The organism is Enterococcus sp. NPDC086594 (genome assembly GCF_044746145.1).
Lineage (GTDB): Bacteria > Bacillota > Bacilli > Lactobacillales > Enterococcaceae > Enterococcus_D > Enterococcus_D entomosocium.
On sequence record NZ_JBIVBP010000007.1, the window covers coordinates 57,228 to 113,463 of the forward strand.

Here is a 56,236-nt window from a genome sequence, read left to right on the forward strand (position 1 = left end):
TAGCGCCAAAGGATTATCCGATCGTTGGTGATTTTGTACAAGGACAGGTGTACGATCAAGATCATTTCTTGATTGATGCTTTGCTGCCACGAAAAAGTTTTTTACAACGAAAAGTAGCTGGAAATCGCACGGACGAGCAAGGCATTGCGGCGAACATCGACACAGTTTTTATTGCAACTAGTGCCAATGAAGAATTCAATTTGGCTCGGTTAGAGCGCTTTGTAACGATCGCTTGGGACAGTGGGGCTAATCCGGTGATTCTCTTGACCAAAGCCGATCAAGTTACTGCTGATAAAAAAGCAGAGCTGCTGCAAGCATTAAACGATGCATTTGGTGTGAAAACATTTGCTACGTCCATTTTTGAACCAAACGAATTGCTGATGGAAACGTATTTTTCTGACGGACAGATCAGCGCATTTATCGGTTCATCTGGGGTCGGAAAGTCCAGCTTATTAAATCAGCTTATGGCGCAAGACGTTCAAAAAACCAATGACATACGAGAGGATAGTCGAGGACGACACACGACGACGAGTCGCCAGTTGTTCACTCTGTCCTCTGGCGCAATGATCATTGATACTCCTGGCATGCGGGAAGTTGGCATCAGTACCGTCCGGTCAGCTTCGATCGACCAATCCTTTGAAGCGATCAGCCAGTATGCTGAAGGTTGTTTTTTCAGAGACTGTCGTCATGAAACAGAACCGAAATGCGCGGTCAAAGCGGCCATTGCTGCCGGTGAACTTTCAGAAGAAGCTTTCGCCCGCTATCGTAAAATGGAAAAAGAACTGGCGTATTTGAAGCGAAAAGAACAGATCAAAGAATTGAAAAAGTAAAAGTTAGCACTCCTTTCTTTAAGAGGAGTGCTTTTTTGTACGTGTTAAGAGAGTCTTGTTGAGTAAAGAAGAGGGACGTAGACAATGTCCTTGTGTTTTCACGAAAAGTCGGCCAATTCCACTGGGCACTACATGCTAAATGGTTGAACTAAGCTAAGAACGCCTGTCTGGTTGAAAGCTACCGTCAAGAAAGTCAGTATAAAAAAACACAGTGGGGTGTTTTCCCACTGTGTTTTGAGCAATGATTTGCCCCTGCCAAGGTATTTCAAGTATAAAGCGTTGATTCTTAAATAGCAACTCGAAAAAAATCGCCTCATTAAGCAGAGCGCAGAATTTTCGTCATGGCTTTTCCTTTCGCCAGTTCATCGATCAGTTTATCTAGATAACGAATTTCTTGGACCATTGGCTCTTCGATCTCTTCTACCCGAATGCCGCAAATGACACCAGTGATCTGCTTTCGTGCGGGATTGAGCTGAGGGGCTTGACTAAAAAAACGTTCAAAAGAAAGCTCTTCATTCATCTGTTGCAGCGTTTCTTGGTCATAACCGGTCAGCCAGGTAATAATCTGATCCACTTCTTCTTTTGTTCGATTTTTCCGCTCTGCTTTGGCAATATATAGGGGATAGACTTTCGCGAAACTCATTTGGGTGATCTTTTGATTTTTCATGATATACTCCTTTAGTCTTTACACAAAGTATACTTTATTTTCTTCGTTTTGCCGAGATTTTCGACACTTGTTGTGTGCCAAAAATAGGCGAGGGGACTAAAGAATGATCTTTTCTTCTTGTTCACGAAACCCTAGAACTTTTTGACGTGACTCGCCATCCCAATAGAGTAAGTCCAAATTCTTATGCAGCATTAGCTGTGTATATAATTCTTTCAGCGTCAGAGCGGGTTTTTTTGGTTCAAAAAATAAAATCAATTGGTTATGGCTATCTTGGGCGATCGCCGTAAAAGGAATCAAGTTTTCTTTGTACGTTAAATAAATTCCTTGGTAATCTGCTGCACTCGACGACGTTGTCAGTGCTGTCAAGAGGTCTCTTGCTCTCATAATGAACCCGCCTTTACTGTTTTTTGCCGATAGGCATCGATATCCAACATTATTTTCGTTTTGCCGTACACCGTATACTTTTGCACCACGAATTGACGGCGCTTATTCCAATAGCCGCCCACGGTTAGAAACATGCCGTCATCAACATCCCCTAAAAAATTCAAACTGTGTTTCGCAATCAAACAGTTGGTGGTACCTAGTGTAAAGCGGACCAAAGGGGAGGGGGCAAAGGAGACGATTCTTATTTTTGAGACAGATCCTTTTTGTGTTTCCATCATTTCTTCCTCCTTTAGTTTAAGTAGTGTAAACAGTTGTATTATTCGCTGAGATCAAACCATTTTCTTTCTTCGTAGAAAGCAACGTGACGAATCTCATCATAATGGATTTTTTCCGTTGTTTCTCCCGTCAAATAAATACCTAATGGGTCATAACCGCTGATTTTCCCGATAATATCTGGAGGATAGCCGCCTTCTTCATTAACTTCTTCTCGTTGGATCGCCACAGTTAGGTTCTTTTTCATGGCTTCAAATAAACACTGATTGATTTCTTCCGTTGTGAGTGACGGCTTAGGTGGACAATCAAACTTACGTGTCGGTTCCTCTTCAATTTCAGTTGTATGCTCAGATAAAAAGAATCCTTGCCACTTTAGCTTTTTTCGATCTTCATATGGTTGTAGCATACCCATAGCAATCACCTCTTATCTATATAATACAAACATACGTTCTCTTTTGTAAAGCGAACAGATTTTTAAATTTCTGATTCTTCTATGAAACATCTAAAAAGGGCATCAAACAAGGGGCTAGTGGTGGGTATCGTTTTTTTGCACTATATCTGTTATAATTTATCCTGAAGCGACGATGAACGTTTTGGAAAATAGCTGGCGAAAAAGGAGAATAGTATGTCTGGATTAATCGTGGTCCTGCTTACGATCTACTTTGCAAGTAGGAAAGATAAAGAACAGTGGCTTTTTGATCGCAAACGATTGACTATTCTGGCGCTTATGTTTGTGATCGTCGGCATAAGTTGGGGCTTAAATGACAAAATAATGAAGGATCCTCTGAACCAAAATATTAGAAGTGATTTACTGTTTAATTATTCGTTCCCCTTATTGATATGTATGCTAGGTTTATTTATCAAAGAAATACCACGTTGGGGACGGATCGTGACTTTGTCATTTGGCTTTATGATTTTCGGGTATTTAGCTTTGCACTATTTGATAGGGTTTCACAACCCGTATTGGGAAAATCTACAGCTAAGTCCATTGTATTGGCTGCCAAGTGACTAGCCATACGAAAGTATCGCCAATGGAAACGCAAAAAAGCACTCCCTTTATTGAGTGCTTTTTTGCGGCTAAATAACTGCAGCAAGGTGTTTCTTTTCCCAAAAAAATAGGTTAGACCTAAGTAACGAGGGGATCATATAAGGAGAAGTCATGACTGTTTAAATCAAAACGATTGATTCTTGACTAAACCGTGTCTTTTGATCATTGCCAAAGTAAAATATGCGACGAGCGTTCCTGCAATCCCAAAAAGTAAATCGATTCGATCAGGGGTGTTCATAAAGCCAAAGACAGTCTCACTTAATAGATTGGCAATGAGCAAAAGCAGGGTCAATAGCGTGACGGCTTTAAATGGCGCACCCAACAAGAGCCAAAAGTACCCCAGTAAGCCAATAATCAAACTAATCGAAAAATTGGAGATATGAAGATAAAAGTCAGGATACATCGAAGTAAAGAAAGAAATGTCCAAGTACTTTGATAAGTAGAGGAAGAGGGCTGTGAACACGAAAAGCAAGTAGAGGAGTGACGCCCATAGCTTTGGTAAAAAGGCTAGCTTTAATTGATTATTCGTTTTCATTTTTATTCTCCTTTTTAGGAATTGTCAGCCATACTTATGAAATTGCTTTTATCGGGTATTAATTACACAAATGGAAAAACAAGCTGCAGACTAGGCAAATCAGTAGTCTGCCTAAAATGAGTTGAGGTGATAAAATGACAATAATAAACAATCAGCGATTATGGTTAGGCATAGGGATAGAAATTATTTTGCTCATATCATTCAGCATGATTATGTATTTCATCCTGACGAGTGGCAATTTGAAGCAAAACCCGTTCACAAGTCGACAAAAAGGAAAAATGAGCTTATGGATAGCTGCTGGTTTGATTTTACTTGCCATGGTTCTAGTATTCCAAGGAATGATCAACGGCGCTTTATTCAGGCTTTTTTAGCAGAATATGGACGTTTATGGTGACCTACGAACATTACAATTATATTAAATAACGAAATGCCCTAAGTTATCTACATAATTTTAGGGTTCTTTTTTATAGAATCATGTAACGGATATTTGTCAGTATTTGCAACATCTGAGCACTAGTGTAAGAACTTTGAAACGGATTGGCTGTATATGAATAAAATTTGAGAAAAAAGCTCAAAGATTTTCAAAATGATTATAGCATACAATCAAACCGATTGGTTCGTGAATCAAGGCTGATAGCTTGAATCTGTATTTGCTGAGATAAAAAAGACGAATCCGCAAGTAACTTGCTACCAGACAGTTATCAATCTGTTAATCAGCAAATCAAAAAAAGAATCTGAAGAACATGTAAAACAAGAAATTCTTAGTTTTAATTGAATTTTAGGTGCATTAGCGACAATCTACTGATAAAAGTCATTCGGAGGGAGGTAAAATGATACAAAATTGTCTTGAACTATTTAGAATGGCACGAACCCTTTTTTGAATGTAACTTTGTATAATATATAAGTTGTCACTTAATTGGAGCCTCGCAAGAGGCTTCTTTTTTGTTATATGGATAGAAATCAAAAAACTCAGGAAGAGTCATATTTAAAGCTGTACAAATAGATAAAACTGTTGAAACAGTTGGTATTGAGCCGTTATTGATGATGTTATTGATCGTGGACTGTCTTATCCCTCCTAGCAAAGCTAGTTTACGAATTGTTATATTATTTTCAAAGGCTAGTTGTTTAATTCTATCTGCAATTAATTTATTTTGTAAAGAATGGTCCATACCTTAAACTCCTCTCAATTTATAAAATTATAACACTCTAAGTGAACGGTAAAAAGTTTATTTTAAAAAATATTAAGGTATACTTAATTTGTGAACTTAATTAGGTTCAACTTATTATAAATTGAGGAGGTTGTCAAATGTTTGTCAGTAATACAGATTTGATTTTCGAGAAGAAAGAAGAAAAGGTTTCAAAATCAGGTAATCCGTACGTTACACTCCACTTTATCGACACTAAGAATTATCAGCGATTAGAATTTTTTGCAGATGAAAATCTTACAATCAGTTGTGGTGAAGGCGCAAAATGTAAAGTTGTTTTAAAAGCTGAACGACGTGGATACAGCACTAATTTAAACTGCTTATCTATCACTGCTGCCTAATATGGAAGAACGGCAAGAACAACTCTTGGAAGCTATATTGAAGGAGTTACAAACGTTTAATGCTACGTATACAAAAGAATTGGAGCGGGCAGAAAATGAACGGACTATACAAGCTACTAAGGATTCTAACGATGCTAAAGTACTTGCTGAAAAGCAACAAAAAGAGATAGAAGAGCAAAAGAAACAAGAACAGGAAGCTCTTGAACTCTCTGAACAAAGATTTGAAATGATTAACGGGTATTTTGTAACTCAAGAAAATGCTCAAAAAGCGAATCAATCTAATATTGATGAAATAAAAGTCGCTTTAGGAAATCTTGACACAGAAAATCAAGAAATAACCTTAAATGAAATTAGCAATAAGCTAAATACATTAGTTGAAAGTACCGAAGTAAGCGAGGAACAATTGCAAGAGAAAGAAATAAGGAATTTTACAGATTTAGCTTTAATCGTATTTCTGTTTGGATTTATTCCGTGTTTCTTAGCTTATAAAGGATTGTCTCGGCTTTTCGATAGTGCATTTGCTTAAAATAAAAAAATGGAGGAATGAAGATGTTTACTGCGGATATGTTTGAACCAGTAGTAAGTGCAATTACTGCGGTTGTGCCAGTTGCAATCGGTGCAGGTGTTGCTGTTTTTTCTGTTACTTGGGTAGCGAAAAAAGGATTTGGACTTGTCAAATCTATGATGAACAAGGGATAAGAAAGTTTATTGATTTAACGGCTTAGAGGCTGGCTTAGTTAGCCAGTCTTTTTTATTTCTGATAAAAATCTATGGGGGGATATATATGTCTTATGATCAGATAAAAAACAAAGAAAAACCATATTCAGAAAGTGATTATATTGACGCTAAAATCAATGGTTATGACTTAGATAATTGGAATGATTATTGTTTTTATTATGGATTAGATGATGTTGTCCAAAATGAGGAGGAAAACAAATGATTAATGCAAAGAAAATTGTCAAATGGGTAGGTATAGTTTTTTTATTCTTGGCTTTTTCTATCGTGGTAATTACGTTCATGCCGATAGTTTCATTACTGACGTATTATCTGATAGAGGTAGCCTTGATAGCAATTCAAATAGCAATAGGATTGTTGATTCTTCGTTTGGCTATTTGGATAGTGTTAGTAGCACTCAAGAAGAAAACAGTTCAGATAAATCCAACAATGAAGAAAGCAGTGAAACAAATCCTACGGATAAACTAGGATTTGAATATTATGATTTATCGAATCCTCACGTTTTCGGGAATGTTTCGACAGAAATATCTCCAAGGAAAGCAGATACAGTTTATGCAGGCCCTAACAATGGGTGGAATATTGCGGGTTATTTTGTTAGTTGGCGATTAGATGGAACGTTAACTCCAGCACAGGTTGCTCATAATATCGATATGATTGTTCGTCAATCCAGAAATAGTTTTGCTGGTGTTAATTCTCGTTTAAACGGTCTAGAAAATTGGCGTACAGCTCAACAAAGTCTTAACAGCACGTACGGCAACAATATTACTTCACTTAATTCTAGAGTTACGCAACACACTACACAAATAAGTAATGCTTTTAGCAGAATATCAAACTTAGAAACATGGCAAGGTCAACAACGTACTTGGAATACTGCAACAGGTAATAGTATTTCATCGTTAAATAGTTGGCGGACAGCACAGCAGAATTTAAATACTACCTATGGCAACAATATATCGTCATTGAACAACTGGAGAACGGCACAGCAACAATTGAACAGTACGTATGGGAACAACCTATCTTCACTCAACACTTGGCAAGGTCAACAGCGGTCGTGGAATACAATGATTGGAAATAATGTTACTACGTTAAATAATTGGCGCTCAGCGCAACAAGACTTAAACAGTGTTTACGGTAAAAATCTTGAGAATCTTAATAATTGGCAAGGACAGCAACGTACATGGAATACCATTATTGGAAATAACGTAACTTCATTGAACAACTGGCGCAATGCCCAACAAGATTTAAATAGTGTCTTCGGCAAAAACCTTGAGAATCTTAATAATTGGCAAGGACAGCAACGTACATGGAATACCACTATTGGAAATAATGTAACTTCGCTAAACAATTGGCGTAGTGATCAACAAGATTTAAATAGTGTTTTCGGTAAAAACTTAGAGAACTTGAACACATGGCAAGGACAACAGCGTGATTGGAATTCTATGATTGGAAACAATGTTACTGCATTAAATGTTTGGCAGACAGCACAAGTTGCTCTTAATGCGGTTCATGGCAATGCAATCGCTAGTAATAGTAGCCGTATCACAGAGATAGAAAAATCGTTAAATAGTTGGAACTGGACGGACGCTGCAATTATAGCAGCGATTCTCGGTTTGCATGATACATGGAAATCAGACGATTATATGGGTCCAATATTAGATAATGATGGTGATGCCGTCAAACTCATGAAGGCGGTAGCGATAAGAATCAGCTCGAGTATAACTGAGGTAGTTGTAGCTATTAACTCTTTAGCACGTAATATTCAAGCACAATTTGATTTTTATTTTACGGACGGTGGTTTCTTCTGGGAAGCTTATGACAAGCGTTGGAACAATTTACCTTTGTGGCTCCAGGGGTTGCTTAACAACTATTTTGACCATATTTACAACGTGAACAATAAGGATTCATTACTTTATCGTTTGCTTTATGCATTTATGGAAGAAATGGATAAGACAAGATTCTTTATCATTGAAATTAATGACAATATTATCATTGCGAACGATTCATTATTGTTAATAATAGATTGGTTGCGAATGATTTATAGTAAGCCACCGTTAATAGTTCCTCCATTTGATTATGATCGATTACAAAAAATGTTAGAAGAATTAAGTTTTGGAAATATTGTTAATGAAGCTGGTACCAATTTTTGGGATTTTTTAACAGAGTTGATTAAAACATTAGGAGATATTTTAACTACTGCCTTAACCAGTCTAACTGATATTGTTAAGGAAATATTAGATATATTAGGGGATTTGATTAACCAAATAATTAAGCTCATTGTTCCAGAAAACATTGATTTTATTGATGAAGGATTCGGGTCAATAAAAATTAAACTTGATGCAAAATTTGATGGTTTCTTGAGTTTAGGCGGTCAAATAGTTGAAGTTGTTCAGCCTATTGATGCTGAATTTAAAGAGGTTATTTCTATTGACATAATGGGAGCACAATTTGCACCAGACTTTAATACTATCGATTGGGTTGTTGTTCGCTTTAGAACTGTTATGGCGTTAAGCATTTGGCTATCTGTAGCAATTTACATTTTTAGGAAAATAACAGGAAATGGGGATTTAATCAATGATAATTGAGTTGCTATTTAAACTAATTATTGGTGTCATAGATTTGCTTATATCGTTGATTCCCACAATCGAATTTAACTTTGAGTTACCAGATACAACAGCTTTTCGAGAAATGCTTGGTTTAGCAGTCTATTTTTTCCCAGTTGGTACTTTGATAACAGCTCTAGGTGTTTTAATTGCTGTTCAAAATGTTCAATTTATTTTAAAAATATTTAATTTTGTATACAAAAAAATTCCTTTTATAGGCGGATAAAGAGGGGCAAAAAATGCAGTCCGCGCGCAAGCGTGGCAAGCATTTTTGCACCTTTATCGAATGGAAGAATAGATTTGTCAAATTAAGAAGCTAAAACATTGAAGGAGTTAAAAGCATGAAAATTTTCGAGTTTATCAAGTATAAGGGAATTGATTATAAAGAAGCAAGGAAGTTGCGGAAAATGGGGATAAAACCTTTTAAAGAATATGGATTAACACTTTTTACAGGTCGACAAGGTGCAGGGAAAACGATGACTTTAGTACATGAAGCTGAGCGTTATCGTGAAGAATATCCTGACTTATATATTTGTAGCAACTTTGGCTATGTTTACGAGAATGAACCCCTAAAAAGTTTGGCAGATATTGCGAATGCAGTATTGAAAGCAAAAGAAGCAGAAGCGAGTGGCATTCTTATTTTATGGGACGAGATCCAAAATGATTTTGATAGCTTTTCAAAAGTTTCTCGTGATGTCCTTGCAGTTGTTACTCAGCAAAGAAAGCAACATATCAAAATTTTAGGTACTTCTCAAGTTTTCACACGTGTTTCTAAGGCACTCCGTGAACAGACATTTGAAGTTTGTGTTTGTAATACGATAATGGGGCGTTACACTAGAGGGCGTTTTTACGATGCTGACGAGTTTTCACACAATATTGATAAACCAGATAGCAAAAAGCAGTTACACCGTTTACGTACAACGTCATTCATTCAAACAGATGATTTAAGAATGCTCTACGATTCCTATGCAGTTATCAAAACTTTATCTCAACAAGCAATTGAAGAAAAAAAGAATCCAAATACCAATCTAATGCTTGTTAACAAATAGAAACGTATATAAAGCGTAGTCAAGTATAAATGTCTGAGCGTAGCGAATTTATGCCTTGACTACTATACACAGAACCCCAAACCCTTGAGTGTCTTCTTCGGTATTACCATACCGGAGAAGCTGGCTCCCGCCGAGGGGTGCCCCTCCAGAATGAGGGGGTGGGGAGTTGATCACTTACTTTTTAGGAAAAATGCAACGAATAAGTGCTCTAAAACTCTGTTTATTCCAGGAGCAATTAAAGATATTCCAATACTAAAGAGAATAACCCAAGTTACGACTATTCTTTTTAGTTCTCTATCCTTCAACGAATTCCTCTTAATGATTGCATCTGTCAAAAATTTAGCTGAAAAAGCAACTAAACAAACTCCTAAAATAAAAAATATTAAGTAGTAGATAGTTAGTGTTGGATAGATTTCTATATTTGCATCGTTTGCTGAATTCATTTTTTCACCACCTTTCTTAAAATATATCAAATGGAAAGAGGTATTTCTATGTTTGTTGAATATGACTTTATGATTATTAAACGGATTTCTATCCGAGAAATGTATAAAAGAAAAGTACAATTGTTAGTATTGAGTGATCCCGAATCAAATACAGAACTTCATTATCTTGTAAATTACAAGATTGATCTATCAAAGTTCAAAAGAAATGATAAGGTTCGAGTGAAACTTGGTGTTAGTAGGAAAGGCGCTTCAAATGTTCCTCATTATTTTATAAAATCTATCGAACGTGTTATCTTAAAAGGGAAGGTAGCAGCTTATGTATGATGGAAAAGAAAATTCAACCCCCGTTTCTAACAGGGGGGTTGTCGATACATGCCCAAAATCTCCAATCGCTTGCGTAGACTGGTTTAGTTGCACTTTTTTCTCTGCAAGAAATTGGCAAGAACTTGCAGCACTTTTTCGGTTTCCTTTAGAGAAGTTTACAGTGAAAGAAAAGGGGATAAATGGTTATTTAAAATCAGCAATATGGGATAATATAGAGTTTTATTTTGAAGGTCATAACGATTCTATGGGTATTTGGTTAAATTTAGGGGGACAAGGTTGTCGTCAATTCGAGGAATTGTTTGAACACACTAAATGGACATGGATAGAAGTTTTTGAGTTTGTACTTGAAGAAAAAGCAAATGTAACTCGTTTAGATATTGCGATTGATGATTTTAACAACATATTTACGATACACCAGTTAGAATTATGTATGAGAAACGGTTGTGTAGCGAGTCGTTTTAAGCATGGCAGAAATTTTGAAAAGATAAATCTTGAAACTGGTCAGACTGAGGGGCAAACATTATATTTTGGACAATCGGAAGTAATATTTCGATTTTATGATAAATACTATGAACGGTTGCAAAGAGGTAAATATTTTCATGAGGATATTAAAACATGGGTTCGTACTGAGGTTCAGCTTCGTGGCGATCGCGCAAAGGCTGCTTTAGATGTGATTGTTAATAACGATATGGATTTGGGTGATTTTCTTAGAGGATTGTTAAATCGCTATATTGCGTTTAAGGTAAAGGGAAATGATACGAACAGAGCAAGATGGAAAAACACTAGATGGTGGGATAAATTTCTCAATAATATTGGCAAAATTAAGCTCTCTCTACAAGCTCCCGATAAAAGTGTTCTTCGTACAAAGGACTGGATTGACAAGCAAGTGCTTGCTTCACTAGCAACTCTGTATATCTCGCTCGGTTCAGATGATAAACTCTTTAATGATTATATCATCGAGAAAGGCAAATCTCAAATGAGTGACCAGCAATTGGAAATGGCTTTAGAGTTTGCAAAAAAAGATGAATTTCGAAATCAACTTAAATCAGATATGATTTCTTATATAAAAAATAAACAGTCATTTAGCAAACAACAATCAGTTAACGGATGGTTAAATACTTCAAAATCCATTTTAAAATATTATGAAGAAAAACATTCAAAAATCAGTTAATTAATTTAATCAAATTATGTTTAATGGTAAAATTAATTGAGGTGATTGAATGGCATTTATAAATTCCGATAGATTATGGATAACCATAGGAAATGATATTCTTTTGATTATAAGTATCATTTTGATTCTCTATTATATTTTCACTGGCAGTAGATTCAAAAAAGATACGTTCAACAATCCGTTTAATAGTAAGTTGCTATTGTGGATTGCTGTATCGCTTATTTTGATAACATTGTTATTAGAGTGACAAATGGTTTGGAGGTTAAGAAATGACGAATATTATTATGGTTATTTTTATATTGGGGATTCTAGGTGGCTTGAAAAAAATATTAGAAGTCAGTGAAGAAAATCCAGAATTAAGTTCTTGGGAAAACATAAAAAATTGGATTAATAGGCATTAAAAACAGGGTTGAAATGTTACAAATATATTAAATAACGTAGAGAGGGCTAAAAAGAGCAAAAAAAATAAGCTTATTAGCCTTTATATTTTAACTATGAACTTTGTATAATATATATTATGTAAACTAAAATAAAAAATTTTTTGAACACCGTATTTAGCTAGTAATTGTGCGACTCTCCTCTCTCTTATTCATGATTATTTCCTTCACAATTAACCTAATTAGCAGCATAATCCAAAAAAACGGTTATTTAAGCGATAGTTTAGGATTTTTGTTTATTTTACGACTGACAAGAAAATCAATTGACAAATTATATCTGTACCTTTGTCTGTATTTGATCTTGTTGATCCTTGAATCTTTGAATTCAAAGATAGTTTGCAGCTGCTGGCCAATCTCAATGAATCACTCAATGCTTAATGAATCGCTGTTCACGATTTTATCAGTAATGATTCGTACATAACCCAGCCAAATTTGTGCTAACTAAATAGCCTAATGGGAATCTTGATCACAGGCAAACCAGCAACGATAAACAAGAAAAGTTGAGTTGCGTTCAGTTTTCACCTAAACGGATCCAATTCCCATAGCGAGTCCTAATCAAGGGATCACAGTCATCTAAGTACAATTTTCTTTTTGTTGCTGCTAATAAAGCAATGACAGCTACGGAAAGTTTCAAACTATGTAATACAGGATCGCCGAAAAGACAATGATCAAAACGACCAAAACAATGATTAGTTGATTTAAACGTCGAATAAGCAGGTTTTTCTTATTTTTTTCAAATTCTTTTCCTTCATTTCGATAATATTCTCTATCTTTTGTTCCCACGAGCGCCAACTCCTTTTCCCTGATTTTATCACTATCCTGAAAACAATGGGTGCAATCAAGGTGTTTTGTACAATAAATGGCAGTATTTTGTTAGAGCTTACCATCGTATACGTATAGAGACTAAATAAGACGACTGACGAGTTCCAAGTGATTCATAACCGCAGCTTTCCGAATAACGCCCATACCTGGAAACGACCTTTGCTGATAGGCAGCAATTAATAGCTGCAGCCCAGCTGTTTGTGTAGGATACTCTTCTTCATGCTGTAACAAAGCTTCCATGACTTCGAAAAACTTTTCTTTCTGATTTGGTAATTCTTCCTCAGAAAATAAGTGAACGATTCGCAAATCTTGCTCAGTTGTCGGATAGATCCAATGCAAAACCAACCGCTTTGAGGGATAACTGTGCTCATAATAAATTTTGCTATCGACAGAAAAATCACTAAACCCAGCATAACCCAATTTTTGATAAAGATGATGGGTTTTTGAAAACCCTTCGTCCGGACATTCTGTATAAAAACTATTTTTAGGTAAACGGGTAAACGGATCTTCCATCAGTAGTTTCGGTCCGTTGATTTTATTTAACAAACGAAACTCTTTGCCTACCAGCACCGGCAGTGTATTTTCCCGCCAATCACTAGCGAGTGCTTGGTCCGCTTGATGAACGATCCAAAGATCAGGCGTTTCTTCCACTGTTTCAATGGGTCGATCTACGATCATTGCTTTAGGGGTAGCAACATTTTGCAACTCTGCTAACCCCTCTGCAGTCAGAAAAGCCCCAGCCTGTGGATTGCGAACAAGATAAAAAGGATGCTGCTTCCTTTGAAACAGGTCAATGGTCGTCCAAAACGTTTTTGATTGCTTGACCGGTTCAATGATCGGCTGGATCGCTTCTGACAAGCGATCTTGTTCCAACAGTGCTTTCAACGCCAATAAATCAAATTGTTTTCCACGAATATACGGGAAGTACATCTTCTTCTCTCCTTCTTACTCGCCTGATAAAAAACGTTTTTCCAGCGCTTCATAGGCTGCTCTCGTAGCGGCCAATTCTTCTTTCAAGGCTTCGATCGCTTGCAGCTGAGTATCTTCAATAAATCGATCATAGTAATTGACTCCACCACCGAACAAGTCATACTCAGGCTGGCGTTTCTTCAGTTCTTGGTACAAACGTTCTGTTGAAAATACCCGCAATCCTCGAGCAGTCTGTTTTGCTTTGCCGACTTCTCTCGCTTGTGCCGAAATCAACCGAAACAATAAGCCATTTTCTGGAACCTGCAGCTCTTGCCGTTGGGGTTTCTTTTCGACACTGAAATACCCTTTGCTGCCCGTTTCTTTTTCAAGAAATGCATGATAGACCAAAACACCAATTGTAGGTGCAATCTGATCTTTGACTTTTTCATACAATGACTTGGGTAAGACAAAATAATTATAATTCCCAATAAAGGATAGTTTTGCTTTTGAGCGAAAATCTGCCAAACTAACTTTGAGTTCGTAGCAACGCCATTCAAATGTATTTTCAGTCGTCAAGCGACAACTCAAAGTATCCACGATGCCGTGATCATCTGGCATGACTACCTCTTCTACCACAATATCACTGTTTTCACGACAATAATAATAAAGTGCCTCTTCCATTTCTAAAGTTAAGGATGTCTTCACAAATTCACGACCTTTATCTTGTTTCACCTATTATAAAACATATGTTCGCATTTTAAAAGAGGGAAATAAAAGCAACCTATCATCCCCTCACTCATTCGGGCATCCGTTACCGAGAATCTCTTCAACCGTCCTCTTTGTACCGCGGAATCGTAACAAAAAAAGCAGCAAGAGCACACCAAGTTGCGTGATTAATAGACCTTTAAAGGGAAATTCAAAAGTAAAGCCTGCGGGAAGATGAAAGAAATGAAAAATATCCTGCAGTGCTTTTTGACTAAGCCACAAACCGCTGACAAGCCCTATCAAACCAATAACAATGCTTTGAATGCCTACAAAGAAAAGCTCTTCTAAGGTGACCACCAACGGAGACTGTCCTAACAACAACCGAATACTCAGGGATTGCTGCTCCTCCCCCATCAAATGAAAACGATACATGTGATTGCAGTGCCATAAAAAGGTGGCGATCAAGCCTATAGCTAGAATGCTAAGTACGAAGCGCAGCAATTGCAAAAAGAAAAGCCAACTGGCATATGTGAGATCCATCTGATTCTCACTGCTATTTGTTTCATATTGTAGCCATTGATGAAAAAACACTAGCCAATGCTCTGCAAAGATGGCGATGATCAGTAGAAGAATCGCCAATACACCACTCATCAGCAATCTGCGCCTACGAAGAGCCGCGTGCCAGCCGAATTGGCAAGGATAGTAGAAGTACCGCCATTTGTTCATGATATCTCTCCTTTTGGCGTCTATTTTACAGAACTATCCAAATTTAGAAAAATATCATCTTGTTTACATAATATAATTATGATCAAAAAAAGAGTGCGGCATGCAGTCCACACTCTTTTCCCTTTAGCTATCGACGTTTACAGATACCTTGTCAGTAGCTGCAACAAACGCTGCGGAAATTCTGTTAGATTGGAAAGATCAATAAAGCGTTCTTCCCCATAAATCGCTTTGATCACCTCTTTGTCTTGCCCAATAGCAGCTGCAAGAAACAGCACCCCTTGTCGTTCATAGTCAGCGATCACCTGCTGAATATCTTCTTTGGCTTTTCCCCCTGTATAATCAGGAAGAGCTTTTGGCTGGCCATCACTGATATTCAAGAGTAATTTAGTGGTTGCCGGCTGATGAGCGAGCTTTTCAGCTAGCACGCGCAAGACAGCTCCATCACGGTTATTTTGCCGAGGCTTCATTGTCATGAGTTTCTCTGGCACAAATTCAAAGCCTTCATTAAATTCTTTGTATGCAAAAAGCGAGGTTTTTTCACGAGCGGTCACGTCTGCTGTATCGCCATAGATCATCAATGGCAAAGATAAACGTTCGGCAAAAGCATTCACCGCTAAGACCGCCTGTTGCGCATACAATATCCGATCTTCTCGAATCATCGAACCCGATTCATCGATGCGCAAAGCAAGAGCTAAGGAAGGCTGTTCATGAGGTGGATTCTTCTTGTCAAAGGTCCGGAAATCTTGATACGCAACCTTGCTGGCATCAAAGCGTGTGCCGCTGTACTTACCTTTACTGTATGCCGAAGCTTGTTCATTTTCCAATACTTCTTGGGTTTGCTTGATCAATGACTCTACGATCGGCAGCAACGGCTGCAAACGCTGTTGGGCTTCAGTCGCTTTTTCTAAATCGACGGGTGGTCGATGAACGATCAGCCCTTCTTTGGCATGGATTGATTCTTTCAATGCTTGTCGTGCTGTCTTTGATGCCGTGGTTTTCTTTTCTTTCTCCTGGGTTTCATACGCTTCGATCGACAAAGAATGAGCAGCAGGAGCTGCCTCTTGTGCCTCACTCCCAGCTTTTGCTTGGCCATCATGACTATTGCGTTCCAGTTCTTCTGAAAACGTCGCCTCAGTTGCTGCGCTTTTCGCTTCTTGTTTGTCAGAATCACTGGTTTCCATCGTTTCCGCCTCAGTTTCTTGATTGGGCGTCTCAAGGACTTGTTCATTTTTTAGGACGGGCGTACCTTCTTCCACTACATTGCGCTGGTCCGCCTCTTCGCTGCTGATTCGACGCCCTTTGATTTGTTGTTTAAAAGCATTTAGTGGTTGTCCAGAAAACAAAAGTCGCAGTTGCGCCAATAACCCTGAAGCTTCTAGTGCCTGTTGTAACAGAGAAAGCTCATTTGGATCGGTGGTGATTTTGTATAGCACTTTGCTATCAATTGCAGTAAAAGGATCTTGTCCTTGTTTGACTGCATTTAGCCAATAAAAATAGGAACGCATGCCCGCCACCCCTTTGATGGCATTGGCTTTGGCGGTCACGTCTAGCAAGCGTATGATCTCAGCCATTTTCTCCGCAGTCGTTTTGTCTGGATAATTGGTTTTGGCAATGCCTCGCTGCACCATGACTGCCAGCTCAGGTAAATCCATTTTTTCAGCATGCTGCATCCGGTCTCGCAAGGATTCGTTCAAGGGGCGGTTGCCTTGGTAATTCCGATTCGTTGTGATGATCACCACACAGTCAGGGTGTCGTCGGACGAAGCCAGTCGGGATATTCAGCATTCCATTTTGTTCAAGGGCCGAGTTTAGTGCCACTAGTACCGAAGCATCACGAATGACCGTTGGCTCTTGAATCTCAAGCAAGTAGCCTTTTTCCAGCGCCCGTACGATTTCGGAGGGATAAAATTTGTATTGAATCGTAGGTTGTTGATCACTGGTTTCGATTCGTTCGATCAGTTCTGCAAATTTCGCCCGTGCCCGCTCACGAGTCAGGGAAAAATGCCGCTGGATCAACCCCAAAACATCTTCAAAACAATCACTTTGATAAATCGCATCCAGCAAGTCCTTGTCCTCTTCTTGGTCGGTGTTGATCACTGGTAATAAAGCACCAAACACATCTGACTTATCCATATCCGCAAAGCAGGTGATTTTGGTGTAGGGCAGTTGCAGGTCGGCAGAAAGTGCCTTTGCCAACTGGGTCTTGCCGGAACCAGCATCGCCTTCCAACAACACATTGAAGATCTTCATTTCTGGATCCGTCCAGTTCAACGCGATCTCTGAAGCGATTCGCAGTTCTTCGGCACTGGTCTGATGACTTTGTGGTTTCTTCCAAATCATTGTTTGTTCTAATTTGCTAAAAGCGCGTCCTTTCGTTACGACAAAAGACGGTTGAATTTGTGTCATGGTAATCTGCTCCTTTTCTTAATAACCTAGCTCATCCAAAAGCCGTTTTAGGATTTTGAAGCGTTCACCATAAAGTTCGCCATCTTTTTGCAAGGAATCATAAAAAAGTAGAATGTCTTCATCGATCTTAGGATTTTCGGTGTCTACTTCAACGGTCATACGATTTCCTTGTAAGCCAATGATCTCGATCAACGGATTTTCAGGATCGTAAAACTTTTCATGGCGATAAGCCTCTTGAAAATACAAACTGGATTGCGCCACTAAGATTGCTAGATCTAAGATTCTAGTGAGCGGTAGTTCTTCTGACTGACGAGACCATTTTTCACCTGTGTGGCGCCAAACCTTGCCTGAGATATCGACTTTTCCCCGGTCGTTCCATTGTGCCAATCCGAGGGAAAGGCCTTTTGCATCCGTATGTAACGCATTTTTTCCGTCAACAGTATCATAGTCTTCCACTTTAATGACGGGCTTATGTTTCAAGTTTTCTGGTATTTTCATTGTTCTCACTCCTTGTTTAGTAAATTACTAATTTACTAGATAGAGTAAGTATAATGATGAAGCTAGTTTGGGACAAGCAAAAGGTCTTTTCTAGTAGCTAGGGACAGATGTCTATAGAAAAAGCACTTGATAAGAAGTATCTAAAAACAAACGCTCTTAAAAAGTGCTTTTTTATGACGCATTACTTCACTAGCTCAATTGATTGAAAAAAAGGCGCAATTCTTGCTTTCTCTGACTTGCAAGTTGGGCTTTGGGAATGCCTTGGATCGCCCCTTCAATACCATAGAGCATATGGAGGCAAGCGCCCGCATCACATTGTTGGCGGATCGTCACAAAAATGGCTTCGGCCGTTTTTGTGCGCAATTGTTCAGGGGTACTGATGCCGATACGAACCAGGTGATCCGCTAAAACTTGGCCTACATTTGGTAACTTTTGCAGTTCATTCATAGGTTTCTCCTTTTTGATTGTTGTCATCCTGCCCGTCTTCCTCTTGACGAATCAACGCATAGAGTTTCATATCTAACAGCTGATGGTTTTTCTCCGCATGCTTTCGCAAAACGCCTTCTAATGTAAAACCTGCCTTTTCCAACACACGACAAGAGGAATGATTCTTCGCAAAAGATTCAGCAGAAATACGAACGATAGTTGAAGTAGTAAATATATAGTCACATAGTTGTTGAACGGCTTGTGTCATCAAACCTTTTCCCCAGTACTCTTGTGCAATAGAGTAGCCAATCTCAGCCGTTCTATAATGGATATTTTCTTTGCGAACAGCACGGATACTGCCGACTGCTCGGTCATCCACAGTGATTGCAAAGGCAAATTCTGCTTCTTCCACAGATCGAATATAGGCTTGTGCATCTGCGACCGTATACGGGAATGGCAACCCCTCCCGTAAATAATCGTGGATGGATTGATTATTTAACGCATGGGCTAAATCTTGCGCATCGCTCATTTGCCACCTTCTTAAGGAACACTTCATAGCAATTCCTCCTTTGCAAGTCCTTCATTTTGATCCTATTGTACGAGTTTGTGTGATTTTTTACAAGCGAATCTCAAAAAAGCAGAAAAAAGAACCAGCTAGACGAACGTCTAACTGATTCTTACATACATTGTCTTGAGGAGATAATGGCGTGAATAAACATAGAAAAAATAAAAATTATTGCGCTGAAATAGCGATGCCAATGGCTTTTTCCCCTAAATGCGTGCCGATAACTGGTCCGAAGTGACCAATCTCAATTTCTGCATTTGGGTATTTCGCTTGTAGCTTCGCTTTTTCTTCTTTCGCTACTTCTAAATTATTGGCGTGGATTACATAAAATTTAACAGGCAATGCGATTTCTTGCTCCCGTTGACCAATGATATCTTCCGCGCGATTGAATGCTTTTTTGCTGGAACGAATGCGCTCGTAAAGCACAATTTTTCCTTGATCAAAGGTCAAAATCGGTTTGATTTTTAATAATCCGCCAATCAAGGCTGCTCCATTGGTTAAGCGACCGCCACGAACCAAGTTATTCAAGTCGTCAACGATCAAATAGGCATAGGTATTGTCTCTGATAGTGTCCAGATGGGAAATGATCTCTTCTACGGTTTTGCCTTGACTTGACAGATCAAGAGCGGTTTCTACCATGTGCCCCATCGGCATACTTGTGATTTTCGAATCGTAAGGAATGATTTGAACGCCTTCGATTTCATCGGTAATTCCATAAAGCGTTCCGATAAATCCAGAGATACCGCTTGATAAGTGGATACTAATGATCGTGTCGTAACCGCGATCTTTCAATGACTCATATAAGGCTAACACTTCTCCTAATACCGGTTGAGAAGTGGTTGGGAATTCTTTGCTGTTTTTCAACAAAGCGTAATACTCATCAGCTTCAATGTCGATGCCCTCATTGTAGACTTTTCCATCTAAAATAACAGGGATCGGTATGATAAACAAATCTTCATGGTTTTTGATCCGTTCCGGCAGATAAGCTGTACTGTCAGTAACAACGGCTAATTTCATTCTTTTTCCTCGTTTCAACAAATTTCAAACGTCATTAATAATATAGCATAAATTTACTTACTTTCAAATGGTTTTCAGAACTTTTCATTCTGCTTACTCATTAAGAAAATTCCTGATCGCTTGTTGATTGGTTTCAAGATTGACGACTAACACACTTCCGGCACTCGCACTTGAACCGTATTGCCAAGAGTCAGCGACTGGGACAGTCAAGCTGTCGACTCCTCCCGCCCCTCGAGCAATCGAGAAGGTATTTTTTAATAGGAAAGACAATGGCAGGTTGGTGGAAGCATAGCCTAAGACTTTTCCAGCTGCATAAGGCAATTTTAAAATAGCTAAAGGATTTTTCATTTCGCTAAAGATCGCATCCATTACTTGCTGCTGTCGTCTTACACGACCGAAGTCACCTTCTTCGTCCATCCGAAAGCGTGCGTATTGCAACAGCTCAAGCCCATTCATTTGTTGTTGCCCTTGCTTGATGGCAACTTCAAGATTTTTACTCATATCTTTTTCCGCGTTGATAGCAACGCCTGAGGGAAACAATGTGTCGATCACTTTTTCAAAGGAACGAAAGTCAACTTTTGCATAATAGTTGGTTTCTAGCCCGAAGTTCTCCGCTAACGTTTGTCTAACCAAATCAGCACCACCAAAGGCATAAGCCGCATTGATCTTGTTTTCGCCATAACCGGGAATCGTAACTAAAGTATCCCGCATAAAGGAAAGTAGCTTCGGTTGCTTACTGGGACCATCTAATTGCAAAACCATAATAGTGTCTGCTCGTCCAGCTTCTCCTTCACGACTATCACTACCAATGAGCAATATATTCCGAGCACCATTTGCAGCGGCCGTACCATTAAAGGTCTCTTCATCAGTCGTAGCAAAAGCAGCGTCACTTCTTGCGACTTGCTGACCGACAAGAAACGCAATCAATGAATAGGCAAAAAGCACCAATAGTACCCGAACCACAATACGCAGAACTGGGTGCTTCCGCTTTTTCTTTTGTTTGGGTTGCTTGGTCTTCTTAAGCTTTGACGGTTTTTGTTTGCTTTGTTCCTGGCTTTGATGCATCGCAGGCCTCTGAGCAGATAGCGGAGGGATCGCGCTTTTTCGTCCCTCAGATTTTATTGCTCCTACTTGTGACTGTTCTCGAGAACTTTGAGCCGCACGAGAGTCGCTTGCCCTAGGATGCTCGGTGTTTTGATAAGGAATGTCTCCTACTCGCTCATCAGCAGAAAAAGTAGAATCACTCGGTCTGACGCGCTGGTTTCTTCTTTTGGCTTCTCGACGGGCAAAGATACTTTCTTTGGCTGCCTGACTGGATTCCTTTTCTAGCCGTTCATGCAGTTTTTTATTTTTTTCCATCCTGCTCATTGCTTCTGATCCTCCAACTAAAAAATAGCTCTCTGTCTATAAGGATACCCTAGACCTTATAGAAAGAAAGCTATTTTCTGAAATTTTAACCTTTTTCTAGGAAATTTCTTCATATTTTACCTTAGATGCTTTGATGCACCTTGTCGTATGCTCACAAATCCTGCTTGCTCATAAAATGATTTCACTTGGTTTGCCGACCAAAAGTTTAGTGAGAGATCATCGAAGCCTTTTTCCAGCGCAACGTTTTCAGCAAATGCCAACAATTGTTTTCCAATATGCATCCCTTGGTACCGAGGGTCAACAGCGATCGCTGCAATTTCCAGCCACTTTCGTTCATGCATCATCGCATTTTGTGGCAAACAGACCTCTTGAAGATGCACAAAGCCACAAGGCTGGTCCGCCAACCAAGCGATAAAAAAGTGGTGGCTTGGCTCTTGCAGCTGCTGTGTGATTGCTTGTTCAAATCTTGACTGATCAAAGGGCTTAAAAATCGTTGGGTACCATTGATGGTGCTGTGTTTGGATCTCTTTATGAAACGTTGCTAAAAGGGTTTCATCTTGGCTAAATTTTATTTTGACTTGAGTCATTTTTTGTCACTTCCTCAACAACATTTACGGAATACACGCCGAGAAGATGGACTTGACCACCCAACAACTGAATCTCTTCAAAAGCATTTACAATCAGTTGCCACGGCTTGTCCATCACCAGATCGATCACGAAAAAGTATTCCCCTAAGGTGGTTTTTGAAGGCCGCGATTCAATTTTGCTTAAATCAATTTCTCGCCAGCCAAAGGTTGCTAAGATTTTGTGCAAGATCCCCGGTCGGTTTGCTGGGAGCGTCACAAAAATCGTTGCTTTCTCAGCAGTCTGCTCTGGTAACTGGGTGTTTGCTGCTTTCTTCGTCAAAACCCAAAAACGGGTTTGATTAAAGGCAACATCTTGAATATTGGTTTCTTTGATCGTTAATTGATAGGCCAATGCCGCTTCTTTGGAAGCAATCGCCGCAACTGCTTCTTCTGGATGTTTTGCTACGTAGGCTGCTGCAGTCGTTGTGGAAGCAACCGCCTCAACAGTAGCTCCAGCAAATCGGGCTTCGATGAAGTCGGCACATTGCGCTAAGGCTTGCGGATGAGAAATAATCTTAGTGATGGGACGGTTGTCTTTTGATGTTTGCTGAGAAACTAACAATTGATGATTGATCGGTAAAATAACTTCCTGTTCGATGCTCAACTGATTTTGACGAAAGAGCGTATCAATCGTGGCATGAACAGACCCTTCTAATGAGTTCTCGTTCGGAACGACCGCGCGTTCGATCACGCCGTTAGCTAGCGCTTGAATACAAAGCGGAATCGATCCATAGGGGATACAGGTATTTTCCGGATAAGCTTCTTGCGCAGCTATATGCGTAAAGGAACTTTTCGGTCCTAAATAACCAATCTTCATTTTATGCACCCGCTTTGATCAAAATTTCCTGTACGATTTCTTCTGGTGCTTTGTTCGTCGTTTCAACGATCAATGAAGCAGTTTCTTCATAAAGAGGGATCCGAGGACGGTAAACAGCCAATATTTCTTCTGGTGATTTTGAGACGACTAAGGGACGAATGCTGCCATTATCCGCCTTTAAGCGATGAATCAGCTCCTCGGGATCTGTTTTTAAATACACGACGAGCGGCATCTCTTTTAAAAGTTGACGATTTTCTTCTTTTAATACGATGCCCCCACCAGTGGAAATAATTTGTTCCTTTGCCAAAGTTTTAGCTAAAATATCCGTTTCGATTTTGCGAAAGGCTTCCTCACCGTGTTGGTCGAAAAATTCTTGAATGGTCATGCCGATCTCAGCAACGATCAAGTCATCAAAATCCACATGAGACTGTTTCGTTTCTTCAGCCAAAAGACGACCAATCGTGGTTTTTCCAGCACCCATAAATCCAATTAATATCACTTTTTTCACTCGCTGTTTCCTCCTTTAGCCAAACGTGCGACATCCTCAAAAAAATCAGGATAAGAAACTGCTACGGCTTCGGCTTTTTCTAATTCTACCTCTTCATCTGTCAATAAGGCGGCAATTTGCAGCATCATGCCGATGCGATGGTCCCCCCGACTTGACACACGTCCGCCATGCAAAGGGGTTGGACCGTTGATGATCAACCCGTCCTCGGTGGGAGTGATGTCCGCTCCAAGTTTTGTCAACTCTTCGGCAGTTGCATCAATTCGGTTGGTTTCTTTTACTTTTAGTTCTTCCGCATCTTTGATCACCGTTTTGCCATGAGCCTGCGTGGCTAACAACGCAATGATCGGCAATTCATCGATCAAACGTGGGATAATATCGCCAGCGATGGTCACTGCCTGCAAGGTAGAACTTCGAACGGTAAGGTCAGCTGATTGATTCTGATCGTCTTGATTAGAAAAAGCAATTGAAGCACCCATCTCCTCTAGTACGTCAAGAATTCCTGTACGAGTGGGGTTGATCCCGACATTTTTTAAAACGATCTCACTTTCTGGCATAATCGCGCCGGCTGTTAGGAAAAAAGCAGCGGAGGAAATATCACCAGGAACAATTACTTCTTGTTCTTGGAGTGTTTGAGGTCCCGTCACAGTGATCGTTTTGCCTTGTGTTGTAATGACACCACCGAATTGACGAATCATTTCTTCGGTATGGTTGCGACTTGTCTCTTTTTCAATAATCGTCGAGGTACCTTGTGCTTGCAATGCCGCAAAAATCAGCGCCGATTTTACTTGGGCACTTGCTACGGGCATCTGATAATTGATGGGCTGTAAAGAAGCAGTACCATTAACGGTGATCGGTGGGAACTCCGTCTGCTCATGCCCTCTCACATTGGCACCCATTTCTCTTAATGGCAGCATCACTCGGTTCATCGGACGTTTATTCAAAGAGTTATCGCCGAATAAGGTGGTTGTAAATGGCTGTCCAGCCAAAATCCCCATCATTAAGCGAATTGTTGTACCAGAATTGCCGATATCAATTGGGTCTTGGGCAGGCTTAAGGCCATTAAAGCCCTGTCCTTCGATCGTGATCGTCTGACCGTCATCATGGATTGGAACGCCTAATGATTGAAATGCATGAAGGGTGCTATAGCAGTCTTCTCCACGCAAGAAATTACGGACAATCGTTGTCCCTTCGGCTAACGCCCCAAACATGATACTACGATGCGAGATTGATTTGTCAGCAGGGACTGCTATCGTCCCTTTTAGATGTGTTGCTTTTTTTAGTTTCATAAAGGCCTCCTATTTTTTTCGACATGAATAGGTCGTCTTTTTTTGAATCAGCTGCTCTGCTTGCAGCAAATCATTTTGCGTTTTGAATGAAATCTGTAAAACACCAATAATATCTTCTCGAGTTTCAAGAATTTTCAAGTTGATCAAAGAGAGCTGATGTTCGCTCAATAGCCCCGTCACTTCAGCGACAACGCCGGGATGATCCGGTACATCGATGAATAGATCATAGAATGCTGGGATCGCCCCATTTTGATGAACCGGCAATTGATCCCGTGTTTCCTTCGCGGATTCAAAAAACCGAAAGATCGCCCTTTCGTCTTTTTTCTGCAACCAGTGAGCCATGGTCGTCATTTGTTTTTGCCACTCATCGATCAGCTGCAGCAGCTCCTGTCGATTACTCAATAAGATATCGGTCCACATACGAGGATCTGAAGAAGCAATGCGAGTGATATCGCGAAAACCGCCTGCTGCAAGTTGCTGCGCTCTAGGGTGTTCGTGGTTGAAGGCATCTGCCTGATTGACTAATCCCGAAGCAATAATATGGGGCAGATGGCTCAACATCCCTGTGATTTGATCATGCTCTTGGGGAGCAAGTGCCACATATTTGGCTCTAGTGCCGCGAAAAAGCTCTTGTAGTTCTTCCACCCGCTGACTTTTCGTCGGTGTGAAGATATAGTAAGCATTCTCGAAAAGGTTCTCATCGGCTGCTGTGATCCCTGATTTATGAGAGCCAGCCATCGGATGGCCCCCAATAAAATCAAAGGAAAAGGACTCGGCAAATTGCGTGATTTCCGCTTTGGTACTGCCGGTGTCTGTTACCAGGACCGAAGGCTTTAATGAAAGTGCCCCCAGTTCGGCAAGATAGTTTTTGGTGATCTCTACCGGCAATGCCAACAAAATCACGTCGGCATGGACAGCACCTTCAGAAAATGAAGGGGGAACTTCGTCTACTAAACTTGTTGCCAATGCGATCTCATTGGTTTCCTGACAATCCCACCCCATCAAATGCGCTTGCGGGTGTGCCTTTTTGATACATGTTGCTAAGGAAGCGCCGATCAATCCTAGACCGGCGACGAAGATATTTTGGCTCATGAAAAGAATCCTCATTTCTACTGGAATTTTTTGCTGCTTCTTTAATCAGTAGGTTAACAAGTATTCTCGATACGCCTGAACAGATGCGGTCAATTCTTCGAAAGAATCACTTGGAAACTTTTCTAATAGTTCATTGGCCACCACTGTTGCCACCACACTCTCACAAACAACACTAGCTGCTGGTACAGCGGTGCTATCTGAGCGTTCGACGCTTGCTTTATACGGTTCTTTGCTGTCGATATCAACACTTTGCAACGGCTTGTACAAGGTCGGGATCGGCTTCATAACCCCGCGAACCACAATTGGTTCCCCGTTCGTCATGCCGCCTTCAAAACCACCTAGGTTGTTGCTGCGACGGGTGTAGCCCCGTTGTTCGTCCCATAAAATCTCATCCATGACTTTTGAACCCGGTAAAACACCTGCCTCAAAGCCAACACCAAACTCAGCACCTTTAAAGGCGTTGATACTGACCACGGCTTGGGCAATCTTCGCATCAAGTTTTTTGTCCCATTGCACGTAACTGCCAAGACCAGCAGGAACGCCGCCAACAAGCACTTCCACTACGCCGCCGATCGTATCACCATTTTTCTTCGTTTGATCGATCAACTGTTTAATTTCTTCCTCGACAGATGGATCTAAGACTCTTACTTCCGAGGCTTCAGAGCGTTGTGCGATTTCTTTGACAGTCAAGCCTTCTGGAATTTCTGCTTTGATGCCGCCTAACATCGTTACATGACCTGCCACATCGATGCCAAGCTCCTTCAAAATTTTCTTCGCGATTGCGCCGATGGCTACCCGCATAGTCGTTTCCCGGGCAGATGAACGTTCCAGGACGTTTCGTAGATCTTGATGGTGGTATTTCATGCCGCCGACCAAGTCAGCATGACCAGGTCTTGGTCGTGCCACTCGTCGTAGTTTGCGGTCTTTTTCTGGTACCTCTTCGATTGCCATGACCTTGGTCCAATTTTTCCAATCTTTGTTCTCGACCACTAAAGTCACAGGAGAGCCTAATGTTTTTCCATGACGGATACCGGAAGTGATACGGACTTGGTCTTTTTCAATCAACATCCGTCCCCCACGACCATAGCCGGTTTGTCGTCTCGCTAATTCAAAATTGATGTCTTCTGCTGTTAATGGCAATCCTGCCGGTAACCCTTCGATAATGGCGGTCAACTCTGGTCCATGTGATTCGCCTGCTGTAATATAACGCATGATCCGTTACCTTCCTTTCTTATACTAGGTAGTCTTTGATTTTTTCAGTCGGGATCGTCACGATTTTCGCCTGACCGATCGCTTCTAATAGAATAATCTTCAATTGTTGCCCGCGGGCTTTTTTATCATGAGTGATTGCTTGGTATAATTGCTCTTTATCTATTTCCCTTGGTGTAATCGGCAAGTGAAACTTCTCAACCATTTCTGTAAGTTGCTGGGTCGTACCTTTTGGTGTTAATCCGGTGACTTCTGCATGTCGGGTGATCATAATCATCCCCATCGCAACGCCTTCTCCGTGACTTGTCTCAAAAGCAGCCGTTCTTTCTAAGCCATGACCGATCGTATGACCGAAGTTCAGTGTCAGACGACTACCATGATCAAAGGGGTCTTCTTCCACTACTTTTTGTTTAACCTTTAAAGAAGCTGTGATCACATTTTCAGCGTGGGCCAACAAATCGGCTTCATCTTTCAAACCTGCTAACGTTTGCCAAAGTTCAGGATCTGCAATAGCGGCTGACTTGATGATTTCAGCAATGCCTTCTTGGACGCGTTTAAGCGGCAAACTTTCAAGTAAATCTGGATCGATCATCACCCCGGCTGGTTGGGCAAACGTGCCAACGAGATTTTTGGCACTGCCAGTATTTACAGCTGTTTTCCCGCCGATACTTGAATCGACCTGTGCCAATAACGTCGTCGGAATCTGCAAGAAATCAATGCCGCGCATATACGTAGAAGCAACAAATCCTCCGAGATCACCGATCACACCGCCACCAAGGGCAATGATCCCATCGCTTCTGGTCATTCCGAATTGGGCAAGACCATCATATAAACTAGCTGCTTGCTCTAGTGATTTGCTTTTTTCGCCGGCTGGTACGATTAACAGTGTCGCTTCAAACCCGGCAGCGGTTATGGAATCAACGATTTGTCCGCCATACAGGGGTGCGACATTGCTGTCTGTAATGACGGCAATGCGCTGTTTGTCCCACAACTGTTGTACCCAGGTTCCGACTTTTCGAAACGCCCCTCGTTTAATGAGGATATCATAGGAATGGTCTTCTAAGTGAATGTGTAACATTGATTTTTGCACCTCTTTTATTGGTTGTCTTCACGCTTAGTCTTGCAACGCTTTGATTTCTTTCATCGCTTTTTCCATGATATGGACTTCTTTCATCATGTTCATGTACGTTTTTTCGTTAAGTGATTGAGGACCATCAGACCAAGCATTGGCTGGATCTGGATGGATCTCTACGATCATCCCATCGGCGCCGGCAGCAACACCCGCTCTTGCCATTGGTGGTACGAGATCCCAGATACCTGTTCCATGACTAGGATCGACGATGATTGGGAAGTGGCTCAGTTTTTTGATGATTGGTACTGCACTTAGATCAAAGGTATTACGGGTTGCTGTTTCGTAAGTTCGGATCCCACGTTCAATGAAAATCACTTCACTTTTATCTTGAACAGCGATGTATTCCGCTGCATTCAACCATTCGTCGATCGTGCCTGAGATGCCTCGTTTAAGGCCAATTGGTTTCCCAGTTTTTCCAACGGCAGCTAGCAATTTGAAGTTTTGCATGTTCCGAGCACCAATCTGCAAAATATCACTGTATTCCGCCACCATATCGATATGTCCTTCGTCCATGACTTCTGTGATGACTTTCATGCCAGTTTCATCAGCAGCTTGGCGAATGTATTTTAGCCCTTCTTCTTCAAGCCCTTGGAATGCGTAAGGCGACGTGCGGGGTTTGAAGGCACCACCACGTAAGATTTGTGCACCACCAGCTTTGGCGATTCGGGCACATTCACGAATTTGGTCTAAGCCTTCAATCGAACATGGACCAGCCATCGTAACAAAGTTGCCGTCACCGATTTTCACACCATCTACATCCACAACCGTATCTTGCGGATGGAACTCACGAGAGGTCAATTTGTAAGTATTTGAGATCCGAATGGCATCTTCGACACCTTCGTAGCTGCGAAAAGCAACATCTTGGATGCGGCGTGTATCCCCTTTTAACCCGATAACGACCTGTTCTTTTCCTTGGTTGACTTGAACATCTAAGCCTTCTTTTTTGATTCTAGTTACAACAACTTCAACTTGTTCTGGCGTAGCGCCTGGTTTCATAATTACGATCATTTTTTCTTCCTACTTTCGTTTTTTCTAATTTTTTTATTTTTTACATGGATTCAATAAGTGCTTTTACTTTTTCAACAGGCATTTCTTGGCCTGTCCAAAGTTTAAATGCAGCTGCACCTTGATACAGCAACATGCTTAAGCCGTTTGCAGTTTTGGCACCAACTGCTTTCGCATCTTTCAAAAGCTGCGTTTCTCTTGGATTATAGATGACATCATAGACAGCTAATGATTCCCGCAAGAGTGTTTTGTCTTTTAGAGGACTTACCGTATCATTCGGCTTCATCCCCACGCCAGTAGCATTAACTAAAAGACTGCTTTGATCGATGGCTGTTTTTAGAGCCGTCTGATCTTCTAAATCCGTTAATGTGATCTCAGAGGCGGTCTTTTCTGCGATCTGTGTCAATTTTTCCTGGATGATTGGATAAAACTCATCCTTGCGGTTAAAGACACGGATTGTTTTGACACCATCTAGTGCAGCTTGACTAATGATTGCTGTCGCTGCTCCACCTGCACCGATCACAGTCATCGTTTTTCCAATGATCGACACTTGAATGTCTTCAAGTGCGCGCATAAAGCCGATACCATCTGTATTGTGCCCAATCAATCGCCCCTCTTGATTGACGATTGTATTGATTGCGCCGATCAGCTCGGCTGCTGGTGAGCATTCATCCATCAACGGTACTGCTGCCATTTTATGGGGCATTGATAGATTGACACCTAAGAGATCCAACTGACGGATGCTTTGGATACTAGCGGCTAAATCATCCGGCTCAACATCAAAGGCCAGATACACGGCGTCGATCCCTTGTTCTTCAAAAGAAAGATTGTGCATCGCTGGAGAGATGCTGTGTTTGGCTGGTTTGGCAAATAGTGCCGCCAACCGTGTGTGACCGGTTATCATTTGTTTCATCTGGTTCATTCCTTTCAACAAAAAAAGATGTCCACCGTAAATTTAAGAATCTACAGTGAACACCTTCAAACATTACATAGCGACAGCGCCGATATGTGAATATAAAAAATAGCCACTATAGATTTTACGATCTACGTGGCTGCGAATTCATTACGAAATGCTCTAGCCATCATAGATACAAACTTAGCGTTTGTACCCATGCCTTCATGAATACAAACCTATCTAAAATAGCTAAAGTAATATTTATTCAGTTGTGTGGGGTTCGTTAGCAATAATTTTTGCATAGTCCTTCGCTCCAAACTGATGTAAGATTGACCTAAGTATAGGTTTAACTTTGAAAGATGTCAATGATTTTTTCTTATTTTTTTCATTTATTTGATTATTTTTTTTGAAAACACTGTTCTATCAAGGGTTTATAAGTCGTCTTCAAAGAACAGTAACAGTTCTGGTAAACTTAAGCGAGCTTTTTCATCTGCTGAAAGATCCTTGACGATTTCCCCTTTTCTGAGCAGGATCAGGCGGTCTCCGTATTTTAATGCATCTTCCATCCGATGGGTGATCATGAGACAAGTTAGGTTTTGTTCTTCCACGCGTTTTGCTGTGATTTGCATCAGCTGTTTGGAGGTCTTTGGGTCTAACGCAGCCGTATGTTCATCTAGCAACAACAGTTTTGGTGTTTGAATCGTTGCCATCAATAAACTTAGTGCCTGTCGTTGACCACCAGATAAACTGCCCGTTGGCGTATCCAAATGATTTTCCAACCCATTGCCGATTTCTTTACAAAGGGCATAGAACGTTTCTCTTTGCCCTTGGAGTTGTCGAAGACCTAGTGAACGTTTTTCCCCTCTTTTTTGTGCTAACAGAAGATTTTCTGCCACTGTCATACGGGGAGCCGTCCCCATTTTCGGGTCTTGGAAGACACGTGCCAAAAAGCGGGCGCGTTTTTCTTCCGAAAGTGCGGTCACGTTTTGATCATCGATCATCACTTGCCCACTCGTCAAGGGCATGGTGCCTGAGATGCAGTTGAATAACGTACTTTTGCCGGCGCCATTTCCTCCGACGACCGTGACAAATTCTCCTGGTTTTAAAGAAAGATCGATTTTATTCAAGAGTACTTTTTTCTCATTCGGTCCGTTGCCGACAACTTTAAAGGATTTTTTTAAGGCTAACATTATTCATCCTCCGTTTCAAAACCAGTGCGTAGATGCAAGGCTTGTTTAAATTGAGGGATCAACAGGCAGATCGTCAAGACGATTGCAGAGAAGATCTTCAAGTAAGTCGTATCAAATCCAGCTTTGATCACAAATAGGATCAATAATTGGTAGATAATGCTGCCGATCACGATAGCGATCAGACGTTCCAGCAAGGTCAATTCACCATATAATACCTCACCAATGATGATTGACGCCAGTCCGATAACGATCACACCGATTCCCTTGCTTATGTCGGCGTAGCCGTCGTTTTGAGCGATCAATGCGCCTGAGAGTGCGATCACGCCATTGGAGACGATCAGTCCAATGATTTTCATTCGATCCGTATTGATCCCCATTGACTTGGCCATGTGTTCATTATCCCCGGTAGCAATATAAGCTTGACCCAAGTTGGTATGGAAAAAGTAAACCAAGACGCCCCCAATCAACAAGACCATGATCAATCCGATAATCACCGTATCATAATAATTCGGTAAATTCATTCTAGTAAAAAAATCTTGAATTTTCGGTTGGTTTAATAAAGAGAGGTTTGGTGAGCGCATCACAAACAGCATGACCGAGTTCAATGAAGACATCACCAAAATACCTGCTAAAATCACGGGAATTTTGCCTTTTGTATAAAGAAGTCCTGTCACACAGCCCGCACACATCCCAGCCAATACTCCTAACAAAGTCGCTAAGACGGGCGACACCCCATGGGTGATCGCTGTCACACAGACAGCACCGCCTAACGGAAAGGACCCTTCCGTCGTCATATCCGGGAAATTCAAAATACGATAGGTCATAAAAATCCCTAATCCCAGGATTCCCCAAAGTAGCCCTTGCCCTATTGCTGAAACAATCATCATTCTTCCTCCATATTCTTACAAGTTTTCTCTTTCAAGACTCTCTCGGTGATCGCAGGTGATTGCTGTTCCTAATTGTTACTCATCACTTGCTTCACTTTCCGGTGTCGTTGTAATCAATTTTGCCTCGTCTTTGAGGTTTTCTGGGATAGTGATTCCCAATAACTGCGCTTGTGTTTCATTAATGATCGTTTCGCCATCGCTGAATGTATAGATCGGAGTTGTCGCAGGTTCGGCCGTCCCGTCAAGAATTGCTGCCACCATCTTCCCAGTTTCGACCCCAATCGTAAATTGATCTTGCCCAACCGTTGCTAAGCCGCCTTGTTCCACCATCGTATCAACAGACGTGATGATGGGCGTTTTTGATTTATTGGCTTCTTGTACTACCGTCTGCATTGCGTTTGCGATCGTGTTATCTAACGGAATATAGATAAAGTCGACTTCTCGTGCCATCACTTGCACCATTTGAGCAATTTCGTTACTTGAAGGAACGGCATACGATTTGCTGGTCAAGCCATTTTCTTCGGCAGCAGCTTCTGCTTCTGCCACTTGGTATTTCGAATTGTCTTCAGTCGAAGAATACAAAATGCCGACTGTTTTTGCCTCCGGCAGCAAATCTTTTGCTAGTTTGATTTGCGCAGCGACGGGTGCTTTATCTGAAACACCAGTGATATTTCCACCGGGTTGATCCATATCTGCCACGAGATTTGCCCCAACTGGATCAGTGACCGCTCCTAAAACGATTGGTACATCCTGAGTGACATTCGCCAACGCTTGTGCTGCGGGTGTTGCTACCCCAACCAAAACGTCGGCATCTTTATTTAGCAGCTGCTGACTCATCGTTGCCAATTTACTTTGATCCGCTTGGCCGTTTTGGAATTCAATCGTCAAGTTGTCCCCTTCGGTATAGCCTGATTCTTTAAGGCCTTCTTTGATCCCCTCGGTGATCGCATCTAACGCTTCATGACTGACAAACTGCAGGATTCCAACTGTTTTTTCAGCTTTTTCTACTGGTTCCGAAGTCTCACTGGCTTGATTGGTCCCACTTCTCATTCCTAACTGATAGACAAAGGTCGCTCCTAAAAATAATAAAATAACGGCAACCGATGCAATTAATCCCTTGTTTTTCATTTTTCATTCTCCTTTTTCTGCTTACGTTTTTCGTGTTTTCGTTTTTACGGTTTTTGAGAACAAAAAAAGCAACTGCCTATGTGACGGCAATTGCAAGTAAGCAAAAGCCGCATAGAAGGTTGTCCTATGCGGCGATAAATTCAACTACCAGCATAGATACAGCACTTTAGAAGGTTCTCTAAAAAGTTGTATCTATGGAATGAGGTCCCATCAATACAACTATCTACGCCAGTTTTGCCATGATTTCACTTGCAATGGAATAAATAGTTTCATGATTGTTCCTCCTTCTCAACTTGTTTTCTTTCTTGATTGAATTCAGTTTAGCCTATTGATAAAAAAACGTCAACAATTTTCTGTCAAATTGTCAGATTTTTTTATCAATCATTGGCAGAAGAACGAATCGTCCACATGGGTAAACGATTCAATTCTGGGATGAATTCCGTCGTTGGCTGCTCAAATGAATCAAAAGTAAAGCGATTTTTCTCGACTCCTTCTTCATAGAAGACAAAGGTCACTTTATCAGGATCAATGTCATATTCATTGGAGAAAAATGCCACGTCATAGACGATCGGATAATAAAAAAATGTTCGATTCATTTCGTCTTCCTGTGCTTGGATCAGATCAAACACTTGATCCAGCTGTGGGCCATTTGGTTTACTGTACATCACAGAAATCGCTCTTGTTTCGCGAATCGTCTTATCAGCTGTCAAATATGGTAATGGCTGTACTTTTTCCGAAGGTAACTTGTCGAAAGCGATTCGATCCACTAAAGAGGCGTTGATGCGATTTTGAGAAAAAACGATCAAGCCTGCAAAAACCAGCGCGAAAAGAATGCCTCCGATCAGCGTGAAAATCGTTTTTTTCTGATCTCGGTATAGATCATCTAACAAAGCCTGCCAGCTTTCCACTGTTTTTTCTTTCGTGTAATGAACAAAGTTCCTAACTTGTTCCATAATTTGCCCACCTTTTTTAAAAATCCTACTATTAATTCATACTATCAATTCCCTTCTAGAACGTCAAGAAACTTCACATTTCTTCGATAATTCGGTAAGATAAAAGAAAACGGTAAAGGAGTCATTATGCATAATCTAGCTAGTTCTTTGATGACTGGAGCCAACCCAATCTTCGATTTCATTGTTGTCTGTTTAAACTTTCTCTCCATTTTCGTCATCGTTTGGGGTGTATTGATCGCAGGCATTGATTTCGTGCGCTACGAATTAACAGAAAAGGACCGTTTGGTGGCAGCCAGAGAGAATAATTTTATCCGCAATTATTTAGGGAGTTATGTCTTATTAGGTCTTGAGATCTTGATTGCAGCAGATATTATTGAGACGATCATCCACCCTACTTTCGAAGACATCGTACGTCTAGCTGCAGTCGTTATTATTCGAACAGTCATCTCTTATTTCTTGAACAAAGAAATTGAGCGTGCACTGCAAACCACCGATCACCAACCTAACAAGAAAAAGGAAAGCTAGCTGCCATGGCTTTTCTTTGGATTCTTCGGTATAATAGATAGGAATATTTGACATTGGAAGGATCAATCCCTCAGTCAAACTATCCTTATAAGAAAAGAGGGAAACAATATGTCTTTTGATGGTGTTTTTACCCATTTAATGGTCAAAGAATTACAAAATCAATTAACCAGTGGACGTGTGAACAAAATTCATCAACCTTATGAAAATGAGGTCGTATTTGTGATCCGTGCCCAAGGGAAAAATCATAAACTTTTGCTATCCGCACATCCCACCTATGCTCGTGTGCAATGCACAACGATCGCCTATAGCAATCCAGAAACCCCACCGAATTTCTTGATGATGCTGCGGAAATATTTAGAAGGGGCGATCTTAGAATCAATCGAACAAATCGACAATGACCGTGTGATCCATTTTCATTTTACTCGACGAGATGAACTAGGTGATTTACAATCCCTCGTCTTGATTGTCGAATTGATGGGCCGTCACAGCACGATTTTATTAATGAATAAGACGAGCGGAAAAATTGTCGATACAATCAAACACATTGGTCATTCACAAAATACGTATCGTACTTTATTACCGGGTGCTACTTATATTGCACCACCAAAGCAAACAACACTTAATCCTTTTACAGCCTCTCGCACCAAAATTTTTGAAGAATTATCGACCATCGATCCCTTGACGGCAAAAGAACTTCAACAACGATTCCAAGGCTTAGGCCGCGATACAGCAGAAGAATTAATCGCTCGAATCAATGCCAATCCCAATGAAAAACTGCGTCAGTGGGAAGCTTTCTTTACAGAGCTTACCCAGGAGCTAGCACCAAGTTATCTCCAGTCAGAGAAAAAGGAATATTTTACACCAATTCCCTATCCATCATTGATCGATGCGACCACCACTGTCACCTCTTATCAGAGTCTGAGCGAGCTTTTAGATGCGTTTTATCACGACAAGGCGGAAAGAGATCGGGTCAAACAACAAGGTGGCGAATTACTAAAGAAGATTGAGAATGAACTGAAACGGAACCAATTGAAGTTAAAGAAACGCCAACAAACGTTAATCGATTCAGAAAACGCCGAAGAATTTCGTCAAAAAGGTGAGCTTTTGACGACCTTTATGAATCAAGTCCCCCGTGGTGCTGCTTCAGTTGATTTGGAAAATTACTATGATGAGAATCGGCTTTTGACGATCAAATTAGATCCCGCTCTTTCTCCCAATCAAAATGCTCAGAAATATTTTCAACGTTATCAGAAATTAAAAAATGCAGTCAAATTGGTCCATCAGCAGATTGCCGAAACGAAAGAAGAAATCGCGTATCTCGAATCCGTGTTAGCCCAATTAGAAATCGCCTCTCCAATGGATCTGGCGGTTATTCGGGAAGAACTGATTGCACAAGGCTATGTCAAAAATCGGACGAAACAGCGTAAAAAAGCCGCTCCTTCGCAACCAGAACGATTTCTTTCTTCAGACGGAACAGAAATTTTCGTTGGAAAAAACAATTTACAAAATGACCAACTGACCTTAAAAACAGCTCGTAAGAGTGATATCTGGCTGCATACCAAAAATATTCCTGGCTCTCATGTCATCATTCGTACGGATGATCCTAGTGAGACAACCTTAATGGAAGCTGCAGAGCTTGCCGCATATTTCTCAAAATATCGTCAATCTGCCCAAGTACCGGTGGACTACGTGCAAGTCAAACATATTCGGAAACCGAATGGTGCCAAACCTGGATTCGTCATTTATGAGAATCAAAAAACGCTTTTTGTGACACCTGATGAGGGAATTTTGAGATTAAAACAGTCCTAGCTGCTCCTCAGTCTATTCGGATCAAAAAAACATAGTGTAATCAATAAAAGAACCGACCACAAAAGCGCTGCGAAACTACACGCGCTTGTGATCGGTTTTTATGCTTTTTCCTTCTATCTACTGCTCTTCCAGCGACAATTTTGCTTAGCTTGAAACACAAAAGGCAAGCCTTCTCAGAATTTAGCCATCGACGTATCTGCTAGATCCGATAGAATGGCATTCGAAAATCACCGTGAGAAAGTAGCTTCTGCTAGCTAATAAATACCGCCATCCTCCATAGTGACTTTCTTCTCGAAATCAAAATGATACAGCTTTTCCCAGTGATTGATATTCAACGTTCCTTTGGTCAAATGGATTGCTAGAAAGCAACAGCCTTTATCATTCTCATTGTTGACTTCGTCGTACCAGACAAAGGCTTTGCGAATTTTGCTTCTTAATTCTGCATTTTTAGGGTCTAGCACCCAACCTAAATTCTCCCCTTGACCGACCGCAGTAAACCATTCACCGCTAACGGCAATGGAAACTGCTGGGTTCTTTTTGATTTGCTTGATTTTATTGGATTGCTCGTGTGTCGACACGTAAAAAACGCCCTCTTCATAAAAAGCATCAACTTCTCGAACGACTGGTTGTATGTGTCCCTCTACAGTTTTGTCACAAGCTGTCGTCGCAAGGGCAATCACATTGTCTTTAAAATGTCCGAATTTTTCTTCAAGCAGCTTTATTCCTTCTTCATACTGGTGGGTCATTATTCTGTTCCTCCTTGCATCTTAATTCTTTTTTTAAAAGGAATCCATAATTCGACATGAACCACATGATTTTCCCCTTTTTGATAAAGCTCAGGAAAAAAATTCTCAGCAATCCAGCCATTTTTCTTGAGCCAAAAACGGGTATAACGCATCGCCTTTCCCATATTGATGATCAGTTGCTCTGAGACCGTATCAAAGCTGCAAACAATATACTCACGTTCTGGTAAAGTCCATTCAGTGCAGTTGAGAAATTGCGAACCATCAGATATTTGACCAACAAAATAACTTGAATAGCCTTCAGGCGCATCTCCCGGAAATGAAACACCGATCAGGCAATGATCGGTGCGAGGCTGATTGGCAGTCTTTTGATAAAAATCATGCCAAATATCATCAATCGGATCAATCCCTGTTCGTTGGCCCAGCATTTTTCCATACTTAAATGGATAGTAACCAACAACGCCACAAAAAACCAGCGGTTGCTGATTTCGCTTCTTCTGAATCTCCAAAACGACTCCTTCGCTGATCAATGGATTGCCTTCTTCTGTGACAATATACCCTAAAGATAGATCCGGCTTATCAAAATTTTGCAAGCCGATCGGCGCTTTTTGGTAAAGAGAAGGTGAAAGTCCATAAACGGTCTTAAAGGTTCTTGAAAATACTGCATGGCTGCTAAAACCAACCTCAAAAGCGACCTCAATGACTCGACTTTTTCTGTCTTTTAATAAAACAGCGGCTCTGGCCAGACGACGCAGTTTTATATATTCCCTAACAGAAATTTTAACTAAGCGAGTAAATAAGCGTTGATAATAAAATACAGAAAGTGATGCGACTTGTGCTAACGTTTCGATCTCTAGCGACTCAGCAAGATTGTCTTCGATAAAATCAATGGATTTTTGGATTGCTTCCCATGCATGCATATGGATTTCCTTTCTTTCACTATAAAATACTCAGCCAAAAAAGCTTTACCGTGTCTGCTCTTTTTCTAAAAAAAACTATATTTGTATTTATTTTCACAATGCATTAACTGCCGAGAATCAGCTTATTTAATATTTTAGCATAGCCTTCATGGTACTAGAATATAAAAATAAAAAAAGACGAAGAGTTTTCGTCTTTTTCTAGTCAATGACATTCTAAAAATTCTAACATCATTTTTATAGATTACCCTTACGAAGTGGTTTCTATACTGACCATCAAATGAAGTCAGTGAGAAACACTACGTAAAAGGATCTATTTTTATAAATTAATAGAAATAAATAGGCCGATCTTTGCGGTCTTGTAATGGGCGATTATTGTTTTCTAACACTTCTTCCCGGAATTCCAAAATGAAGCGGCGGCTCATCTCCCCGATCCAGTCAAAGACGAACCAATTGATTGGCCCTTTGGTTGGCGGTGTCGTCAACGAACCCACATAATGGAAATGGTGGGTGCGTTCTGGTAAGAACATAGTCGGATCAAACCATTGCGTATGGTTTTCAAAGTCCCAGATGCTGTCGTCTTGCTGATTGCAGATCCAGTTGAGCTTATCCGTCAATTTGAATAAGATGCCCACAACCAAGTTTTCTCCGTCCTCATTCATATGGACGAGATGAAACTCTAATTCTTGCTGTTCATCATCGATAATATGTTCAGACGGCATGTGGAAATGAATATCCGTCAAATAGTAGTTGATCCCTTTAAATGTGACATAACTTTCTTTGTTATATGGAACGAAGTGAATCGTATTTTTGAATTCTTTTTCCGTGAACCGCTCTCGTTTATAGTGAAAAGCCAAGTCCTGATCGATAGGTTCTTCGGTTTCATCGTGAACTAAAGCAATTGGGGATTGGTAAGGAAATTCGGCGCCTTGTGCATACCAATCGCACAAAGTGTGCCAATGTTCAGGTCCATTGTCTCCGGAATAACTCCAGGGAACATCCATATTTCTTTTCAAAAAAACAGCCTCCTAATTCAAGTTGACAGCAAGGAATAGCCCTTCCTATCAAAAAAACTTTCTCCCAATGCTATCAGAAAATAGGTGAAAATAAAACGAATATGCTTGGTCATTCCCTCACATATCCGTTTCTTATTTCAATTCCTTATTCACTCAACCAAGCAGCAGGATCTTTTCGCCACTCTTGTAACAGGGCAACATCAGACTCTTGAATAGCACCCGTTTCTAAAGCCGACTCGATCAACGCTGTATAGTTTGTCAAAGTCACATAGGATAGACCTGCTTGGTCAAAATTCTCTTGGACTTGAGGCAGCTCGTAAGTAAAGATCGCAGCGACGCCTAATACGTCGGCTCCTTCTCTTTTGGCTGCTTCACAAGCTTCTAAGACACTGCCACCTGTTGACAATAAATCTTCAATGACGACCATTTTTTGATTTGGCTGAATACGACCTTCAATTTGATTGCCTTTGCCATGTTCTTTTGCTTTGCTGCGAATATAAACCATTGGCAAATCTAACAATTCAGCGACCCAAGCAGCATGGGGAATCCCGGCTGTTGCGGTCCCTGCAATCACTTCTGCTTCGGGATAAGTCGTTTTGATGACTGCAGCTAAGCCTTTCGCAATGGCGCGACGTACATGAGGATAACTCATAGTGATTCGATTGTCGCAGTAAATAGGGCTTTTGATGCCGCTTGCCCAAGTAAATGGTTCATTCGGTCGTAAAAAAATCGCCTCGATGTCTAAAAGATCTTTGGCAATTTGATTGGATTGTTCTTTCATTGGCTAGCTTCCTTCCATTCTTGTTTTATTTGCAGATAACTTTCATACGGTGTCTTAGACTGGGTGATTGGACGTCCCACAACGATCATGGTAGCCCCCGCATTGCGAGCTTGTGCAGGTGTCATGATCCGTTTTTGATCGCCAACTTCACTGCCAGCTGGTCGGATACCAGGCGTCAAGCGTATGAAGGCATCGGTTGTTCTTTGCTTGATCTGTTTTGCTTCGTGTGCGGAGCAAACAACACCGTCTAATCCAGCTTTTTGGGCACAAGTGGCGTAATGGATAACACTTTCTTGCAGTGACGTCATGATCTGCTGATCATGATGCATTTGTGCCTCACTAGTGGAGGTCAATTGGGTAACTGCAATCAAATCAGGGACTTTGTCTCCTGCGGGGGTTCCTTGTTGCAGACCTTTTTTAGCAGCAGTCATCATTTCGATCCCGCCGGCTGCATGAACATTCGTCAAAGCAACACCTAAAGAAGCTAAGCGCTCCATTGCTCGTCCAACAGTATTAGGGATATCATGTAATTTTAAATCTAAAAAAATGTCATGGCCAAAGGATTTCAACCAAGTGACGATCGCTGGTCCTTCTTGGTAGAAAATCTCCATTCCAACTTTTACAAATAATTTTTCTCCCGCAGGAAATTGCGCTAAAAATGTTTCAATAGCCTGTTTGTTGGGGAAATCTAAGGCAATAATTGGTCGTTCACTCATCACACGTGCTCCTCTCTCACTTCTTTTATCAACTGTTCCAAAGAAGTGATCCCTAATTCTGCCATTCGGATAGGCAATTCTTCAATCAATTTTGGGCAAATGTAAGGATCGGTAAAGTTTGCAGTTCCTACTGCAACTGCACTTGCACCTGCCAGATACATTTCAAGTACATCATCCACTGACATCACGCCCCCCATGCCAATAATTGGTAATTGAGAAACTTGCGCCACTTGTTTGATTAGGCGGATCGCCACTGGTTTGATTGATGGACCAGACAAGCCCCCGGTTTGGTTGGCTAAAATCGGTTTTCGTGTTTTTAAATCGATCCGCATGCCCAAAAGCGTATTGATCATCGTAAACCCGTCAGCGCCGCCTGCTTCGATCGCTTTTGCAATTGGGACAATATCCGTCACATTCGGCGAAAGTTTGACATAGATCGGCACTTGCGAGACTTTTTTGACCGCTTCAGTCAATGCACCCGCAACCGCAGGATCGGTTCCGAAAGTGATACCGCCATGTTTGACGTTAGGGCAAGAGATATTCAGTTCGATCGCTTTGACATTTTCTGCCTGACTGATTTCCTGACACACAAGAACGTAATCTTCGACGGTCGAACCAGCAACGTTTGCAATGATCGGTAACTCTGGATGTTTTTGAGCTAAGTCCGGCAATATTTGATTCATGACCGTTTCTAACCCAGGATTTTGCAACCCGATGGCATTTAACATACCACTAGGCGTTTCCGCTACCCTTGGGGTTGGATTGCCGAAACGTGGTTCAGGTGTGGTCGCTTTGATCATCACCGCACCTAATTGACTGATGTCATAATATTTATCATATTCTGCACCAAACCCAAAACAGCCGCTGGCAGGCATGATCGGATTTTTTAGACTCAATCCGGGTAGCTCGACGTTGATCGACATTAAATGACCACCTTTCTCGCCTGAAATACAGGCCCTTCGTCACAAACTTTGACACTTTTTGTACCTTGTTCGTCATCTTTCGTATGGCAAACACAGGCATAACAGGCACCCATCCCGCAAGCCATTCGCGCTTCCATGGATAATTGAACATCTGAAAGGTCTTCGAAAAGCTGGGCGGTGGTTTTTAAAAGACCGTTATTTCCGCAGGCAAAGACCGCCGCAGGTGTATGCTCTGCAGCTAACAACAGGTTGCCAACATTTCCTTGTAAACCAGCGCTGCCATCATCGGTAGCAATCCTCGTATCTCCCAGTGCGCGAAATTCCTCTTCATAATACATGACGTCTTTGCTGGCAAAGCCCAAAAAGTGAATGACGTGGATCCCTTGTTGCGTCAGACGTTTCGATAGTTCGTAGAGCGGCGGTACACCGATACCGCCACCTACGATAAATGCAGTGTCCCCTTGGTTTAAATGATGATAGCGAAACCCATTTCCTAACGGCCCCATCACATCGATTGGATCACCAACGGTCATTTCTGAAAAAATTCGTGTGCCATCTCCTTCGACCCGGTAAATGATTCGGCATTCTTTTTTCTCAGCATCGATATGATTGATACTGATCGGTCGGCGAAGAAGAAAGGCATTTTGAGGAACCCGCAGGTGCAGAAACTGCCCTGGGGTCCTCATCTCATTGACTAATTCACCAGTCAATGTCATTTCAAAAATCCGTGGTGCCAGTTGACGCTGTTTGCTGATGGTCATGATTTCTTGCTTCATCAAAAAACTCCTTTATCTGCGTTAAATTGCTTTTGTTGAAAAACTGCGGGATTCCATCACTTTTAGAATTGCATCCGCTGTATCAAGAGAAGTAAAGGTCGGTACACCATGCTCCACTGCTTCTCGGCGAATGATAAATCCGTCTTCCGTTGCATTTTGGCGATCTTTGTCCATGGTATTGACTACTACTTGGGTCGTTCCTTTACGGATCAAATCAACAACCGTTTCTTCTGCTTGTTGATCAGAGATTTTAGCAACTCGTGTCACTTGCAGGCCTTTTTCTTCAAAGTAATCAGCGGTTCCATTGGTAGCCATTAAGGTGAAGCCGACCTCTACGAAACGCGCCGCCAGTGCTGCTGCCTCTTCTTTGCTTTCGTCTGCAACGGTGAAAAGTGCTTTTCCAAATTCAGGAATATGCAGGCCTGATGCCTCAAAAGCTTTATAAAGTGCTTTTGCCAAATCTTTATCTGATCCCATTACTTCACCCGTTGATTTCATTTCAGGGCCTAAGTAAGTATCGACTTTTAAAAGTTTTGTAAAGGAGAAGACAGGTGCTTTGATGTGTACTTCATTTGGTGTTGGAGCAAGTCCGTCTTGATATCCTAACGCTGTGATCTCTTCCCCGAGAATCGCCTTCGTGGCAATTTGTGCCATTGGGATCTCTGTTACCTTGCTTAAAAATGGCACGGTTCGGCTAGCACGAGGATTTACTTCAATGACATACACTTTGTTCTCATGGATGACAAATTGGATATTCATCATACCGATACAATTTAAACCTAATGCCAAGCGTTTGGTATATTCTTCGATCGTAGCAATTAGTTCATCCGAAAGATTTTGCGGTGGATAGACTGCCATTGAATCTCCTGAATGGACCCCTGCACGCTCGATATGTTCCATGATTCCAGGAATCAAAACAGTTTTGCCGTCACAGATAGCATCGACTTCACATTCTTTACCAACCAAGTAACGATCGACCAAGACAGGATGTTCTGGTGATGCTTTCACTGCATGACGCATATAATCTTCTAAATCGGCTTGGTTTTCCACGATTTCCATCGCACGTCCCCCTAAGACATAACTTGGGCGGACTAAAACAGGATAGCCGATTTTTTGTGCGATGGCGATCGCTTCTTGTTCGTTAGTCGCCGTGTCGCCTGGTGGTTGCGGAATATCTAGTGCTTGTAATGCTTGCTCAAAGAGATCGCGGTTTTCGGCACGATCAAGATCTTCAATGCTGGTGCCTAGGATTTTTACTCCGGCTTTCACCAAAGGTTCGGCTAAATTGATCGCCGTTTGCCCGCCAAATTGGACGATGACCCCAATTGGCTGTTCCAAATCGATCACATGCAAGACATCTTCTAAGGTCAACGGTTCAAAATACAGCTTGTCGGAGATAGAAAAATCAGTCGAAACCGTTTCAGGATTACTGTTCATGATGATCGCTTCATAGCCAGCAGCTTGGATCGCTTTCACCGAGTGCACTGTTGCATAGTCGAACTCCACCCCTTGTCCGATTCGGATCGGTCCAGAACCTAGGACAAGAACAGATTCTTTTTCACTGCGCTTGCTTTCATTCTCAAACTCATAGGTGCTGTAGAAATAAGGTGTTGCTGATTCAAATTCTGCGGCACATGTATCTACCATTTTGTAGACGGGCAAAATCTTTTGCTCATGACGCAGCGTGCGGATCTCAGCTTCCGTGGTTTCCCACAGCTCAGCGATCTTTTTATCCGTAAAGCCGTTTTGCTTGGCTTTTTTCAACACATCAAGGGAATGTGGTTCGTTTGCTAATGCTTGTTCGATCTCAAAGATGTGAAGCATTTTATCTAAGAAGAATAAATCGATTTTCGTCATTTCATTCAAATCTTCGATAGTATACCCTCTTCGGATGGCTTCCATGACGTAGAACAGGCGATCATCTTGGGCCTTGATGACCTTCTCCATCAGATCATTGTCAGAAAGAGCTTCTAGTTCTTTCATTTCGATATGATGTGTGCCGATTTCCAATGAACGAACAGCTTTCAGTAATGACTCTTCAATATTACGACCAATGGCCATCACTTCTCCAGTTGCTTTCATTTGTGTTCCTAATCGACGTTCCCCCGTTTCAAACTTGTCAAACGGCCAGCGAGGAATTTTTGCCACAACATAGTCAAGGGCGGGTTCAAATTCTGCATAGGTGGTTTCTGTGACTGGATTTTTCATTTCATCCAATGTTAAACCGACGGCAATTTTCGCTGCCAATTTGGCAATTGGATAACCTGTTGCTTTACTTGCTAGTGCAGACGAACGAGAAACCCTTGGATTTACTTCAATCACATAGTAATTAAAGCTATGTGGATCAAGTGCCAACTGAACGTTACAACCACCTTCTATTTTTAATGCGCGAATAATTTTTAATGACGCATCTCGCAACATTTGGTATTCATGGTCTGACAGTGTTTGACTAGGGGCAAAGACGATGGAATCGCCGGTGTGGATGCCGACTGGATCGAAGTTTTCCATATTACAAACAACGATCGCGTTGTCTGCAGAATCCCGCATCACTTCATATTCGATCTCTTTAAACCCAGCAATACTACGTTCAATCAAGCATTGGGTCACGGGCGAGAGCTTCAAGCCGTTTTCAGCGATTTGGCGTAATTCTTCTTCATTGTTACACATGCCACCGCCCGTTCCTCCTAGCGTAAATGCTGGACGAACAATGATTGGAAAGCCGATTTTTTTCGCAAATTCAACTGCTGCTTCCACCGTTGATACGATTTCGGATTCTGGGATCGGTTGATCCAATTCTTCCATTAATTGTTTGAATAAATCTCGATCTTCTGCCTGATCGATTGCCGCTAATTTGGTTCCTAGCAACTCAATTCCTAATTCATCCAAAATACCTGAGTTGGCTAATTCCATCGCCATATTCAAGCCCGTTTGTCCGCCTAATGTCGGTAAAATTGCATCAGGCTGTTCTTTACGTAAAATCCGTGAGACAAACTCAAATGTGATTGGTTCAATGTAGACTTTGTCAGCAATTTCTTTGTCCGTCATGATCGTTGCGGGATTCGAATTGACTAACACCACTTCGTAGCCTTCTTCTCGTAAAGCTAAACAAGCTTGTGTACCGGCATAATCAAATTCTGCCGCTTGTCCTATAATAATCGGTCCAGAACCGATTACCATGATTTTCTTGATATCTGTACGTTTTGGCATATTAGTTCTGCTCCTTCCATGCATCGATCATCTCTAAAAATTCGTCAAATAAGTGGACCGCATCATGCGGGCCCGGTGCCGCATCTGGGTGGTATTGGACACTGAATGCTGGGTAGCGGCGATGACGAACCCCTTCGATCGTGCCATCGTTCACTTCGACGTGTGTCACCATTAGTTTTTCAGGATCGATGGATGCTTCATCCACAGCAAAGCCATGGTTTTGTGAGGTAAAATCGATCCGACCAGTGGCGATCTCTCTTACCGGATGGTTCAATCCGCGGTGACCGAACTTCATTTTATAGGTATCTGCCCCATTCGCTAATGAGAAGAGCTGATGGCCTAAACAAATCCCGAAGATCGGTACCTTGCCTTGAATCCCTTGTATCATTTTAATTGCTTCTGGCAAGCTTTTAGGATCACCCGGTCCATTTGTCAGCATTACACCATCTGGTGCGAGGTCTAAAATTTCTTGCGCTGTCGTATTGTATGGTAAAATCGTTAAATTGCAGTTGCGGCGTGACAATTCCCGTAAAATACTGTGCTTCAAGCCGAAGTCGATGACCACGATATTGCGACCCGTTCCAGGACTTGGATAAGGTTTTGAGGTAGAAACTTGTGCCACTTGATTGGTTGGTAAAACCGCCGCTTTTAATTGATCAAAGGCATGGTCAAAGACATCTCCTGCATCAACGATACTCGCTTTCATGGTCCCATGTTGACGGATCTTTCTTGTCAGCGCACGTGTATCGATTCCTGCGATCCCTGGAATATTTTTGCGTTTTAAAAATTCATCTAACGTCAGCTGTTTCCGCCAATTGCTCGCTAGACGCGCGTGTTCTTTCACAACGACCCCTTTACAAGTCGGTGAAATTGATTCGTAGTCGTCTCGGTTGACGCCGTAATTTCCAACCATCGGATAAGTAAACGTAATGATTTGTCCGTTAAAACTTTGATCCGTAATGGCTTCTTGATAGCCCGTCATGCTGGTGGTAAAAACAATCTCACCAAAAACATTGATACTGGCACCAAAGCCTTCGCCTTCAAAGTATGTTCCATCTTCTAAAATAAGCCAACGTTTCATATTATTGCCCACCTTTTTGCCATACTAATTTTCCATTTACAAATGTATAACTTGTATCCCCATATAACGTCCATCCACCGAAAGGCGTATTGACTCCTTTTGATAGAAATTGCTTAGGATCCACGTTATAAGCTGATTCTAAGTCAAAAATCGCGAGATCGGCTTTGTCTCCGACCATCATCGTTCCGGCGCTTAGACCAAAGATTGATGCTGGTTTCACGGTCATCCAATCCACTAGTTGCTGCAAGGTAAAGCGTCCTGTTTTGACAAAATGAGTGTACAACAATTGGAAGGCATATTCTGATCCGACGATGCCAAATGGTGCTTTTAAAAAGCTTTTCATTTTTTCTTCATAGCCATGTGGGGCATGATCCGTCGCGATACAATCGATCGTGCCATCCAGCAGACCTTCGATCAACGCTTCACGGTCTTCTTGCCCACGTAACGGTGGGTTCATTTTCCAAAAGCCTTCATCGGCAGGAATATCTTCATCGATTAGAAGCAAATGATGAGGAGAAACTTCAGCTGTCACATGGATACCAGCTTTTTTGGCATCTCGGATCACTCGAACACTTTCTTTGGTCGAGACATGGCAGACATGGTAATGAGCACCTGTTGCTTCCGCCAAAAGTACATCACGAGCGATTTGAGAAGCTTCCGTTACACTCAAGATCCCCGGTAGTCCAAGTTCTTCTGCTTTTTTACTAGCATGCATCACGCCGCCAAAGAGTAAGGAGTCATCTTCTGTATGGGCAACCAAGGCCAAGTCATTTTCGGCTGCTTGCTTCATTGCCAGATACATTGTGCCAGCAGTCTGAACACCCACGCCATCGTTCGTCAAGGCGAAAGCGCCAGCAGCTTTCATTCCAGCTGCATCCGTCAACGTTTCACTGCGTAAGTTTTCTGTGATCGGGGCGTATTGTAAGACATTGATTGACGCATCTGCGTTGATTTTTTCGTAAACAGCTGTTAATTTTTCCGGTGTATCGGGAACTGGGTCAAGGTTTGGCATTGCGCAAACTGTCGTGAACCCACCGCGAGCTGCTGCGATGCTGCCCGTTTCAATTGTTTCTTTGTACTCAAAGCCTGGTTCTCTGAAGTGTACATGAACATCCACTAAACCTGGCGTGATCAATTGCTCTTTGGCATCGATAACTTCGTCAAAATCTGTTTCGGGAAATGCTGTACCGATCCCGCGAATGATTCCTTCTTCGATCCAAATTGCTGCAGGAACACAGTGATTGTCTTTTTTGATGATTTTACCGTTTTTAATGAGTGTTTTCATGTAAACTTCCTCCTCTAATTCATTCCTTTTTGCCTGTTAGGCCTTACCGTTCAACACTGCTTCAAGAATCGCCATTCGAACAAAGACGCCATTGGACATCTGTGTGATGATTCGCGAGCGCAAGCTTTCAACTAAGGCATCAGCCAACTCCACATCGCGATTGACCGGTGCTGGGTGCATAATGATCGCATGCTCTTTCATTCTTGCGGCGCGTTCGACGGTCAACCCGTGATTTTTTAAGTATTCTTCTTTTGAAAAGCTTTCCGTTCCATCATGGCGCTCGTGCTGGACACGAAGCATCATCATAACATCGACTTCTGCGACCAATTCGTCTAATGGTAGCCAATGACCGTATACTTCAAATTCTTCGTCATACCATTCCTTTGGACCTGAGAAGAAGACTTTCGCTCCGAGACGCTTCAACATTTGCATGTTTGATTTTGCGACCCGTGAGTGGGTGATGTCACCTACGATTGCGACTTTCAAGTCGTCAAAATGCCCAAACTCTTCATAGATCGTCATCAGATCTAGCAAGCATTGCGTTGGGTGTTGGCCGCTGCCGTCCCCGCCATTGATGATACTGCACTGGATCGTTTTGCTTTGGATCAAAGCGTCGTAGTAATTTTCATCGCCGTGGCGAATGACCGCAACGTCTACACCTAAAGCCGACATCGTCAAGACCGTGTCATACAAGGTCTCGCCTTTTTGAACAGAACTGGTGGAGGCTTCAAATTCGATGACTTCGATCCCTAGTTTTTTCTCAGCAACATCGAAGCTTTTGTGGGTTCTGGTACTGTTCTCAAAAAAGAGATTTGTTGCGAAATATTGTTCTTTTTGGGGCATCCATTTCGCCCCTCTTTTGAATTCTTGTCCTCGGCGGATGAGTCCCATCACTTCACGGTCCGTCAATGCTTCGACCGTCAAAAGATGCTTTAAGCTGATTCTTTCGGATTGAATAATCATGAATGAATTCCTCCTTTGATTCTGTTTAAACGATGAGTTGGCACAAGTTATTTTTCTTCGCTGCGAGAGCTGTCAGGTAAAATAAGATTCAAGAAGATTCCTAGGACAGTTGCTAACGCCATTGCGGATAATGTGAAGGTACCGACCGTGAATACAAGACCGCCGATTCCTACCACAAGGATCACTGACGCAATGATCAAATTCTTCTTACGATCAAAATCGATTTTGTTGTCGATCAAAATTTTCAACCCGCTGGCAGCGATGACACCAAAGAGCAGGAAGCTGATCCCTGAGATGACTGGACCAGGAATACTTAAGATCAATGCGCTTAGTTTTCCAACGAAGCCTAGTACGATGGCTAGAACTGCTGCACCACCGATGACGAACACACTGTGGACCCGTGTAATTGCTAAAACCCCAATGTTTTCTCCGTAACTTGTCACTGGGGGGCCCCCAACGAGACCGGCTGCAATTTGAGCAAACCCATCTCCCAATAGTGTTCGGTTCAAGCCTGGCTCTTCAAAAAAGTTCCGCTTCGTTAATTTGTTCAAGACCATCAGATGACCGATGTGTTCGGTCATGGTAACAAAAGCGATCGGCGCCATCGTAGTGATTGCATTCAGATACAGTTTAGGTTCATAGTTAATGAAGGGAATCTCGAAGCTTGGCATGCCAAACCAGTTGGCGTCAATGATGGGCTGCACATCGACGATCCCCGCTGCTAAGGCGATCAAGTATCCGCCCACAATCCCCAGAAGGATCGGGATCAATCCTAAAAACCCTCGCAGAAACATATTGAAGAAAATCGTTAATCCTAAGGTAGCCAAAGCTACCAGAATGTACTTGAAATCGTAGACTGAGTCATTGTACATTGCATTCTGGGCGGCGTTAGCGGCTAACCCTAATCCAATCACCATAATCACAGGACCGACAATGATCGGTGGTAAGATCTTATCCAACCAAGCTGCACCGGCACGTTTAATGATCATCGAAACGATCACGTAAACCAACCCAGTCGTGATGGCGCCTTGTGCGATAGCTGGGTAGCCATCAGATTTCATCAGCATCTGCATCGCTGCGATAAACGCAAAGCTGCTGCCTAGATACGCAGGAATCTTCCCTTTCGTTGTGACCAAGTAAACCAATGTTCCAATACCTGAACTAACTAAAGCGATGCTGGGGTTGATCCCAACGAGGATCGGAACTAATACTGTTGCCCCAAACATCGTGAAAAGATGTTGTAAGCTTAGACCTAACCAAGGCAGTGCTTTGGGCCGATCTTTGATGTCTAAAACTGCGTCTGGATTACGAAATTCTTGCTTCTGCATGTTGCTGTCACTCTTCTTCCTAGTCGTTTTCTTTATTGATCATGATCCGGTCAGAACCATCTGATTCTTCCATCTCCACGATAATTTCTTCACTTAAAGCAGTTGGAATATTTTTCCCAACGAAATCTGCCCGAATCGGCAGTTCACGATGACCGCGGTCAACTAGAACGGCGAGTGAGATTCGTTTTGGTCGACCAATATCCATGATGGCATCCAAAGCTGCCCGAATCGTCCGTCCTGTAAACAAGACATCATCGATCAAGATGACTTCTTTGCCATCAATGGTAGTCGGGATGTCTGATGAATGGATCTCTGGATCATCTTCTGCCTTTTTGTCATCTCGGTACAAGGTGATGTCCAATTCACCGACAGGCACTTCTACGCCTTCTAGTTGTTTTAAACGTTCTGCTATCCGTTGAGCGATATAGATGCCTCGGGTCTTGATCCCTACCAGCACCAAGTTATCAATGCCGCGATTTCTTTCAATAATTTCATAGGTGATCCGCGTTAACGCTCGTTTCATTGTTACTGCATCTACTACTTCTTTCGCTGCCATATGTTGTTCCCTCCTAATTTTGAACATAAAAAAACTCCTACCTGCTTGAGGTAGGAGTCATGTTTTCCGATCGTTGCCTAAAATCCCATTCTGTGGATTTTGGGTACACGTTATCATCTAGTAAGGGTTCGAATCTCCAGCGCGGGAGTCGTCTGCTTACTCATTCCTTCTTAGCCTCACGGGACTACATTTAAAGGAGCTATTTAGTTGTTACAATTACTATACAGTTCCAACACAAAAAAATCAATCATTTTTTCGTAATTTTTTTAGGGTGTCCTCAAATAGTTCTGGTAATGGGGCTTCAAAGACCATTGACTCACCCGTTGTGGGATGTGTGAAACCTAAAAGCTTGGCATGTAAAAACTGGCCATTGCCTTTTAAGGTGCGCTTTGGTCCGTAGATTGGGTCACCGGCTAACGGAAACCCGATATATTGCATATGCACTCTAATTTGGTGGGTTCGTCCAGTTTCCAATTGCAATTCCACCAAGGTAAATTGATCAAAGCGTTCCAACACGGTGAAATGCGTCACTGCGGGTTTGCCGTTCTCAATCACCGCCTGCATTTTACGATTGACTTTCGAGCGGCCGATCGGTGCATTGATCGTGCCTTTTTCGTGGCTGATATTGCCATGGACCAATGCCACATACTTGCGTAACGAGGTTTTGTCTTTCAATTGTTTCGCTAACGACTCATGCGCCTGATCATTTTTGGCAATCATTAACAGACCCGACGTATCTTTGTCGATTCGATGAACGATGCCCGGCCGAACAACATCGTTGATCGTCGATAGGTCCTCCATATGGTACAACAATGCGTTGACTAAAGTGCCACTCGGATGACCAGCGGATGGATGAACCACCATCCCTTGCGGCTTGTTGATGACTGCCACATCAGCATCTTGATAGACGATCGTCAAGGGAATATTTTCTGGCTCTAAATCTACTACTTCCGGCTCTGGCACTTGGATGACCAAGTGATCGCCTGCTTTTACTTTATAATTAGCCCGAACCGTCTCACCTTCTAAAGTAACGGCATCTTCTTTCAGCCATTGTTGGACTTGTGAACGGCTATGGTCAGGCAAGCGTTCAGACAACACTTTGTCGACCCGCCCTTTTTCTTCTTTAATGATTACTTCAATTTGCTTTTCCATTTGATTCTCCTTGTTTCCCTTTTGCTACATCATCTACCAGTGCATAAATAAAAATCAAGATTACCCCAAACACTAATGACATATCAGCGATATTGAATATTGGGAAATTGATAAAATCAAGCTGGAACATGTCCACCACAAAGCCATGCTGCAAGCGATCGATGAAGTTTCCGATAGCGCCACCTAGCACAAATGCCAGTCCGAAGCGAAACCACAAACTGCTTTTTTGGTAACGAAACAATAGGTAGACAACGACAGCAACCGCGATAACGGTGATGATCGCAAAAAAGGTGATTTTTCCTTCTAGAATACTCCAAGCTGCCCCCGTATTCTGAAGATAGGTCAGGGACAACACATTGTCAATTAGAGAATGTGTTTCACCTAGTTGATAATTGGCAACGATCCAAATTTTTAGCCATTGATCCAAGCCAATGACAACAGCACTTAACAAAAAAAACAACGCGATCATAAATTTTCCACTCTTTCTTCTTTAAAAATATCTCGTGGACGGATGATGCCCAAGAGATTTCCATTCGGATTTTTATCTTTGGTAATCAATACCGCCTCAAGCAGGGCATTTTTTTGAAACAATTCTTCCACTTCTACGATGGTCGTTTCAGCCGACACGAAACAATAATTCGATCGTTTCCCATCTCCTGCTAATAATTCATCTGCCGTTCTGCCTGTCAACTTGATTTCACCATGGAGGCTTTCTTTCGCTAACCAGTACCCCAGCATCCGCAAAGTGATCAAGCCCAAAAATCGACCATTATCATAGATCGGAAATTGTGAATAGCGCTTTTGGGCAACGATTTTCAATAACTCTGGTAATGGCAGGTGCTTTTCAAAACCAGTCACTCGTTTCGCAAAACGCGGCATGACTTTTTCAGGTGCCAGTAAGGAGCGTTCGATTTCTTGAATGCGATTGACGACCCATTCATTTGGCTCTGCAATGACAAAGTTCTCACCAATTTTTTCATGAACGATGGCATTGCGCAGCTGAGCCATTTGCAAAAGATCATCTTCTGCTCTTCTGACATTGATATTTTTACTCTTTGATAAGCGACGAACCATTTCAGAAAACCCCATATTCCGCGGGTTATCCAATTCGTCACGAAGACGCTTTTCGATTCGATTAAAACTACTCAAAAATTGATCTGCACCACTAGCCATGAGGAACCTCCTTGATAAGATATGCTTTTTTTAAATAAATCAAAACAAAGGCAAAATAAGCCACCAAATACACACCAACAAAAATCAACGAGTAGAGAGAGAGTGATAATAAGCCCAATACCCCTATCATGAGAAAAAGGCTTAAATAAAAGCCGATATATATTCTTTTAAGCGCAGGATTCATCACGATCTCCAGCTTGAGTGCTGATTGGCCTTGTGGTAGCTGAAAGGGCTGACTTTCTAAAAAAAACATGCGCACACGAATCGGTGTCTGCTCAGCTAACTCTAAATAAATCGTTTGCTGATGATTGACTGCAGCGATTCTTTTTTTCTCCTGCATAATCTCTAGGGGACTGCCCATTCCATAAAAGCCAGTCCGTCTGGTCAGTTGTATCTCCATTGACAAGGATCACCTCAATTGGTTAAGTATACTTGATTATCAAAAGAAAGAAAATAGACTTTTACTTGCTTCCTTGATTATTATAACAAGAATTCCTACTTTAATCTTCCATCACGTCTAATGAACGAGAAAAAGACGGATGCAGCGTGCATCCGTCCTTTCTAAGCACCTCTTTGCGTTTTTTCGCTTCAAACGCAGTGAATGCCCGCTTTGTTTGTGACCACTCTTTTAGAAAAGACCGATCGCTTGGCCATCAGAAGTCACGTCCATATTGATGGCCGCAGGTTTCTTGGGTAGTCCCGGCATCGTCATCACGGCGCCAGTCAAGGCAACGATAAAACCAGCACCTAATTTTGGCACGAATTCGCGAATCGTTACTGTGAAGTCATCTGGTGCGCCCAATCGCTTTGGATCATCACTGAATGAATACTGGGTTTTTGCCATACAAATCGGCAGCTGATCCCAGCCTTGCTCTTTGAAGCTTTGTAACTGCGCTTTGGCTTTTGGTGCAAACTCAACCTCAGCTCCTCCATAGATTTCCCGCACGATCAAAGAAGCTTTATCCGCTAAAGGCAAATCGTCGGTATACAAGCGATGATAGTTGGCGGGTTTTTCCTCGATTAGTTGAACCACTGCTTTTGCTAGATCCGTTCCACCGGCGCCACCTTCTGCCCAAACGGCTGTCCGTGCGATGGTGACGTCGATTTGCTGGCACAAGGTTTCGACTAATGTTCGCTCCGCTTCTGTGTCTTGTGAGAACTCATTAAGCGCAACGACAACTGGAATACCATATTTACGCATGTTTTCAACATGACGCTTTAAATTACTGAAGCCTCGCTCTAATGCTTTTAAGTTTTCTGTCCCTAAATCAGCGACAGCGACCCCACCATGCATCTTCAGTGCTCTGATCGTTGCTACCACTACGATCGCATCTGGTGCCTTTGATAAATTCGGTGTTTTGATATCAAGAAATTTCTCTGCGCCTAAGTCAGCACCAAACCCAGCTTCGGTCACCGTGTATTTGCCTAAGTGCAAAGCCGTCTCGGTTGCGATGACACTGTTACACCCATGGGCGATATTCGCAAAAGGTCCGCCATGGATCAGCGCAGGGGTTCCTTCAATCGTTTGAACGAGATTCGGTTTGAGGGCATCTTTTAAAAGTAAGGCTAAAGCACCTTGGACCGCCAAATCTTTTACGTAAATTGGTTGTTTCTCAAAAGAATAACCAATTAAAATCTTTCCTAATCGCTCTTTTAAATTATCAATGCTTGTTGCCAAGCACAAAATCGCCATGATTTCACTAGCAACGGTGATGTCAAAACCGTCTTCTCGGGGAACGCCTTGTAACGGTCCCCCTAGACCGACGATCACTTGTCGTAACGCTCGATCATTCAAATCGACAACGCGTTTCCATGTGACCCGACGTCCGTCGATCCCTAATTCGTTGCCTTGTTGGATATGATTGTCGATCAACGCAGACAAGGCGTTATTGGCAGCCGTGATCGCATGCATATCACCTGTGAAATGTAAGTTGATGTCTTCCATCGGTAGAACTTGTGCTTTGCCGCCGCCGGTGGCGCCGCCTTTGATGCCCATTACTGGGCCCAATGATGGCTCCCGCAAAGCAATGACGGTTTGTTTCCCGATTTGATTCAGGGCATCCGCAAGTCCGATGGTCACCGTTGATTTACCTTCCCCTGCTGGTGTCGGGCTGATGGCTGTGACTAAAATAAGCTTACCTAACGGCTTGTTTGCTTTTTCTTTGATTGCCGACCATTCGATTTTTGCTTTATATTTGCCATAAAGTTCCAGGTCATCCCCTGTTAAACCAAGTGGTTCAGCAATTTCAATAATCGGTTTAGGCGTTGATTCTTGTGCAATTTCGATATCTGATTTCATTTTTACCCTCAATTCACGAACTATTTAGCACTTTAAAATGTATTTTGTTTGCTATGCTCTTATTATACTTGATTTTATTCAGAAAGAAAGAGAGATTTTCCACACTTTTACAAGAAGTTTGCCGAATCCTCTATGTAAACAAAAAACAACGTCCTTCCTAAGGCTGTACCGCCAAAAGGAGTGATCGCTGTTTTCTAGATTTCTATGAATTACTCGTTGGTTTCGACCTGCACCCTTTTTTCAGGGATTTTTTCTTGAAAAAAAGTTTCTAACCATACCACATCTTTTTTACGCAACGTGAAGGTATACGTTTTTTGATGATCGGTAATGCTTATTAAATGGTTTTCAATTTGCCATTTTTCTATCTCAGGTAAAGAAACAAGGCTTTTCTTCCATAAGCGGGCATAGCGAATAAGGAGCAAATCATTCCTGATGAGCATGCTTCGATGAATACCTAACCATACAAAAAAGAAAAAGACGGCTAAAACGAGGTTGCTTTTCCAATAAGGTCTGGTATTTTCTAACGAAAGAATCAAACTGATAAATAATATCATCATAGTAAACGACCAATAAATGATCGCTGTAGCAGCTTCCGGTTGCCAATACAATTTACGCTTCATAAAAGTTCCTCACAACATAAAATTTCTAGTATACTATCTTTATCATATCAAAAAAGGGTGAGACAATGTTAAAAGTTTATCTTGATGCTTCCACGAAAGGCAACCCCGGCCCTAGTGGCGGTGGAATCGTCATTGTCGGTACTGATCTGCATGAG

The 56,236-nt window shown here is 41.7% G+C and carries 63 protein-coding genes (2 of these 63 only partly in view); 15 read left to right on the forward strand and 48 right to left on the reverse strand.

Translation table 11 applies throughout. The annotated features are described in order from the left end of the window. Positions 1–830: the 3' portion of a ribosome small subunit-dependent GTPase A gene (rsgA, locus tag ACIPK1_RS11665; protein ID WP_016611787.1), read on the forward strand. The gene continues 112 nt to the left of window position 1, outside the view; the window shows 830 of its 942 coding nt (coding positions 113–942); its start codon lies beyond the left edge, outside the window; it ends in the stop codon at positions 828–830. A gap of 316 nt (positions 831–1,146) precedes the next feature. Here the strand turns inward: rsgA and ACIPK1_RS11670 are convergent, their stop codons facing one another. The 4 genes from ACIPK1_RS11670 to ACIPK1_RS11685 form a co-directional block, all read right to left on the reverse strand. Then, positions 1,147–1,497: a DUF2200 domain-containing protein gene (locus ACIPK1_RS11670; protein ID WP_400450955.1), complete on the reverse strand. Its 351-nt coding sequence runs from the start codon at positions 1,495–1,497 to the stop codon at positions 1,147–1,149. Positions 1,498–1,593: 96 nt separating this feature from the next. After that, positions 1,594–1,881: a hypothetical protein gene (locus ACIPK1_RS11675; protein WP_400450957.1), complete on the reverse strand. Its 288-nt coding sequence runs from the start codon at positions 1,879–1,881 to the stop codon at positions 1,594–1,596. Next, positions 1,878–2,156 carry a hypothetical protein gene (locus ACIPK1_RS11680; RefSeq protein WP_016611786.1) on the reverse strand — a complete coding sequence of 93 codons (279 nt, stop codon included), beginning with the start codon at positions 2,154–2,156 and terminating at the stop codon, positions 1,878–1,880. Before ACIPK1_RS11680 ends, ACIPK1_RS11675 begins: the two co-directional genes overlap by 4 nt. Positions 2,157–2,197: 41 nt before the next feature. Then, positions 2,198–2,566, reverse strand: coding sequence for a hypothetical protein (locus tag ACIPK1_RS11685; RefSeq protein WP_008379938.1), 369 nt, complete (start codon positions 2,564–2,566; stop codon positions 2,198–2,200). Positions 2,567–2,779: 213 nt separating this feature from the next. Here ACIPK1_RS11685 and ACIPK1_RS11690 point away from each other — a divergent pair, with 213 nt between their 5' ends. Then, positions 2,780–3,166 carry a hypothetical protein gene (locus ACIPK1_RS11690; protein ID WP_086316130.1) on the forward strand — a complete coding sequence of 129 codons (387 nt, stop codon included), beginning with the start codon at positions 2,780–2,782 and terminating at the stop codon, positions 3,164–3,166. A gap of 160 nt (positions 3,167–3,326) precedes the next feature. On the opposite strand, the gene ACIPK1_RS11695 is transcribed toward ACIPK1_RS11690, so the two are convergent. Beyond that, positions 3,327–3,737 carry a hypothetical protein gene (locus ACIPK1_RS11695; RefSeq protein WP_400450958.1) on the reverse strand — a complete coding sequence of 137 codons (411 nt, stop codon included), beginning with the start codon at positions 3,735–3,737 and terminating at the stop codon, positions 3,327–3,329. Between the two features lie 908 nt (positions 3,738–4,645). Next, a complete protein-coding gene (locus ACIPK1_RS11700) occupies positions 4,646–4,906 on the reverse strand; it encodes a helix-turn-helix domain-containing protein (protein ID WP_400450959.1) in 261 nt (86 codons plus the stop codon). Between the two features lie 137 nt (positions 4,907–5,043). Here ACIPK1_RS11700 and ACIPK1_RS11705 point away from each other — a divergent pair, with 137 nt between their 5' ends. From ACIPK1_RS11705 to ACIPK1_RS11735, 7 genes are all read left to right on the forward strand, one after another. Then, positions 5,044–5,283, forward strand: a complete 240-nt coding sequence (locus ACIPK1_RS11705) for a hypothetical protein (RefSeq protein ID WP_400450961.1) — start codon at positions 5,044–5,046, stop codon at positions 5,281–5,283. A 1-nt stretch (position 5,284) separates the two neighbouring features. After that, positions 5,285–5,809 (forward strand): hypothetical protein, encoded by a 525-nt coding sequence (locus tag ACIPK1_RS11710; RefSeq protein ID WP_400450962.1) that lies wholly within the window; start codon positions 5,285–5,287, stop codon positions 5,807–5,809. A 23-nt stretch (positions 5,810–5,832) separates the two neighbouring features. Beyond that, complete coding sequence (locus ACIPK1_RS11715; protein ID WP_181409216.1) at positions 5,833–5,982, forward strand: hypothetical protein; 150 nt, start codon at positions 5,833–5,835, stop codon at positions 5,980–5,982. 85 nt (positions 5,983–6,067) lie between these two features. After that, entirely contained in the window at positions 6,068–6,223 is a 156-nt protein-coding gene (locus ACIPK1_RS11720) for a hypothetical protein (RefSeq protein WP_400450963.1), read from the forward strand. Between the two features lie 22 nt (positions 6,224–6,245). Next, the gene (locus ACIPK1_RS11725) at positions 6,246–8,600 is read left to right on the forward strand and encodes a hypothetical protein (RefSeq protein ID WP_400450964.1); all 2,355 of its coding nucleotides are present in this window, start codon (positions 6,246–6,248) and stop codon (positions 8,598–8,600) included. Further along, positions 8,590–8,844: a hypothetical protein gene (locus ACIPK1_RS11730; RefSeq protein WP_074933866.1), complete on the forward strand. Its 255-nt coding sequence runs from the start codon at positions 8,590–8,592 to the stop codon at positions 8,842–8,844. Before ACIPK1_RS11725 ends, ACIPK1_RS11730 begins: the two co-directional genes overlap by 11 nt. Before the next feature lie 115 nt (positions 8,845–8,959). Next, the gene (locus ACIPK1_RS11735) at positions 8,960–9,667 is read left to right on the forward strand and encodes an ATPase (RefSeq protein ID WP_074933862.1); all 708 of its coding nucleotides are present in this window, start codon (positions 8,960–8,962) and stop codon (positions 9,665–9,667) included. A gap of 170 nt (positions 9,668–9,837) precedes the next feature. Here ACIPK1_RS11735 and ACIPK1_RS11740 read toward each other — a convergent pair whose 3' ends face one another. Continuing rightward, entirely contained in the window at positions 9,838–10,110 is a 273-nt protein-coding gene (locus ACIPK1_RS11740) for a hypothetical protein (protein ID WP_400450966.1), read from the reverse strand. A gap of 48 nt (positions 10,111–10,158) precedes the next feature. Here ACIPK1_RS11740 and ACIPK1_RS11745 point away from each other — a divergent pair, with 48 nt between their 5' ends. The 3 genes from ACIPK1_RS11745 (at position 10,159) to ACIPK1_RS11755 (ending at position 12,006) form a co-directional block, all read left to right on the forward strand. Then, the gene (locus ACIPK1_RS11745) at positions 10,159–10,434 is read left to right on the forward strand and encodes a hypothetical protein (protein ID WP_400450967.1); all 276 of its coding nucleotides are present in this window, start codon (positions 10,159–10,161) and stop codon (positions 10,432–10,434) included. Then, entirely contained in the window at positions 10,427–11,605 is a 1,179-nt protein-coding gene (locus ACIPK1_RS11750) for a replication initiation factor domain-containing protein (protein ID WP_074933852.1), read from the forward strand. Before ACIPK1_RS11745 ends, ACIPK1_RS11750 begins: the two co-directional genes overlap by 8 nt. Positions 11,606–11,874: 269 nt before the next feature. Then, on the forward strand, positions 11,875–12,006 hold the full coding sequence (locus tag ACIPK1_RS11755; RefSeq protein ID WP_258317228.1) for a hypothetical protein: 132 nt from the start codon (positions 11,875–11,877) through the stop codon (positions 12,004–12,006). Between the two features lie 939 nt (positions 12,007–12,945). Here ACIPK1_RS11755 and ACIPK1_RS11760 read toward each other — a convergent pair. The 22 genes from ACIPK1_RS11760 to ACIPK1_RS11865 all read right to left on the reverse strand — a co-directional run bounded on the left by ACIPK1_RS11760 (position 12,946) and on the right by ACIPK1_RS11865 (position 34,211). Further along, positions 12,946–13,794 (reverse strand): sce7725 family protein, encoded by an 849-nt coding sequence (locus ACIPK1_RS11760; RefSeq protein WP_005235936.1) that lies wholly within the window; start codon positions 13,792–13,794, stop codon positions 12,946–12,948. A 15-nt stretch (positions 13,795–13,809) separates the two neighbouring features. Continuing rightward, positions 13,810–14,478 carry a hypothetical protein gene (locus ACIPK1_RS11765; RefSeq protein WP_008379910.1) on the reverse strand — a complete coding sequence of 223 codons (669 nt, stop codon included), beginning with the start codon at positions 14,476–14,478 and terminating at the stop codon, positions 13,810–13,812. Between the two features lie 87 nt (positions 14,479–14,565). After that, positions 14,566–15,204: a hypothetical protein gene (locus ACIPK1_RS11770; RefSeq protein WP_042890746.1), complete on the reverse strand. Its 639-nt coding sequence runs from the start codon at positions 15,202–15,204 to the stop codon at positions 14,566–14,568. A 137-nt stretch (positions 15,205–15,341) separates the two neighbouring features. Next, positions 15,342–17,609 carry an AAA family ATPase gene (locus tag ACIPK1_RS11775; RefSeq protein WP_061054175.1) on the reverse strand — a complete coding sequence of 756 codons (2,268 nt, stop codon included), beginning with the start codon at positions 17,607–17,609 and terminating at the stop codon, positions 15,342–15,344. Between the two features lie 18 nt (positions 17,610–17,627). Beyond that, on the reverse strand, positions 17,628–18,107 hold the full coding sequence (locus ACIPK1_RS11780; protein WP_005235941.1) for a DUF6530 family protein: 480 nt from the start codon (positions 18,105–18,107) through the stop codon (positions 17,628–17,630). A gap of 189 nt (positions 18,108–18,296) precedes the next feature. Further along, positions 18,297–18,554, reverse strand: a complete 258-nt coding sequence (locus ACIPK1_RS11785) for a TfoX/Sxy family DNA transformation protein (RefSeq protein ID WP_005235943.1) — start codon at positions 18,552–18,554, stop codon at positions 18,297–18,299. Next, complete coding sequence (locus ACIPK1_RS11790; protein ID WP_008379907.1) at positions 18,547–19,089, reverse strand: GNAT family N-acetyltransferase; 543 nt, start codon at positions 19,087–19,089, stop codon at positions 18,547–18,549. The genes ACIPK1_RS11785 and ACIPK1_RS11790 overlap by 8 nt, the downstream gene beginning before the upstream one ends. A 177-nt stretch (positions 19,090–19,266) precedes the next feature. Next, on the reverse strand, positions 19,267–20,115 hold the full coding sequence (locus ACIPK1_RS11795) for a DegV family protein (RefSeq protein WP_005235946.1): 849 nt from the start codon (positions 20,113–20,115) through the stop codon (positions 19,267–19,269). Positions 20,116–20,208: 93 nt separating this feature from the next. Continuing rightward, positions 20,209–21,483 (reverse strand): LCP family protein, encoded by a 1,275-nt coding sequence (locus ACIPK1_RS11800; protein WP_400450971.1) that lies wholly within the window; start codon positions 21,481–21,483, stop codon positions 20,209–20,211. Positions 21,484–21,599: 116 nt separating this feature from the next. After that, positions 21,600–22,070 (reverse strand): GNAT family N-acetyltransferase, encoded by a 471-nt coding sequence (locus ACIPK1_RS11805; protein WP_005235950.1) that lies wholly within the window; start codon positions 22,068–22,070, stop codon positions 21,600–21,602. Next, complete coding sequence (pheA, locus tag ACIPK1_RS11810) at positions 22,045–22,926, reverse strand: prephenate dehydratase (RefSeq protein ID WP_400450974.1); 882 nt, start codon at positions 22,924–22,926, stop codon at positions 22,045–22,047. Before pheA ends, ACIPK1_RS11805 begins: the two co-directional genes overlap by 26 nt. A 1-nt stretch (position 22,927) precedes the next feature. After that, complete coding sequence (locus ACIPK1_RS11815) at positions 22,928–23,434, reverse strand: shikimate kinase (protein ID WP_008379901.1); 507 nt, start codon at positions 23,432–23,434, stop codon at positions 22,928–22,930. Further along, positions 23,431–24,720, reverse strand: coding sequence for a 3-phosphoshikimate 1-carboxyvinyltransferase (aroA, locus tag ACIPK1_RS11820; protein WP_400450975.1), 1,290 nt, complete (start codon positions 24,718–24,720; stop codon positions 23,431–23,433). Before aroA ends, ACIPK1_RS11815 begins: the two co-directional genes overlap by 4 nt. Positions 24,721–24,729: 9 nt before the next feature. After that, positions 24,730–25,812: a prephenate dehydrogenase gene (locus ACIPK1_RS11825; RefSeq protein ID WP_400450978.1), complete on the reverse strand. Its 1,083-nt coding sequence runs from the start codon at positions 25,810–25,812 to the stop codon at positions 24,730–24,732. A gap of 45 nt (positions 25,813–25,857) precedes the next feature. After that, positions 25,858–27,024: a chorismate synthase gene (gene aroC / locus ACIPK1_RS11830; RefSeq protein WP_016620144.1), complete on the reverse strand. Its 1,167-nt coding sequence runs from the start codon at positions 27,022–27,024 to the stop codon at positions 25,858–25,860. Between the two features lie 19 nt (positions 27,025–27,043). After that, positions 27,044–28,099: a 3-dehydroquinate synthase gene (gene aroB, locus ACIPK1_RS11835; protein WP_086316124.1), complete on the reverse strand. Its 1,056-nt coding sequence runs from the start codon at positions 28,097–28,099 to the stop codon at positions 27,044–27,046. 36 nt (positions 28,100–28,135) lie between these two features. Then, positions 28,136–29,161, reverse strand: a complete 1,026-nt coding sequence (gene aroF, locus ACIPK1_RS11840; protein WP_005226100.1) for a 3-deoxy-7-phosphoheptulonate synthase — start codon at positions 29,159–29,161, stop codon at positions 28,136–28,138. A gap of 40 nt (positions 29,162–29,201) precedes the next feature. Then, positions 29,202–30,071 carry a shikimate dehydrogenase gene (locus ACIPK1_RS11845; RefSeq protein ID WP_034872642.1) on the reverse strand — a complete coding sequence of 290 codons (870 nt, stop codon included), beginning with the start codon at positions 30,069–30,071 and terminating at the stop codon, positions 29,202–29,204. Between the two features lie 413 nt (positions 30,072–30,484). Further along, positions 30,485–31,243, reverse strand: coding sequence for an ABC transporter ATP-binding protein (locus ACIPK1_RS11850; RefSeq protein ID WP_400450981.1), 759 nt, complete (start codon positions 31,241–31,243; stop codon positions 30,485–30,487). Beyond that, positions 31,243–32,127: an ABC transporter permease gene (locus tag ACIPK1_RS11855; protein ID WP_008379889.1), complete on the reverse strand. Its 885-nt coding sequence runs from the start codon at positions 32,125–32,127 to the stop codon at positions 31,243–31,245. The genes ACIPK1_RS11850 and ACIPK1_RS11855 overlap by 1 nt, the downstream gene beginning before the upstream one ends. A gap of 78 nt (positions 32,128–32,205) precedes the next feature. Further along, positions 32,206–33,258 (reverse strand): tryptophan ABC transporter substrate-binding protein, encoded by a 1,053-nt coding sequence (gene trpX / locus ACIPK1_RS11860; protein WP_010748363.1) that lies wholly within the window; start codon positions 33,256–33,258, stop codon positions 32,206–32,208. Between the two features lie 377 nt (positions 33,259–33,635). Beyond that, complete coding sequence (locus tag ACIPK1_RS11865) at positions 33,636–34,211, reverse strand: hypothetical protein (RefSeq protein WP_005235969.1); 576 nt, start codon at positions 34,209–34,211, stop codon at positions 33,636–33,638. Between the two features lie 126 nt (positions 34,212–34,337). Here ACIPK1_RS11865 and ACIPK1_RS11870 point away from each other — a divergent pair, with 126 nt between their 5' ends. Together ACIPK1_RS11870 and efbA are read left to right on the forward strand one after the other, a co-directional pair. Next, positions 34,338–34,736 carry a DUF1622 domain-containing protein gene (locus ACIPK1_RS11870; RefSeq protein WP_005235970.1) on the forward strand — a complete coding sequence of 133 codons (399 nt, stop codon included), beginning with the start codon at positions 34,338–34,340 and terminating at the stop codon, positions 34,734–34,736. Positions 34,737–34,844: 108 nt separating this feature from the next. Continuing rightward, positions 34,845–36,545, forward strand: a complete 1,701-nt coding sequence (gene efbA, locus ACIPK1_RS11875; protein WP_400450984.1) for a fibronectin-binding protein EfbA — start codon at positions 34,845–34,847, stop codon at positions 36,543–36,545. A 254-nt stretch (positions 36,546–36,799) separates the two neighbouring features. On the opposite strand, the gene ACIPK1_RS11880 is transcribed toward efbA, so the two are convergent. From ACIPK1_RS11880 to ACIPK1_RS11970, 19 genes are all read right to left on the reverse strand, one after another. Beyond that, positions 36,800–37,291 carry a pyridoxamine 5'-phosphate oxidase family protein gene (locus ACIPK1_RS11880; RefSeq protein ID WP_016620151.1) on the reverse strand — a complete coding sequence of 164 codons (492 nt, stop codon included), beginning with the start codon at positions 37,289–37,291 and terminating at the stop codon, positions 36,800–36,802. Beyond that, positions 37,291–38,208 carry an AraC family transcriptional regulator gene (locus ACIPK1_RS11885; RefSeq protein WP_016611759.1) on the reverse strand — a complete coding sequence of 306 codons (918 nt, stop codon included), beginning with the start codon at positions 38,206–38,208 and terminating at the stop codon, positions 37,291–37,293. The genes ACIPK1_RS11880 and ACIPK1_RS11885 overlap by 1 nt, the downstream gene beginning before the upstream one ends. A gap of 323 nt (positions 38,209–38,531) precedes the next feature. Then, positions 38,532–39,209: a carbonic anhydrase family protein gene (locus ACIPK1_RS11890; protein WP_016620153.1), complete on the reverse strand. Its 678-nt coding sequence runs from the start codon at positions 39,207–39,209 to the stop codon at positions 38,532–38,534. Positions 39,210–39,366: 157 nt separating this feature from the next. Then, complete coding sequence (gene pyrE, locus ACIPK1_RS11895; RefSeq protein ID WP_005226111.1) at positions 39,367–40,002, reverse strand: orotate phosphoribosyltransferase; 636 nt, start codon at positions 40,000–40,002, stop codon at positions 39,367–39,369. Continuing rightward, positions 39,999–40,718: an orotidine-5'-phosphate decarboxylase gene (gene pyrF, locus ACIPK1_RS11900; protein WP_008379878.1), complete on the reverse strand. Its 720-nt coding sequence runs from the start codon at positions 40,716–40,718 to the stop codon at positions 39,999–40,001. Before pyrF ends, pyrE begins: the two co-directional genes overlap by 4 nt. Next, positions 40,718–41,641: a dihydroorotate dehydrogenase gene (locus ACIPK1_RS11905; RefSeq protein ID WP_016611756.1), complete on the reverse strand. Its 924-nt coding sequence runs from the start codon at positions 41,639–41,641 to the stop codon at positions 40,718–40,720. Before ACIPK1_RS11905 ends, pyrF begins: the two co-directional genes overlap by 1 nt. Further along, entirely contained in the window at positions 41,641–42,417 is a 777-nt protein-coding gene (locus ACIPK1_RS11910) for a dihydroorotate dehydrogenase electron transfer subunit (protein WP_400450988.1), read from the reverse strand. The genes ACIPK1_RS11905 and ACIPK1_RS11910 overlap by 1 nt, the downstream gene beginning before the upstream one ends. 21 nt (positions 42,418–42,438) lie before the next feature. Next, positions 42,439–45,624: a carbamoyl-phosphate synthase large subunit gene (gene carB / locus ACIPK1_RS11915; protein WP_005235983.1), complete on the reverse strand. Its 3,186-nt coding sequence runs from the start codon at positions 45,622–45,624 to the stop codon at positions 42,439–42,441. Between the two features lies 1 nt (position 45,625). Beyond that, positions 45,626–46,705, reverse strand: coding sequence for a carbamoyl phosphate synthase small subunit (locus ACIPK1_RS11920; protein ID WP_005235984.1), 1,080 nt, complete (start codon positions 46,703–46,705; stop codon positions 45,626–45,628). Between the two features lies 1 nt (position 46,706). Further along, positions 46,707–47,990: a dihydroorotase gene (locus ACIPK1_RS11925; RefSeq protein ID WP_400450990.1), complete on the reverse strand. Its 1,284-nt coding sequence runs from the start codon at positions 47,988–47,990 to the stop codon at positions 46,707–46,709. Positions 47,991–48,026: 36 nt separating this feature from the next. Further along, positions 48,027–48,953, reverse strand: coding sequence for an aspartate carbamoyltransferase catalytic subunit (locus ACIPK1_RS11930; RefSeq protein WP_005235988.1), 927 nt, complete (start codon positions 48,951–48,953; stop codon positions 48,027–48,029). Positions 48,954–49,000: 47 nt separating this feature from the next. Then, a complete protein-coding gene (locus tag ACIPK1_RS11935) occupies positions 49,001–50,281 on the reverse strand; it encodes a solute carrier family 23 protein (RefSeq protein ID WP_005235990.1) in 1,281 nt (426 codons plus the stop codon). Between the two features lie 19 nt (positions 50,282–50,300). Beyond that, positions 50,301–50,837: a bifunctional pyr operon transcriptional regulator/uracil phosphoribosyltransferase PyrR gene (gene pyrR, locus ACIPK1_RS11940; protein WP_400450992.1), complete on the reverse strand. Its 537-nt coding sequence runs from the start codon at positions 50,835–50,837 to the stop codon at positions 50,301–50,303. Positions 50,838–51,080: 243 nt separating this feature from the next. Then, entirely contained in the window at positions 51,081–51,989 is a 909-nt protein-coding gene (locus ACIPK1_RS11945) for an RluA family pseudouridine synthase (RefSeq protein WP_400450994.1), read from the reverse strand. After that, positions 51,973–52,458, reverse strand: a complete 486-nt coding sequence (gene lspA, locus ACIPK1_RS11950; RefSeq protein WP_015509729.1) for a signal peptidase II — start codon at positions 52,456–52,458, stop codon at positions 51,973–51,975. Before lspA ends, ACIPK1_RS11945 begins: the two co-directional genes overlap by 17 nt. Further along, positions 52,455–53,162: a CBS domain-containing protein gene (locus ACIPK1_RS11955; RefSeq protein WP_005235996.1), complete on the reverse strand. Its 708-nt coding sequence runs from the start codon at positions 53,160–53,162 to the stop codon at positions 52,455–52,457. The genes lspA and ACIPK1_RS11955 overlap by 4 nt, the downstream gene beginning before the upstream one ends. Continuing rightward, a complete protein-coding gene (locus tag ACIPK1_RS11960) occupies positions 53,155–53,562 on the reverse strand; it encodes a hypothetical protein (RefSeq protein WP_016611749.1) in 408 nt (135 codons plus the stop codon). Before ACIPK1_RS11960 ends, ACIPK1_RS11955 begins: the two co-directional genes overlap by 8 nt. A 228-nt stretch (positions 53,563–53,790) precedes the next feature. Next, on the reverse strand, positions 53,791–55,461 hold the full coding sequence (locus ACIPK1_RS11965) for a formate--tetrahydrofolate ligase (protein WP_400450995.1): 1,671 nt from the start codon (positions 55,459–55,461) through the stop codon (positions 53,791–53,793). Positions 55,462–55,670: 209 nt separating this feature from the next. After that, a complete protein-coding gene (locus ACIPK1_RS11970; RefSeq protein ID WP_400450997.1) occupies positions 55,671–56,081 on the reverse strand; it encodes an EbsA family protein in 411 nt (136 codons plus the stop codon). A 65-nt stretch (positions 56,082–56,146) separates the two neighbouring features. Between ACIPK1_RS11970 and ACIPK1_RS11975 the strand changes: the two genes are divergently transcribed. Beyond that, positions 56,147–56,236 carry the start of a ribonuclease HI family protein gene (locus tag ACIPK1_RS11975; protein WP_005236004.1) on the forward strand. Its footprint extends 327 nt past the window's final position, so 90 of the gene's 417 nt are visible here — the first part of the coding sequence; its start codon is at positions 56,147–56,149; the stop codon falls past the right edge of the window.

Bases quoted from the DNA above. Each gene is read 5' to 3' on its own strand.
- ACIPK1_RS11670 (WP_400450955.1), bottom strand. From the start codon at position 1,497: ATGAAAAATCAAAAGATCACCCAAATGAGTTTCGCGAAAGTCTATCCC.
- ACIPK1_RS11745 (WP_400450967.1), top strand. From the start codon at position 10,159: ATGTTTGTTGAATATGACTTTATGATTATTAAACGGATTTCTATCCGA.
- ACIPK1_RS11845 (WP_034872642.1), bottom strand. From the start codon at position 30,071: ATGAAACAAATGATAACCGGTCACACACGGTTGGCGGCACTATTTGCC.
- ACIPK1_RS11970 (WP_400450997.1), bottom strand. From the start codon at position 56,081: ATGAAGCGTAAATTGTATTGGCAACCGGAAGCTGCTACAGCGATCATT.
- ACIPK1_RS11795 (WP_005235946.1), bottom strand. From the start codon at position 20,115: ATGAAATTAGCCGTTGTTACTGACAGTACAGCTTATCTGCCGGAACGG.
- ACIPK1_RS11920 (WP_005235984.1), bottom strand. From the start codon at position 46,705: ATGAAACGTTGGCTTATTTTAGAAGATGGAACATACTTTGAAGGCGAA.
- pyrE (WP_005226111.1), bottom strand. From the start codon at position 40,002: ATGAAAGAACAATCCAATCAAATTGCCAAAGATCTTTTAGACATCGAG.
- ACIPK1_RS11870 (WP_005235970.1), top strand. From the start codon at position 34,338: ATGCATAATCTAGCTAGTTCTTTGATGACTGGAGCCAACCCAATCTTC.
- trpX (WP_010748363.1), bottom strand. From the start codon at position 33,258: ATGAAAAACAAGGGATTAATTGCATCGGTTGCCGTTATTTTATTATTT.
- ACIPK1_RS11740 (WP_400450966.1), bottom strand. From the start codon at position 10,110: ATGAATTCAGCAAACGATGCAAATATAGAAATCTATCCAACACTAACT.
- aroA (WP_400450975.1), bottom strand. From the start codon at position 24,720: ATGAAACTAAAAAAAGCAACACATCTAAAAGGGACGATAGCAGTCCCT.
- ACIPK1_RS11715 (WP_181409216.1), top strand. From the start codon at position 5,833: ATGTTTACTGCGGATATGTTTGAACCAGTAGTAAGTGCAATTACTGCG.
- ACIPK1_RS11720 (WP_400450963.1), top strand. From the start codon at position 6,068: ATGTCTTATGATCAGATAAAAAACAAAGAAAAACCATATTCAGAAAGT.
- ACIPK1_RS11785 (WP_005235943.1), bottom strand. From the start codon at position 18,554: ATGAATGAACTGCAAAAGTTACCAAATGTAGGCCAAGTTTTAGCGGAT.
- ACIPK1_RS11850 (WP_400450981.1), bottom strand. From the start codon at position 31,243: ATGTTAGCCTTAAAAAAATCCTTTAAAGTTGTCGGCAACGGACCGAAT.
- ACIPK1_RS11695 (WP_400450958.1), bottom strand. From the start codon at position 3,737: ATGAAAACGAATAATCAATTAAAGCTAGCCTTTTTACCAAAGCTATGG.
- ACIPK1_RS11680 (WP_016611786.1), bottom strand. From the start codon at position 2,156: ATGGAAACACAAAAAGGATCTGTCTCAAAAATAAGAATCGTCTCCTTT.
- ACIPK1_RS11690 (WP_086316130.1), top strand. From the start codon at position 2,780: ATGTCTGGATTAATCGTGGTCCTGCTTACGATCTACTTTGCAAGTAGG.
- ACIPK1_RS11925 (WP_400450990.1), bottom strand. From the start codon at position 47,990: ATGAAAACACTCATTAAAAACGGTAAAATCATCAAAAAAGACAATCAC.
- ACIPK1_RS11935 (WP_005235990.1), bottom strand. From the start codon at position 50,281: ATGCAGAAGCAAGAATTTCGTAATCCAGACGCAGTTTTAGACATCAAA.
- ACIPK1_RS11770 (WP_042890746.1), bottom strand. From the start codon at position 15,204: ATGAACAAATGGCGGTACTTCTACTATCCTTGCCAATTCGGCTGGCAC.
- ACIPK1_RS11710 (WP_400450962.1), top strand. From the start codon at position 5,285: ATGGAAGAACGGCAAGAACAACTCTTGGAAGCTATATTGAAGGAGTTA.
- ACIPK1_RS11945 (WP_400450994.1), bottom strand. From the start codon at position 51,989: ATGGAAAAGCAAATTGAAGTAATCATTAAAGAAGAAAAAGGGCGGGTC.
- ACIPK1_RS11750 (WP_074933852.1), top strand. From the start codon at position 10,427: ATGTATGATGGAAAAGAAAATTCAACCCCCGTTTCTAACAGGGGGGTT.
- ACIPK1_RS11885 (WP_016611759.1), bottom strand. From the start codon at position 38,208: ATGCATGCATGGGAAGCAATCCAAAAATCCATTGATTTTATCGAAGAC.
- ACIPK1_RS11855 (WP_008379889.1), bottom strand. From the start codon at position 32,127: ATGATTGTTTCAGCAATAGGGCAAGGGCTACTTTGGGGAATCCTGGGA.
- aroB (WP_086316124.1), bottom strand. From the start codon at position 28,099: ATGTTACACATTCACTTAGAAGACCATTCCTATGATATCCTCATTAAA.
- carB (WP_005235983.1), bottom strand. From the start codon at position 45,624: ATGCCAAAACGTACAGATATCAAGAAAATCATGGTAATCGGTTCTGGA.
- ACIPK1_RS11780 (WP_005235941.1), bottom strand. From the start codon at position 18,107: ATGAAAATACCAGAAAACTTGAAACATAAGCCCGTCATTAAAGTGGAA.
- ACIPK1_RS11755 (WP_258317228.1), top strand. From the start codon at position 11,875: ATGACGAATATTATTATGGTTATTTTTATATTGGGGATTCTAGGTGGC.
- pheA (WP_400450974.1), bottom strand. From the start codon at position 22,926: ATGAAGATTGGTTATTTAGGACCGAAAAGTTCCTTTACGCATATAGCT.
- ACIPK1_RS11700 (WP_400450959.1), bottom strand. From the start codon at position 4,906: ATGGACCATTCTTTACAAAATAAATTAATTGCAGATAGAATTAAACAA.
- ACIPK1_RS11725 (WP_400450964.1), top strand. From the start codon at position 6,246: ATGGGTAGGTATAGTTTTTTTATTCTTGGCTTTTTCTATCGTGGTAAT.
- ACIPK1_RS11805 (WP_005235950.1), bottom strand. From the start codon at position 22,070: ATGACTCAAGTCAAAATAAAATTTAGCCAAGATGAAACCCTTTTAGCA.
- ACIPK1_RS11685 (WP_008379938.1), bottom strand. From the start codon at position 2,566: ATGGGTATGCTACAACCATATGAAGATCGAAAAAAGCTAAAGTGGCAA.
- ACIPK1_RS11705 (WP_400450961.1), top strand. From the start codon at position 5,044: ATGTTTGTCAGTAATACAGATTTGATTTTCGAGAAGAAAGAAGAAAAG.
- pyrR (WP_400450992.1), bottom strand. From the start codon at position 50,837: ATGGCAGCGAAAGAAGTAGTAGATGCAGTAACAATGAAACGAGCGTTA.
- ACIPK1_RS11865 (WP_005235969.1), bottom strand. From the start codon at position 34,211: ATGGAACAAGTTAGGAACTTTGTTCATTACACGAAAGAAAAAACAGTG.
- ACIPK1_RS11760 (WP_005235936.1), bottom strand. From the start codon at position 13,794: ATGTACTTCCCGTATATTCGTGGAAAACAATTTGATTTATTGGCGTTG.
- ACIPK1_RS11960 (WP_016611749.1), bottom strand. From the start codon at position 53,562: ATGGAGATACAACTGACCAGACGGACTGGCTTTTATGGAATGGGCAGT.
- ACIPK1_RS11965 (WP_400450995.1), bottom strand. From the start codon at position 55,461: ATGAAATCAGATATCGAAATTGCACAAGAATCAACGCCTAAACCGATT.
- ACIPK1_RS11825 (WP_400450978.1), bottom strand. From the start codon at position 25,812: ATGAGCCAAAATATCTTCGTCGCCGGTCTAGGATTGATCGGCGCTTCC.
- aroC (WP_016620144.1), bottom strand. From the start codon at position 27,024: ATGCGTTATATTACAGCAGGCGAATCACATGGACCAGAGTTGACCGCC.
- ACIPK1_RS11955 (WP_005235996.1), bottom strand. From the start codon at position 53,162: ATGGCTAGTGGTGCAGATCAATTTTTGAGTAGTTTTAATCGAATCGAA.
- ACIPK1_RS11930 (WP_005235988.1), bottom strand. From the start codon at position 48,953: ATGATTATTCAATCCGAAAGAATCAGCTTAAAGCATCTTTTGACGGTC.
- ACIPK1_RS11735 (WP_074933862.1), top strand. From the start codon at position 8,960: ATGAAAATTTTCGAGTTTATCAAGTATAAGGGAATTGATTATAAAGAA.
- ACIPK1_RS11890 (WP_016620153.1), bottom strand. From the start codon at position 39,209: ATGGATGTTCCCTGGAGTTATTCCGGAGACAATGGACCTGAACATTGG.
- ACIPK1_RS11910 (WP_400450988.1), bottom strand. From the start codon at position 42,417: ATGAAGCAAGAAATCATGACCATCAGCAAACAGCGTCAACTGGCACCA.
- ACIPK1_RS11775 (WP_061054175.1), bottom strand. From the start codon at position 17,609: ATGACACAAATTCAACCGTCTTTTGTCGTAACGAAAGGACGCGCTTTT.
- ACIPK1_RS11905 (WP_016611756.1), bottom strand. From the start codon at position 41,641: ATGTCGATCAACGTCGAGCTACCCGGATTGAGTCTAAAAAATCCGATC.
- aroF (WP_005226100.1), bottom strand. From the start codon at position 29,161: ATGATCGTAATTATGAAACCAGGCGCTACGCCAGAACAAGTTGAAGTT.
- pyrF (WP_008379878.1), bottom strand. From the start codon at position 40,718: ATGAGTGAACGACCAATTATTGCCTTAGATTTCCCCAACAAACAGGCT.
- ACIPK1_RS11730 (WP_074933866.1), top strand. From the start codon at position 8,590: ATGATAATTGAGTTGCTATTTAAACTAATTATTGGTGTCATAGATTTG.
- ACIPK1_RS11880 (WP_016620151.1), bottom strand. From the start codon at position 37,291: ATGACCCACCAGTATGAAGAAGGAATAAAGCTGCTTGAAGAAAAATTC.
- ACIPK1_RS11790 (WP_008379907.1), bottom strand. From the start codon at position 19,089: ATGAAGTGTTCCTTAAGAAGGTGGCAAATGAGCGATGCGCAAGATTTA.
- ACIPK1_RS11675 (WP_400450957.1), bottom strand. From the start codon at position 1,881: ATGAGAGCAAGAGACCTCTTGACAGCACTGACAACGTCGTCGAGTGCA.
- ACIPK1_RS11800 (WP_400450971.1), bottom strand. From the start codon at position 21,483: ATGAGCAGGATGGAAAAAAATAAAAAACTGCATGAACGGCTAGAAAAG.
- lspA (WP_015509729.1), bottom strand. From the start codon at position 52,458: ATGATCGCGTTGTTTTTTTTGTTAAGTGCTGTTGTCATTGGCTTGGAT.
- efbA (WP_400450984.1), top strand. From the start codon at position 34,845: ATGTCTTTTGATGGTGTTTTTACCCATTTAATGGTCAAAGAATTACAA.